34 protein-coding genes and 1 pseudogene (2 of these 35 cut by a window edge) are annotated in these 57,671 nt (G+C 72.0%); 19 read left to right on the top strand and 16 right to left on the bottom strand.

All coding sequences use genetic code 11. The annotated features are described in order from the left end of the window. The 3 genes and pseudogenes from OG385_RS32270 to OG385_RS32280 all read left to right on the top strand — a co-directional run. Nucleotides 1-742, top strand: partial view of a cytochrome P450 gene (locus OG385_RS32270; protein ID WP_266860213.1) — the 3' portion only. The gene continues 533 nt to the left of window position 1, outside the view; 742 of the gene's 1,275 nt are visible here — the last part of the coding sequence; its start codon lies off the left edge, out of view; its stop codon occupies nucleotides 740-742. Between the two features lie 115 nt (nucleotides 743-857). After that, nucleotides 858-1,223 (top strand): annotated as a pseudogene (locus OG385_RS32275) (cytochrome P450); the annotation flags it as partial. 144 nt (nucleotides 1,224-1,367) lie between these two features. Then, complete coding sequence (locus OG385_RS32280) at nucleotides 1,368-3,032, top strand: adenosine deaminase (protein WP_266860215.1); 1,665 nt, start codon at nucleotides 1,368-1,370, stop codon at nucleotides 3,030-3,032. Between the two features lie 206 nt (nucleotides 3,033-3,238). Here the strand turns inward: OG385_RS32280 and OG385_RS32285 are convergent, their stop codons facing one another. Continuing rightward, on the bottom strand, nucleotides 3,239-4,228 hold the full coding sequence (locus OG385_RS32285) for a M20/M25/M40 family metallo-hydrolase (protein WP_266860217.1): 990 nt from the start codon (nucleotides 4,226-4,228) through the stop codon (nucleotides 3,239-3,241). Then, nucleotides 4,225-5,499 (bottom strand): MFS transporter, encoded by a 1,275-nt coding sequence (locus tag OG385_RS32290; protein ID WP_266860219.1) that lies wholly within the window; start codon nucleotides 5,497-5,499, stop codon nucleotides 4,225-4,227. Before OG385_RS32290 ends, OG385_RS32285 begins: the two co-directional genes overlap by 4 nt. Nucleotides 5,500-6,343: 844 nt before the next feature. On the opposite strand from OG385_RS32290, the gene OG385_RS32295 reads away from it, so the two are divergent. From OG385_RS32295 to OG385_RS32320, 6 genes are all read left to right on the top strand, one after another. Beyond that, the gene (locus OG385_RS32295; protein WP_266860221.1) at nucleotides 6,344-6,562 is read left to right on the top strand and encodes an MbtH family NRPS accessory protein; all 219 of its coding nucleotides are present in this window, start codon (nucleotides 6,344-6,346) and stop codon (nucleotides 6,560-6,562) included. Between the two features lie 34 nt (nucleotides 6,563-6,596). Continuing rightward, nucleotides 6,597-7,346 carry a thioesterase II family protein gene (locus tag OG385_RS32300; RefSeq protein WP_266860223.1) on the top strand — a complete coding sequence of 250 codons (750 nt, stop codon included), beginning with the start codon at nucleotides 6,597-6,599 and terminating at the stop codon, nucleotides 7,344-7,346. Between the two features lie 188 nt (nucleotides 7,347-7,534). After that, nucleotides 7,535-15,916 (top strand): non-ribosomal peptide synthetase, encoded by an 8,382-nt coding sequence (locus OG385_RS32305; protein ID WP_266860225.1) that lies wholly within the window; start codon nucleotides 7,535-7,537, stop codon nucleotides 15,914-15,916. Nucleotides 15,917-15,932: 16 nt separating this feature from the next. Next, nucleotides 15,933-23,516 (top strand): non-ribosomal peptide synthetase/type I polyketide synthase, encoded by a 7,584-nt coding sequence (locus OG385_RS32310; RefSeq protein ID WP_266860227.1) that lies wholly within the window; start codon nucleotides 15,933-15,935, stop codon nucleotides 23,514-23,516. Continuing rightward, on the top strand, nucleotides 23,513-24,589 hold the full coding sequence (locus tag OG385_RS32315; RefSeq protein ID WP_266860229.1) for a TauD/TfdA family dioxygenase: 1,077 nt from the start codon (nucleotides 23,513-23,515) through the stop codon (nucleotides 24,587-24,589). The genes OG385_RS32310 and OG385_RS32315 overlap by 4 nt, the downstream gene beginning before the upstream one ends. Further along, nucleotides 24,589-31,614, top strand: a complete 7,026-nt coding sequence (locus tag OG385_RS32320) for a non-ribosomal peptide synthetase (protein WP_266860231.1) — start codon at nucleotides 24,589-24,591, stop codon at nucleotides 31,612-31,614. Before OG385_RS32315 ends, OG385_RS32320 begins: the two co-directional genes overlap by 1 nt. 95 nt (nucleotides 31,615-31,709) lie before the next feature. Here OG385_RS32320 and OG385_RS32325 read toward each other — a convergent pair whose 3' ends face one another. The 5 genes from OG385_RS32325 to OG385_RS32345 all read right to left on the bottom strand — a co-directional run bounded on the left by OG385_RS32325 (nucleotide 31,710) and on the right by OG385_RS32345 (nucleotide 36,534). Then, the gene (locus OG385_RS32325) at nucleotides 31,710-32,480 is read right to left on the bottom strand and encodes a fibronectin type III domain-containing protein (protein WP_266860233.1); all 771 of its coding nucleotides are present in this window, start codon (nucleotides 32,478-32,480) and stop codon (nucleotides 31,710-31,712) included. Nucleotides 32,481-32,592: 112 nt separating this feature from the next. Continuing rightward, a complete protein-coding gene (locus OG385_RS32330) occupies nucleotides 32,593-33,198 on the bottom strand; it encodes a hypothetical protein (protein WP_266860235.1) in 606 nt (201 codons plus the stop codon). A gap of 191 nt (nucleotides 33,199-33,389) precedes the next feature. Then, nucleotides 33,390-33,572 carry a CsbD family protein gene (locus OG385_RS32335; protein WP_266860237.1) on the bottom strand — a complete coding sequence of 61 codons (183 nt, stop codon included), beginning with the start codon at nucleotides 33,570-33,572 and terminating at the stop codon, nucleotides 33,390-33,392. Nucleotides 33,573-33,690: 118 nt separating this feature from the next. After that, nucleotides 33,691-35,313: an alpha/beta fold hydrolase gene (locus OG385_RS32340; RefSeq protein ID WP_266860239.1), complete on the bottom strand. Its 1,623-nt coding sequence runs from the start codon at nucleotides 35,311-35,313 to the stop codon at nucleotides 33,691-33,693. Nucleotides 35,314-35,868: 555 nt separating this feature from the next. Next, nucleotides 35,869-36,534: a transglycosylase SLT domain-containing protein gene (locus tag OG385_RS32345; RefSeq protein ID WP_266860241.1), complete on the bottom strand. Its 666-nt coding sequence runs from the start codon at nucleotides 36,532-36,534 to the stop codon at nucleotides 35,869-35,871. A 768-nt stretch (nucleotides 36,535-37,302) separates the two neighbouring features. Here OG385_RS32345 and OG385_RS32350 point away from each other — a divergent pair. Beyond that, complete coding sequence (locus tag OG385_RS32350) at nucleotides 37,303-37,758, top strand: cyclic nucleotide-binding domain-containing protein (RefSeq protein WP_266860243.1); 456 nt, start codon at nucleotides 37,303-37,305, stop codon at nucleotides 37,756-37,758. 54 nt (nucleotides 37,759-37,812) lie between these two features. On the opposite strand, the gene araB is transcribed toward OG385_RS32350, so the two are convergent. The 4 genes from araB to OG385_RS32370 form a co-directional block, all read right to left on the bottom strand. Beyond that, nucleotides 37,813-39,546 (bottom strand): ribulokinase, encoded by a 1,734-nt coding sequence (gene araB / locus OG385_RS32355; RefSeq protein WP_266860245.1) that lies wholly within the window; start codon nucleotides 39,544-39,546, stop codon nucleotides 37,813-37,815. A 164-nt stretch (nucleotides 39,547-39,710) separates the two neighbouring features. Then, the gene (locus OG385_RS32360; protein WP_266860247.1) at nucleotides 39,711-41,222 is read right to left on the bottom strand and encodes a right-handed parallel beta-helix repeat-containing protein; all 1,512 of its coding nucleotides are present in this window, start codon (nucleotides 41,220-41,222) and stop codon (nucleotides 39,711-39,713) included. A gap of 97 nt (nucleotides 41,223-41,319) precedes the next feature. After that, the gene (locus OG385_RS32365; RefSeq protein ID WP_266860249.1) at nucleotides 41,320-43,497 is read right to left on the bottom strand and encodes an alpha-N-acetylglucosaminidase; all 2,178 of its coding nucleotides are present in this window, start codon (nucleotides 43,495-43,497) and stop codon (nucleotides 41,320-41,322) included. Between the two features lie 212 nt (nucleotides 43,498-43,709). Then, nucleotides 43,710-44,381 carry a TetR family transcriptional regulator gene (locus OG385_RS32370; protein ID WP_266860251.1) on the bottom strand — a complete coding sequence of 224 codons (672 nt, stop codon included), beginning with the start codon at nucleotides 44,379-44,381 and terminating at the stop codon, nucleotides 43,710-43,712. A gap of 121 nt (nucleotides 44,382-44,502) precedes the next feature. Here OG385_RS32370 and OG385_RS32375 point away from each other — a divergent pair, with 121 nt between their 5' ends. From OG385_RS32375 to OG385_RS32390, 4 genes are all read left to right on the top strand, one after another. After that, a complete protein-coding gene (locus tag OG385_RS32375) occupies nucleotides 44,503-45,267 on the top strand; it encodes an SDR family NAD(P)-dependent oxidoreductase (RefSeq protein ID WP_266860253.1) in 765 nt (254 codons plus the stop codon). A 225-nt stretch (nucleotides 45,268-45,492) separates the two neighbouring features. Beyond that, the gene (locus OG385_RS32380; RefSeq protein WP_266860255.1) at nucleotides 45,493-46,320 is read left to right on the top strand and encodes a VOC family protein; all 828 of its coding nucleotides are present in this window, start codon (nucleotides 45,493-45,495) and stop codon (nucleotides 46,318-46,320) included. 578 nt (nucleotides 46,321-46,898) lie between these two features. Beyond that, a complete protein-coding gene (locus tag OG385_RS32385; protein ID WP_266861300.1) occupies nucleotides 46,899-48,086 on the top strand; it encodes a peptidase S8 in 1,188 nt (395 codons plus the stop codon). Nucleotides 48,087-48,390: 304 nt separating this feature from the next. Next, nucleotides 48,391-49,224, top strand: a complete 834-nt coding sequence (locus tag OG385_RS32390) for a PIG-L family deacetylase (RefSeq protein WP_266860257.1) — start codon at nucleotides 48,391-48,393, stop codon at nucleotides 49,222-49,224. Between the two features lie 133 nt (nucleotides 49,225-49,357). Here OG385_RS32390 and OG385_RS32395 read toward each other — a convergent pair whose 3' ends face one another. Then, nucleotides 49,358-49,954: a TetR/AcrR family transcriptional regulator gene (locus OG385_RS32395; RefSeq protein WP_266860259.1), complete on the bottom strand. Its 597-nt coding sequence runs from the start codon at nucleotides 49,952-49,954 to the stop codon at nucleotides 49,358-49,360. A gap of 112 nt (nucleotides 49,955-50,066) precedes the next feature. Between OG385_RS32395 and OG385_RS32400 the strand changes: the two genes are divergently transcribed. Both OG385_RS32400 and OG385_RS32405 read left to right on the top strand, forming a co-directional pair. Further along, nucleotides 50,067-51,257, top strand: a complete 1,191-nt coding sequence (locus OG385_RS32400; RefSeq protein ID WP_266860261.1) for a cytochrome P450 — start codon at nucleotides 50,067-50,069, stop codon at nucleotides 51,255-51,257. Between the two features lie 4 nt (nucleotides 51,258-51,261). After that, nucleotides 51,262-51,477 carry a ferredoxin gene (locus OG385_RS32405; protein ID WP_266860263.1) on the top strand — a complete coding sequence of 72 codons (216 nt, stop codon included), beginning with the start codon at nucleotides 51,262-51,264 and terminating at the stop codon, nucleotides 51,475-51,477. A 125-nt stretch (nucleotides 51,478-51,602) separates the two neighbouring features. Here the strand turns inward: OG385_RS32405 and OG385_RS32410 are convergent, their stop codons facing one another. The 3 genes from OG385_RS32410 to OG385_RS32420 are packed head-to-tail and all read right to left on the bottom strand — an operon-like array spanning nucleotide 51,603 to nucleotide 54,435. Then, nucleotides 51,603-52,538, bottom strand: a complete 936-nt coding sequence (locus OG385_RS32410; RefSeq protein WP_266860265.1) for an alpha/beta hydrolase — start codon at nucleotides 52,536-52,538, stop codon at nucleotides 51,603-51,605. Beyond that, complete coding sequence (locus tag OG385_RS32415; RefSeq protein WP_266860267.1) at nucleotides 52,535-53,311, bottom strand: SDR family NAD(P)-dependent oxidoreductase; 777 nt, start codon at nucleotides 53,309-53,311, stop codon at nucleotides 52,535-52,537. The genes OG385_RS32410 and OG385_RS32415 overlap by 4 nt, the downstream gene beginning before the upstream one ends. Further along, nucleotides 53,308-54,435 carry an LLM class flavin-dependent oxidoreductase gene (locus OG385_RS32420; protein WP_266860269.1) on the bottom strand — a complete coding sequence of 376 codons (1,128 nt, stop codon included), beginning with the start codon at nucleotides 54,433-54,435 and terminating at the stop codon, nucleotides 53,308-53,310. The genes OG385_RS32415 and OG385_RS32420 overlap by 4 nt, the downstream gene beginning before the upstream one ends. A gap of 246 nt (nucleotides 54,436-54,681) precedes the next feature. Between OG385_RS32420 and OG385_RS32425 the strand changes: the two genes are divergently transcribed. Further along, the gene (locus OG385_RS32425) at nucleotides 54,682-55,212 is read left to right on the top strand and encodes a PadR family transcriptional regulator (protein ID WP_266861302.1); all 531 of its coding nucleotides are present in this window, start codon (nucleotides 54,682-54,684) and stop codon (nucleotides 55,210-55,212) included. Here the strand turns inward: OG385_RS32425 and OG385_RS32430 are convergent. Next, nucleotides 55,140-55,694, bottom strand: coding sequence for a flavin reductase family protein (locus OG385_RS32430; RefSeq protein ID WP_266860270.1), 555 nt, complete (start codon nucleotides 55,692-55,694; stop codon nucleotides 55,140-55,142). The genes OG385_RS32425 and OG385_RS32430 overlap by 73 nt on opposite strands. 108 nt (nucleotides 55,695-55,802) lie before the next feature. Here OG385_RS32430 and OG385_RS32435 point away from each other — a divergent pair, with 108 nt between their 5' ends. Together OG385_RS32435 and OG385_RS32440 are read left to right on the top strand one after the other, a co-directional pair. Continuing rightward, nucleotides 55,803-57,419 carry a FadD3 family acyl-CoA ligase gene (locus OG385_RS32435; RefSeq protein WP_266860271.1) on the top strand — a complete coding sequence of 539 codons (1,617 nt, stop codon included), beginning with the start codon at nucleotides 55,803-55,805 and terminating at the stop codon, nucleotides 57,417-57,419. Next, nucleotides 57,416-57,671 carry the 5' portion of an acyl-CoA dehydrogenase family protein gene (locus tag OG385_RS32440; RefSeq protein WP_266860272.1) on the top strand. 839 nt of this gene lie beyond the right edge of the window, so 256 of the gene's 1,095 nt are visible here — the first part of the coding sequence; the start codon lies at nucleotides 57,416-57,418; its stop codon lies off the right edge, out of view. The genes OG385_RS32435 and OG385_RS32440 overlap by 4 nt, the downstream gene beginning before the upstream one ends.

Below are 57,671 nucleotides of genomic sequence, written 5' to 3' on the forward strand. Positions count from 1 at the left end.
CGCCGAAGGGCGTGAGCTGCTGAACGCGCTCATCGCACTGGTCGGCAGCGCGGACGACTCGCAGAGCGGAAACCGCCACTTCGAGGAGATCCTCGCCGACACGCTCAGAGCCCGCCGTGCCGAGCCCGCGGACGACCTGACAACCGCCCTGCTCGACCACCCCAACCTGCGGGACGAGGTGGAGCAGCTCCAGTCGATGGTCCTGATGGTCTCCGCGGGCAACGAGACCGTCACCGCCTGGATCTCACACACCCTGCGGCTGATGCTCACCGACCCGCGGTTCGCGGCCCGGATGCACGGCGGGCGGCTCGGCGTGGACGACGCACTCGACGAGGCGCTCTGGCGCGACCCGCCGATGAACAACGTGCCCGCCCGCTACGCACTGCGCGACACCGAACTGGGCGGACAGCAGATCAGGCGGGGCGACGTCCTCATCCTGGGGATCGGCGCCGCCAACGGCGACCCCGCGGTCCGCGCGCCCGACGGCGGGGTGGAGCCGGGCAACCGCGCGCACCTCGCCTTCTCGGCCGGCGCGCATGTGTGCCCCGCCCAGGTGCCGGCCCGGCTGATCACCCGTACCGCGGTCAACACCGTCCTGCATCTGCTGCCCGACATGAAGCTCAGCATCCCTGCCCGCGACGTGGCCTGGCGCCCCTCGCCCTGGACCCGCGTCCCCGTCTCGCTGCCCGTCGACTTCTCCGCGCGGTACGGAGCGGACACCGGCGACGGCACATCCCGGTGACCGGACACCCACCCCTCGCGTCGACTTGGCGAAGCACATGACCTCGCACCCGGTGCCCCCGTCCCCGTCCCGCTCGTCACCCTCGACCCGCACGGCGCCGACCACCACGCCGAAGCCGCCAGGCTTCCCCTTCCGCTACCCCCTGGAGGACGTGGAGATCGCCGGGGTACGGATCCCCAGGGGCGAGGCCATCATGGCCCCGTACAGCGCGGTCGGCCGTGACGAGGGGCAGCACGGTGCGGACGCCGGGACCTTCGACATCGCCCGTGAGCGGCGCAGGCATCTGGCCTTCGGCCACGGACCGCGCTTCTGCCTGGGCGCTCCGCTGGCCCGGCTGGAGGCGGCACTCGCCCTGCCGGCCGTCTTCGCCAGGTATCCCGGCCTGACCCTGGCCGCGGATCCGGACCGGCTGACCCCGGTGCCGTCCCTGTTCTCCAACAGCACCACCACCCTGCCGGTACGGCTGACCGCGGGGGACTGACCGGTGCACTCACCGGGGCCCGTCCCGCCCTCGCCGGACACCCGGCGGGCGGCGGGGGGTTGGGACGGGCCCGTCGTCACTCGTACCGGCATGATCGGGCGAATCTCACCGTAAAGTGGATCAAGATCCGGTATTCCTGTGCGCATGGATACAGATGGAACTTCCCGCTCCGATTCTTCCTCCTCCCGCACCTCCGGTTCCTCCCGCGTCTCCGGCCGCGCAGGCCGGACCCGTTCCCTCTCCGGCCTGCGCGCCGGTACCGCGCTGCTCGCCGCCGCCACGGCCGTACTGGCTGCCACGGTGCCCGGTGCATCGGCGGCCGCGCCCCGGGACAGACTCGCCGCGGAACGTCCCTGGCAGGACGGGGCTGCCGGGACTCAGCGGTACCTCGACAAGGTGAAGGACAACCCGGACCGGCTCAGGGCCTTTCTGCGCCCGATGCCGAAGGGCGGGGACCTGCACACCCACCTGTCGGGCGCAGTGCCGGTCGAGGCGCTGATCGGCTTCGCCGCCGACGACGGGCTGTGCATCGACGAGACCACGCTGTCGGCGTCCGCACCGCCTTGCGGGCCCGGGACCCGGCCCGCCCGGGACGCCGTGTCCGACCACGACTTCCGGCAGGACGTCATCCACGCCTGGTCCATGGAGGGGTTCAAGGAGACCCCCGCCGAGAGCGGACACGACCACTTCTTCGCCACCTTCGGAAAGTTCAAGGCCGTCACCGGAAGCCACCGCGGCAGGCTCGTCGCAGAGGTGACGAAGGTGGCCGCCGCCAACCACCAGGACTACGTGGAACCGCTCTTCACCCCGCAGGGCGACGCCCTGCGGAATCTGGGAACGAATCTCCGGTGGACCGGTGACTTCGACCGGATGCGGGACTCCCTGCGGGCCGACGGCAAGCTGAACCGCGTCCTGGACGACGCGAAGGCCGAGACCGCCCGGGAGATGGCGGAGCAGCGCGCCACCCTCGGCTGTGACGGCTCCGACCCGCAGCCCGCGTGCAAGGTGCAGGTGCGCTTCGACTTCCAGGTCGGCCGCGCGTCCGAGCCGCAGTACGTCTTCACCCAGCTCCTCGCCGGTTTCGAGATGGCCGACAAGGACCCCCGCTACGTGGGGGTCAACCTGGTGCAGGCCGAGGACGCCCCCATCGCGCTGCGCGACTACCACCTGCAGATGCGCATGATCAAGTACCTGCGGTCCGTCTACCGCACGGCGCATGTCACGCTGCACGCCGGTGAGCTGACCAGCAAGGTCGCCCCCCGCGAGGACCTCAGGTTCCACATCCGCGACGCCGTCGAGACCGCGGGCGCCGAGCGCATCGGCCACGGTGTGGACATCATGAGCGAGGACCGGCCGCAGCAGCTCCTGCGGACCATGGCCCGCCGGCACATCGCGGTGGAGGTACCGCTGACCAGTAACTGCCAGATCCTCGAAGTCTGCGGCGCCGACCACCCGGTCAACCGCTACCTGGCGGCCGGTGTCCCGGTGGCGCTGTCCACCGACGACCAGGGCGTGTCGGGCACCGACATCACCATCGAGTACGCACGCGCCGTCAGCGAGCACCACCTGTCGTACCGTCAGCTGCGCGACAGTGCCCGTACCTCGCTGGAGTACGCCTTCATCCAGGGCCGCAGCCTCTGGCGCGCCGTGGGCGACCACCGGCCCACCGCCGCCTGCGCCACCAGTGACCCCCGTACCGGCAGGATCACCCAGAGCTGCCGGGAGCTGCTGAACGCCAGCCCCAAGGCGACCCTCCAGTGGCGCTACGAGACCGAGCGCACAGCCTTCGAGGCCCGTCACCAGGCCTAAAGGTCCTGTCCGGCCGGTCCTCGTGGGCCCGCGACGCCTGGCACGGCACCTCACCGCGTTGTCGGAGTCACCCAGTACGTCCAGTACGGGGGCGATCCTCCGCCTTGCGAGGCACCGCACCGGACGCCGCGGCCTGATCCACGAAGGTCGGCCGGACAGGCCCTGGCTGATCCGTTCCACGGTGTCACCCGGCCCGTCGCGCCGGCTCAGCCCGTCGGGCGGTCGGCCAGCTGGGCCACGGCGCCCGCGACCGCACGGGTGACGTCGGCCGCGAACTCCAGGTCGAGCGTCCCGAGGGTGTCGGTCGCCTTGTGGTAGTGCGGATTACGCAGGTTGGCCGTATCGGTGACGAGCAGCCCGCGGCGACCACTGCGCCAGTACGGCAGGTGGTCGCTGCGTGCGGCGTCCCTGAGCAGACCCCCGAGTCGCTTGACCGGGTAGAGCCGCAGCCCCGGAACGTACTGCCGGGCGCTGCGCTGCACCGCGTTGGCGAACGGCAGTGAGCGCAGGTCGGCGATGATCGCGATGAAGTCGCCGGTCCTCGGCGGCGAGAACACCCCCGGAATGCGCAGCGGACTGCGCTGTGCGCCGGGGCGCGCGTCCCGGAAGCCGATCATCTCCAGCACGATCAGGCCCTCCACCACCTCGCCGCCGGCCTCGATGTCCGACACATGCTCGCGGCTCCCCAGCATCCACTCCTCCTCCTCGCCGAAGAGGCAGAACCGGACGCCGCGTTGACGCGGGCCGAGAGTGCGCAGGGCGCGGGCCGTTTCGAGCAGACCGGCGACCCCGCTCGCGTTGTCGTCGGCTCCGGGACTGCCCTGCTTGGAGTCCCAGTGGGCGCCGACCTCCACCAGCGGTGCGTCGATGTCGCGGCCCGGCAGCGTGGCGAACAGGTTGACCTGGTGCGGCGCTTCGCCGTACCGCGTCTCCACCACCGGGTAGCCGTACCCGGACAGTTCCTCACGGAGGTGGCGGAGGGTCTCCCGGACGTTCTCCTCGTCCTCACGCCAGCGCGGCCCGCCGGCCGTCAACGCGGTGATGTGCCGCTCCACTCCGGCCGCGGTGATGCCGGGGAGTGCCGCCGCCAGGTCCCGGTCGAACCCGGGCCGCGTCCTGAGTTCGCCGAGGGTGTCGACGATCTGACACCGGATCTCATCCCAACCAGGCAGATATTCGAGCCAGTTACGGTTCATGCGGCGCCGCCCGCGGAAGCAGTGAGGTCCTCGGCGTCTCCCGTCGCGCCGCCTGTGGCAGCCGCGGCCCGCTTCGCCTGCGCCCTGGCCACCAGCGGCACCACGGCGACCCCGGACAACAGGAACACCGCCGCGATGGCCAGCCAGCCGGGCGGGCCCTCGCGGACACCGAGGAATGCCGTCGCAGCCGGCCCGACCGTCTCGGAGAAGGCCGCGCCGAGTGCGTAGACGCCCAGGTACTCGCCGCGGGCGTGCTCCGGGGCCAGGCCGTACGAGATTCCCCAACTCCCGGCCATGGCAAGGAGTTCGCCTGCGGTCAGCACCAGGACCGCCAGAGTCAGGAAAGTGATCTTCAGAGCGGTACCGTGTGCCGCCACCGCGGCCGCGATCCCCACACAGGAGACCGCCAGCAGGAAGCCGGACCGGCGCTGGGCGCGGGCACCCCCCTCCAGCGTGTCGGCGCCACGGCTCAACCGCACCTGGAAGATCACGATGAGTACGGTGTTGACGGTGACGAAGAGACCGGCCAGGGCTTTCGGGATGCCTTGCCCGGAGACGATCAACAGCGGCAGCGCCAGCGTGAGGACGATCCCGTTCATGCCGAGCAGACCGTTCATCAGGGTGAGCAGGACGAAGGGGATGTCCTTGAGCGCAGGCGCCTTGCTCGCCCCCGCGGGCCGCTGCCGGGGCGGCATGGCGGGCAACGGGATGAGAGTGAGGGCCGCGAGCACGTAGGTGACCGCGTTCCCGAGGATCACCAGCTCGCAGGCGAGATGCGAACCGTCGGCCAGCGCCCAGGCGGCCAGCGCGGAACCACCGGCGAAGCCGCCGTTGAACACCGCGCGCAGATAGGCCCGTCCGGCCACCAGACGGTCGGGCTCCAGTACGGCGCCGATCAGTGCGGCCCGGACGGTACTGGTGGCCCGGATCGCCAGCGAGGTCGCGCAGGCCACCACGACGAAGCCGAGGAAGGAGTGCACCAGCGGATAGAGGCAGAAGAGCACGGCCTCCGCCACGTGCAGCACGATCAGCAGCCGGCGGGTGTCCATCCGGTCCGCGAGCCATCCGGTGGGCACCGAGGCCCCGAGCGTGATCAGCCCCGCCAGTGAGAACCCGGCGCCGACCTGTGCCGGCGTCAGCCCGACCACGTGCACGAAGAACGCCACACCGCCGGTGAGGAACAGTCCCGTCCCGAGCGAGTCGACCAGATAGTTGACCGACAGGGGCCGCGTCGCCCCGCGGGCAGGTAAAAGGGAGGCGAATGGCGGCATGCTGAGGGATTCCTTCCGGCAGAGAGCTGGGGCTTCGGGGGTTCTCCCGGTCCCGGCGACCGGCGGGCTGTCCGCGGTGCGGCCGGCGGCACTCTCGGAAGTGATATCGGCGATCGGCAGGCGGTATCACATCGCGAATCGCAAAGAAATATTCAATCGCACTCTCCCCCGATTCGTGGATCCTAGGTGCGTCGACTTCGCGGGTCAAGATCTGCCGGATTTCTGATCCCCGGAGAGCTGTCACAGGAATGCGACCCGGCCGGCCGATTTACGGCGATCAGTACGCAAGCTGTCCCGCCGGGCCTCCCTTGTCGTCGGAGAGGTGCCTGTTCGGGCAGTGATATTGGTACGCCTGGGCCGCGCTCGACGAGGGTGGAGCGTGCGCCGGCTGTCCGCCTCCGGCTGTCCCCGGGGTCTTACGTTGGACTCGTCGTCCGGACCGATAGTTACCTTTTTGGTGGGTTATGGTCACTGGGTAATGTCCAGTGATTCCTGATTTATCGAGCTGATGGCTTTTATCACGCTTGATATCCCATATCCGTAATGCGGTCCATGGTGTTGCTGCCCCCGGCGCGCCGCGTTGCTGCCCCTGGCGCACCGGATGATGCCCCGGCATGCCGCACAGATGCCCCCGATGCACCGCATTGCTGCCCTGGCGGTGAAATCGGGTCTTTCTTGCGATCGACACATCGTGTTAATGTTTGGATTCGGGAGCGGGCTATGACCGGTTCTCTCCCAGGGGGCGGCGGGAGATTCAAGACTCTCGTCAGTGTTTCGGGTTTTCCACTTTCTTTCTCGTGCGTCGAGTGCTGCCACAGGTGCGCTCGCGTCCCCTTTCCTGTGTATGAGCACTCCAAGGTTTGAGGCGATAGTGTTCCACCACGAATCATCGATTGATTTCCGCGTAGTCGTGAACGGCGAGGAGCAGTACTCCATCTGGCCGGCCGACATCGAACTCCCTGCGGGATGGCGGCCTGAGGGCGTCAGAGGCACGCGCGAAGAGTGCCTCGCGCACGTGGAACGGGTCTGGACCGACATGCGTCCACTCAGCCTGCGTGGCTGATCCGGCCACGCCCGTTCCTGGAAGGAGTGCCGCGGTGATCAGCACCACCCACTCCCGGTCCTCCCGGTGGTGGACCGGCCTGCCCGGTCCAGCCACCGGGCGGACACTCGTCTGCCTCCCGTACGCCGGTGGGGGACCTCAGACCTATGAGGGCTGGGAGGCATCGCTGCCGGCGGACACGTCCGTGCTCGCGGTGACGCCTCCGGGCCGTGGCCGCCGGTTCGGCGAGCCCCTCTGCCGCGACATCCCGTCACTGGTGCAGCCCCTGGCGCGGGAGTTGGCAGCTGCCGTGGACGGTCCGTACACACTGTTCGGGCACAGCCTGGGGGCCACGGTGGCCTTCGAGTTGTGCCGGGAGCTCCGCAGAGTCGGATTCCGCCCGCCCGCCGCCCTGGTGGTCTCCGGACGCCAGGCACCGGATCTGCCGTGGACCGAGCGGCCGATCAGCGGTCTGCCGGACGCCGAATTCACCGAGGCGCTGCGCGACCTCGGCGGTACCCCCGAAGCCGTCTTCCAGCAGCCGGAGTTGATGGGTCTTCTGATGCCGTTGCTCCGGGCCGACTTCACGATCGTCGAGTCCTACCGCTGCCGGGACGAGGCGCCCCTCGATGTGCCGATCCTGGCCCTGGCGGGCACCCGTGACCAGCGCGCGACGGCGGACCTGATGTCGGGCTGGGCCCGGCAGACCAGCGCGTCGTTCACCCTGCGCACGGTGCTCGGCGAGCACTTCTTCGTAGACACCGACCCCGAATACGTCACCGGCCTGCTGTCGGCCGTCCTCTGAGCAGCGGGTCCGCCCCCGCCACCTGATCCACCCGTCGGCATCCACCCGCCGGCCGGCCGCGCCCGCGTGCCGCGCGAGGCCGTGCCGCGCGCCGCTGTGCGCCCGCCGAACCGCAAGCCATTCCGTTCTGACGTCATTTCTGGGGGAAGCCCGTGAGCCACGCCATCGACATGTCACCGTCCACGGACATGAGCACGCTGGTCGACGTGCTCAGCCACCGTGCCGAAGCCCAACCGCACCGCCGCGCCTTCGGCTTCCTGCGGGCCACGGGGGGAATGGCCGAGGAGTTGAGCTACGCCGAACTGGACGGGCGGGTGCGCGCACTGGCGGCGCGCCTGGAGTCCGAACACCCTTCCGGCAGCCGGTTGTTGCTGCTCTACCCGCCCGGCCTCGACTTCGTGGTGGGATTCCTGGCCTGTCTGTATGCGGGCATGGTGGCGGTACCGATGCCTCTGCCGACCAGCCGCAAGCGCGCACAACGCCAGCTGGCCGCAGCCACCGACGCCCGGGTGGCCGCCTGGCTGACGGTCGCCGCCTCCCGCAGGATGCTCGACGAGCACGCGGCGGACGCCGGTGGCGGCCCGGTCACGGTCCACACCACCGACGGCGCGCCCACCCACCGGGCCGATGACTGGTCCGGACGCCGTCCGGCCCCTGCCGACCTCGCCTTCCTGCAGTACACCTCGGGCTCGACCGGCGCTCCTCGCGGTGTCATGGTCACCCACCACAACCTGATGGCCAACGCTGAGGCGATCCGGTCGAAGTTCGCTCTCACCGCGCAGGATTCTTCGGTGATCTGGCTCCCGCCGTTCCACGACATGGGCCTGATCGGCGGCATCCTCCAGCCCGTCCACACCGGTTTCCCCGCGCTGCTGATGTCGCCCCAGGCCCTGATGCGGGACCCCGGGAGCTGGCTGGAGGCGATCTCCGAGCACCGGGCGACCGTCAGCGGCGGTCCCAACTTCGGATACGCGCACTGCGTCCGGCACATCGACGCCGAACGTGCGGCCGGACTCGATCTCAGCAGCTGGCGGGTGGCGTTCAACGGCGCCGAGCCGATCCGCGCGGAGAGCCAGGACGGCTTCGCTGAGGCCTTCGCGGCGCAGGGGTTCGACCCCCGCGCCTTCTTCGCCTGCTACGGGATCGCCGAGGCCACCCTGCTGGTCTCCGGTGCCGACCGCGGCGAAGGCGCCCGGGTACTGGCCGTGGACGACGACCAACTCGCCCTGCACGGACGGGCAGTGCCCGCAGCGGAAGGCCGCGGCATTCGGCTCGTCAGCTGTGGTGCACCGGCGGCCGGCCACCAGGTCCTGATCGTCGATCCGGACCTCGGATGCCGGGTGGACGACGGAGCCGTCGGCGAGATATGGGTCAGCGGCCCGAGCGTGGCGGCCGGTTACCTCGATGCTCCGGAGGCCACCGTGGCCACCTTCGGCGCACAGGTGGCCGACGTGGCAGGCACCTTCCTCCGTACCGGCGACCTCGGGTTCCGCCACGACGGCGAGCTCTATGTCACCGGACGGATCAAGGACCTGATCGTGGTCCGCGGACGCAACGTCCATCCGCAGGACGCCGAGCGGATCGCCGCGGCAAGCCACCCCGGGCTCGACCCGGACGCGGCTGCCGCCTTCGGCTACGAGGAGGACGGCGCCGAGGCCCTGGGGATCGTCCTCGAAGTGGACCGGCACATCTCCGCCGACCGGCTCGCCTCCATGGCGGACAGCGTGCGGACGGCGGCCACCGCCGAACTCGGCGTCGCGGTCGGTGCCGTCTTCTTCACCCGGCGCGGCGGCGTCCCGCGGACTACCAGCGGCAAGATCCGCCGGCAGGCATGCCGGGAACAGTGGCTGGGCGGTGAACTGCCGCTGGTCGGTGGTGACACGCCGGGCACCTCGGCCCCGTCCGGCGAGGAGGGCGCCGGTGTCCGCGCCGTGCTGGCTGCCGTGGCGCGGCTCTCACCGGAGGCGCTGGACGACTCCACGGGCATCTTCGATCTGGGTCTTGACTCGCTGGGCGTGGTCGACCTGAGGTTACGCGTCCTCGCCGAGCTGGGGGTCGAGCTGTCCCTGTCCGACCTGCTCGCCGGGCCGACCGTCGCCGAACTGGCGGCCGCCGTCGCGGCGGCACCGCGGGTCTCGACCGGGCCTGAGGCGGCCGAGGCCGCCTACTCCGGGGCTTCGCCGGGCCAGGAGGCGCTGCTCCTCGCGGACGAACTCGCCGGTGATGACGCCCCCTACGTGGTCGGCCGCGCGGTCAAGGTGCTCGGCGCGTTCCGCGTGGACGACTTCCTGGCGGCGGTACGAGCGGTGGTGGCCCGCCATCCGGCCCTGCGGACCTCGTTCGTCCCGGGCGACGAGGTACTGGGACGGGTACTGCACCCCGAGCTCCCGCCCGAGCTGGCTGTGCTCGACGCCCGGGGCCAGGACGCGGCCGCGGTGACGGCGCTGCTGGAGGACGCGGCCTGCCGCCGTATGGACCCGGCCACCGGCCCACTCGTCAGGGTCACCGCCATCCGCACCGCCGAGACCGAGACGGTCGTGGTCTTCGCCGTCCACCACGCGGTCTGCGACCTGCGCTCGCTCGGACTGCTCCTGCTGGAGGTCGCCGACGCATACCGGCCGGCCGACACCACCACGTCCGACACCGCCGCCTCCGGCGCAGCGGTGTCCAGGACGAACCACGACGAGGCCCACGACGCGGCGTACGGTGCGTTCGCGGCCGGCCAGCGCCGCCTGGTCGAGACCGGCGACGAGGACCGGCTCCGGCGGCACTGGGAGACAGAACTCAGCGGTGTCCCGCTGGAGATCCGGTTGCCGATGGCCCGAGCCGCGACGGGATCCGCCCGTGGCGCGGTGGAGCGCTTCGTGGTCCCCGCCGAACTGTCCGCGCAGGTACACGACTTCGCGCGGACCCACCGGCTGACCGTCAACGCCGTGCTGCAGGCCGCCCTGCACGTCCTGCTGCACCGCCTCACCGGCGAGGAGCGGGTCGCCGTCGGCACCCCCTCCGCCAACCGCGGCCGCAGCGACCGGATGGACGTCGTCGGCTACTTCGTCAACGTACTGCCGCTGGCCAGCACCCACCGTCCGGAGACCGGCTTCGCGGAGGCGGCTGCGCAACTGCAGCACACCCTCGCCGTCGGCCTGGAGCACGGCGAGCTGCCGTACGCCGCGATCCTTCAGGCCGCCGACAGGTCCACCGACCGCTGCAACGTCCTGGTCGCCTACCAGAGCATCCAGTCCGAGCACACGGCGGACATCGCCCGGATCGCCCTTGAGGACCCACGGCTGCCGGTCCGGGTCGGCGGGCTCACCATGCTGCCGGTACCGCTGCCCCGCCGGGACAACGCCTTCGACCTCACCATGAATCTGGCGGACTCCGGAGCCGAACTGCTCGGCAACGTGGAGTACCGGGCTGACCTGTTCGCCGCCGGGGACGTGCGTCAGTTCGTCGACTGCTACCTGGGCCTGCTCCGCTCCGCGCTGGCCGACCCCGCGCAGCCGACCGCCGCTCTGAGCCTGTCCGGCACACCGCAGGGGGCGGCTCTCCCGGCACTCGCGACGCCCGCAGCCCCCGGGGCGTACGACGAGACCAGCCTGACCGGCCTGATCGACGAGTGGGTCCGGCGCACGCCGGAGGCCACGGCGCTGACCGACGGACGACGCACCCTCGACTACCGCGAACTCGACCGTGCCGCAGGCCGCCTGGCCGCCGAACTTGCCGCCCGCGGAGTCGGCGCGGAGTCCGTGGTCGGCGTGGTCACCGGCCGCGACGTCAGGACCGTGATCGCGCTGCTGGGCGTGCTCAAGGCCGGCGCCGCCTATCTGCCGCTCGACCCTTCGCTGCCCGACGACCGTCTCCAGTGGATACTCGGCCGGGCAGGGGTGCCGCTGGTGGTCGCCGCCGGCGATGCGCGTGACCTGCCCGGGGACCTGCCCGTGGTGCCGGCGGAGCCGACGTCCGAGCTGCCACCGCCGCCTGACGTTCCGGTGCGTCCCGGCAACCTCGCCTACGTCCTGTTCACCTCCGGCTCGACCGGTCGTCCGAAGGGCGTCGCGCTCACCCACCGCAACGCTGTCTCCTTCCTCGCCTGGGCGCGGGAACGGTTCGGTACCGACCTGAGCGCGGTGCTCGCCGCCACCTCCTTCTCCTTCGACCTGAGCGTCTTCGAGATCTTCGGCCCGCTCACCAGCGGCGGCACCGTCGTCGTGGCCCGGGACGTACTCGTGCTGGCCGAGGACGCCCTGCCGGCGCCCGTCGCCCTGGTCAACACCGTCCCCTCGCCCCTCGCCGAGCTACTGCGTTCGGGATGGCTCCCGCAGGGAGTACGCACCGTGAACCTGGCCGGTGAGCCGCTGCCCCGACAGCTCGCCGACGCCGTACTCGGCCATCCCTCGGTCGACCGGCTGATGAACCTCTACGGTCCGACCGAGGCGACGACGTACGCCTGCGAAGCGCTGATCCGGGCCGGCGACCCGGGCGAGCCGCCGATCGGCCGCCCCATCTCGGGCACCCACGCCTATGTGCTCGACGACCGGCTGCGGCCGGTGGCCCCGGGCGTCCCCGGTGAGCTGTACCTGGGCGGGCCCGGCCTGGCCCGTGGTTATCTCAACGACCCCGCGCTGACCGCCGACCGCTTCCTGCCCGACCTGACCCGGCCCGGAGAGCGGATGTACCGCACCGGCGACGTGGTCCGGGTGGACGCCGACGGGCAGTTGCGCTACCTGGGCCGCTCCGACGACCAGGTGAAGATCCGCGGCTTCCGGATCGAGCCGGGGGAGTGCGCGGCGGCGCTGCGCCGCCACCCGGCGGTCGCCGACGCCGCGGTGCTGCCGCGCGAAGTCCCGGGTGCGGGAACGGTGCTGTGCGCCTGGCTGGTCCCGGCCGCAGGCAGCACCCTGGAGCCCGGACAGGTGCAGGCGTTCGCCCGCACCCGGCTGCCGCACTACATGGTGCCTTCGGCGATCGCCGTGGTGGACCGGCTGCCGCAGACCCCGAACGGCAAGCTCGACAAGCGTGCCCTGACCACACCGGGACTCGCCGCCGCCGCGGGCACGGCTGCCCCCGACGGGCCGGTCGAGCAGCAACTGCTGGAGATCTTCACCGAGCTGCTGGCCCGGCAGGACTTCGGCGTCGAGGACAGCTTCTTCGACCTCGGCGGCCACTCGCTGCTGGTCGCACGCCTGATCACCCGGATCCGGCGGGCGTTCGGTGTCGCCCTGCCCATGCGGGCGGTCTTCGAGCACCCCCGCATCCGCGCTCTCGCGCCGCTGGTCGCGGCGGCAGCCGGTCAGGAAGCCGGCGCCACCGTCCGGCTCCTCCCGGTCTCCCGTGAGCCGGCTCCGGCGCCGTCGTCGGCGCAGGAGCGGATGTGGCTGATGCAGCAGATGATGCCCGGCAACACCGCCTACAGCGTCGCGGGTGCGGTCCGGGTGCGGGGTCCGCTCGACACCGGACTGCTGCGCCGTGCCCTGCGGGAGACCGTCCGCCGCCACGAGGTGCTGCGTACCCGGCTGGTGTCCGGCGACGGTGGCGTCCGCCAAGTGATCGCTGAGGAACCCGACTTCGGCTGGATCGAGGAGGATCTCACCGAGCTGCCGGAGCCGGAGCGGACGGCGGCCGCGGTGCAGCGGATGTCCGCGGAGGCCGCAGTCCCCGTCGACCTGGGCGGCGGCAGGCCGGTCCGGCTCGTCGTACTCCGACTGGCCGCCGACGAGCACCTGGTCGGGCTGGTCAGCCATCTCGCGGTGATGGACGGCTGGTCGTCCGGGGTGTTCTTCCGGGACCTCGCGCTCGCCTACCGTTCGCTCTCCGGCGATGAGGGGGCCGGCGTCATCGAACCGGCCGTGCAGTACGCCGACTTCGCGGCCTGGCAGCGGGCCTCGCTGGCGCCCGTCAAACAGGAACTGCTCTCCTGGTGGACCGAACGGCTCGACGGCCTCCCGGCGCTGGCCGTCCCCGCCGACCGGCCCCGGCCCTCGGTGATGGGCTTCCGCGGCGGCAGTGTCCCGGTCCGGTTCGGCCGCGGACTGCGCGACCGGCTTGCGGGTCTTGGCACCGGCCGGGACGCGACGCTGTTCATGGTGCTGCTCTCGGCCTTCGCCACCGTACTGATGCGCCACAGCGGGCAGCACGACTTCGCGGTGGGCACACCGATCGCCGAGCGGCCGCTTCCCGAACTCGACGACGTCATGGGCCCGTTCACCAACACGGTGCCGATCAGGCTGGACCTCTCCGGCGACCCGTCCTTCGCGGAGCTGCTGGACCGCACCAGGGAGCGGGCGCTGGAGGCCTACGCACACGGCACGTTGCCCTTCGAGACCCTGGTGGGCGAACTCGGTCTGGCCCGCGACCTCAGCCGCACCCCGGTGTTCCAGACCATGGTCTCGCTGCAGGACGACCCGCTGGGCGGGCTCGACCTGCCGGGGATGAGCAGCGAGCGTCTCGACGTGCCGCGTGACACCGCCAGGTTCGATCTGCTGCTCGCTCTCTCCGACGGTCCGGCCGGCCTGTCCGGAGCGATGGAGTTCAACCAGGAGATCTTCGACCGCGCCACGGTGGAGGAGCTGATCGCCCATCTGGAGGCGCTCCTGGAGCGGGTCGTGGGCGACGCCGGGGCGCCGGTCTCCCGGATCCCGCTGCTCGACGCCACGCAGACGAATCGCATCCTGCACGAGTGGAACGACACCGCGGCGCCGCAGCAGCCCGTCGCGATCCACACCCTCTTCGACGAGCAGGAGGCCGCGACCCCGGACGCGGTGGCGGTGTGCGACCTCAGCCGCAGCTGGACCTACCACGAACTGCGCGGCAGGGCCGAGCGGGTGGCGCGGGAACTGCTGCCCGTACCCGGCCGGGACGTGGCCGTACTGATGGGCCGGTCGGCGGCGGCGGTGGCCGCGGTGCTGGGGGTGCTGAAGGCGGGCAAGGCGTACGTGCCGATCGACCCGGCCTTCCCGAGCGGCCGGATCGCCGGGATCCTGGACATCTGCGGCGCCGTCTGCCTGCTCGCCGACCCGGAGCACCTGGCACAGGCCGAGGAACTGGCGGCCGGCCGGCCGGGGACGCGGGTGGTGCTGGTCGACGCCGACTCCGCGCCGACGGTCGTTCCCGATTCGGTCGAACTGCCGTCGGTGGCACCGGAGTCGGTCGCGTACACGATCTTCACCTCCGGGTCCACCGGCGTCCCGCAAGGAGTTGTGCTCCAGCATGCGGCGGTGGTCAACACGCTGCGCTGGGTCATCGACACCCTGGACTTCCGGCCGTCCGACCGACTGCTGTGGGTCACCTCGCTCTGCTTCGACCTCTCGGTCTTCGACATCTTCGGCACCCTCGCGTCGGGCGGCCGGATCAGGGTCGCCGAGGAGGAGGAACTCGCCGAGCCGTCGCGCCTGGCGGAGTTGCTGCTTGGCGGCGAGGTCACCGTCTGGGACTCGGCGCCTGCCGCACTGCAGCGACTGCTGCCGGCCCTGGAGCGGCGCGCGGCGCAGCCGAACAGTCCGGCGGTCCGCCTGGTCATGCTCAGCGGTGACTGGATCCCGGTGACCATGCCGGACCGGTTGCGTGAGCTGCTGCCCGGCTGCCACGTGCGGGCTCTCGGCGGGGCCACCGAGGCGGCCATCTGGTCCAACCACTTCCCCGTGGAACACGTCGACCCGTCCTGGACCAGCATCCCGTACGGCCGTCCGATCCAGAACGCCCGCTACCACGTGCTGGACCGCTGGATGCAGCCCTGCCCCGTCGGTGTGCCCGGCGACCTGTACATCGGCGGCGCCTGCCTGGCCCTCGGTTATGTCGACCCGAAGATGACCGCGCAGCGGTTCGTGCCGGACCCGCACAGCGGCCGGGCCGGTGAGCGCCTGTACCGCACCGGCGACCTGGCGCGCTACTGGCGCGACGGGACCCTGGAGTTCCTCGGCCGCTCGGACCAGCAAGTGAAGATCCGCGGCTTCCGGGTGGAGCCCGGGGAGGTGGAGGCCGCGCTGCGCCACTGCGCGGACGTCCGCGAGGCGACCGTGGCCGTGCGCGACGACCTGCCGGGCGGGCGCTGCCTGGTGGGCTACGCCGTCCCGGCCGAGGGACGCAGCCTCGACGAGGCGCAGTTGGGCAAGGAACTGCGTACCCGATTGCCCGCGTACATGGTGCCGGGCCACCTCGTCCAGTTGGAGCGGCTCCCGGTGACCCCCAACGGCAAGCTCGACCGGCGCGCGCTTCCGGCCCCGGTCCTGGGCTCAGGAGGAGCGGACTTCGCGAGCCCGCGCACCGGGACCGAACAGTTCATCGCCGGGGTGTGGAGCCAGGTGCTCGGGGTGGAGCGGCCGGGCAGCCGCGACAACATCTTCGACCTGGGCGGCAACTCGCTGCGGCTGGCCGAGATCCACGCCCTGCTCCAGCAGCGCTTCGACGGACAGCTCCAGCTGGTCCACCTGTTCGAGAACCCGACGATCGAGGGCCTGGCCCGGATGGTCGACGGCCTGGCGGACACCGGATCGGCGACCGACCGGACCCAGGACCGCGCCGAGCGTCAGAAGCAGGCCATGCAGCGACGGCGTGCACCGCGCCGCGCCGAGTGAGGAAAGGAACGAGGGCATGGACGAATCCAATGTCAACACCAACGCCATCGCCATCGTCGGAATGTCGGGACGGTTTCCCGGCGCCGCCGACGTCCAGGCTTTCTGGGCGAACCTGCTGGCCGGCCTCAGCGGCACCGTCGCCCCGACGGACCAGGATCTCGACGCGGCCGGAGTGCCGCCCCAGGTGCGCACCGACCCGGCCTATGTGCGGGCCACCGGCGCGCTCGAAGGGATCGAGGAGTTCGACGCGCAGTTCTTCGGCCTGACGCCCCGCGAGGCCCAGTTGATGGATCCGCAGCAACGGCTCTTCCTGGAGTGTGCCTGGCACGCCCTGGAGGACTCCGGGAACAGGGCCGGCGCCGGGCTCCCGGCCGCCGTATTCGGCGGCACCGGCGCCAACGGCTACCTGCTGTACAACCTGGCGCCGCAGGAGTGGCTCCGCGACCCGGCGCACGAGTACTCGGTGATCCTCGGCAACGACAAGGACTACCTGGCCTCCCGCACCTCCTACAAGCTCGGCCTCTCCGGTCCGAGCATCACGGTGCAGACGGCCTGCTCCACCTCGCTCGTCGCCACCGCCATGGCCTGCCAGAGCCTGCTGGACTACCAGTGCGACCTGGCCCTGGCGGGCGGCTCCGCGGTCGTCGTACCGCACCGCACCGGCTACCTCTACCAGGAGAGCGGCATCGCCTCACCGGACGGCGTCTGCCGGCCCTTCGACGCCGACGCCAACGGCACCGTGCGGGGGAGCGGAGCCGCGGTCGTGGTCCTCAAGCGGCTTGAGGACGCGCTCGCCGACGGGGACACCGTGCACGCCGTGATCCGCGGCTGGGCGGTCAACAACGACGGTTCGGCCAAGGCGGGCTTCACCGCGCCCTCAGTGGGCGCACAGGCCGAGGTGATCGCCCTGGCGCACCAACTCGCCGAGGTCGAGCCGGCCTCGATCGGATTCATCGAGGCCCACGGCACCGGAACCACCCTCGGAGACATGGTCGAGGCCGAGGCGCTCCGCCAGGCATTCGACGGCGTTCCCGGCCGCTGCGCGCTGGGCTCGGTCAAGGCCTCGATCGGGCACCTCGACGCGGCCTCCGGGGTGGCCGGTCTGATCAAGACGGCCCTCGCGGTCAAGCACGGCACGGTGCCGCCGACCCTGAACTTCCGGCGGCCGGGCCCCGCGCTGAGCTCGGACGGCAACCGGTTCTTCGTCAACTCCGAGGCGATCGACTGGCCGGTGGACACCGGGCCCCGGCGCGCGGGCGTCAGCTCCCTGGGGATCGGCGGCACCAATGCGCACCTCGTCCTGGAGCAGGCACCGGAGCAGCCGGACCGCCCGGGGGCCGGCACGGACGTACTGCCGCTGGTGCTGCCGTTGTCGGCGCGCACCGACGCCGCCGTCGCGCAGGCGGCTGAGCGGCTCGCCGGCCACCTGGAGCGGGCCGGCGCCGACCTGCCGGTGGCGGACGTCGCGCACACCCTGATCACCGGCCGTGCGGAGTTCGACTCACGGACCCACGTGGTCGCCGCCACCGCCGCGGAGGCCGCCGCGGCCCTGCGTACGCCGGCCGCACCACCGGCCGGGGGCACGGCAGCGCGACCGCTGGTGATGATGTTCCCCGGCCAGGGCGCCCAGCACCCCGGGATGGCCGAGTCGCTCTACCGCACCCAGCCCGTGGTGCGCGAGGCGGTCGACGAGTGCGCCGGACTGCTCAGGACCGAGCTCGGCCAGGACCTGCGCGAGCTGCTCTTCCCCGGAACCGACCCCGCCCGGGTGGCGGAGGCGGCGGCGCGGCTGGAGCGCACCGAGTACACCCAGCCGGCCCTGTTCACCGTGGAGTACGCACTGGCGCGGCTGTGGCAGAGCTGGGGCGTGCAGCCGGATCTGATGGTGGGTCACAGCATCGGCGAGTACGCCGCCGCCTGCATCGCCGGTGTGCTCAGCCTCCCGGACGCCGTCCACCTGGTCGCCCTGCGCGGCCGGCTGCTCGCGGACCAGCCGGCCGGCGGCATGCTGTCGGCCGCGCTGGCCGAGGACGAACTGCGCCGACGGCTGCCGCAGGGCTCCGTGATCGCGGCCGTCAACGCACCGAAGCAGTGCACGGTCGCCGGCCCGCACGCGGAGCTGGAAGCGCTCACGGCCGAACTCTCGGCCGACGGCGTGCGGGTCACCGCCCTGCACACCTCGCACGCATTTCACTCGCCGCTCGTCGCAGGCGCGGTGGAACCGTTCCGGCGGGCCGTCGCGCAGGTGCGGCTGAACCCTCCGCTCCTGCCGTACGTCTCCTCCGTCACCGGCGCCCTGATCACCGCGGAACAGGCGACCGACCCCGGCTACTGGGCCGGCCAGCTGGTGGCGCCGGTGCGCTGGCACCAGGCCCTGCTGACCGCCGCCGGGCCCCGGGCCGTCCTGCTGGAGGCCGGGCCTGGACAGTCGCTCGGAGCACTGGCCCGGCTCGGCCTGGACCTCAACGCCGGGCATGTCGTCGCCAGTACCCTCCCCAGGCCCGGCGGCGACGAGCGCCGCGCGGTCCTTGAGGCAGCAGGCCTGCTCCGGGACGCGGGTGTCCCGGTGGACCTCACCGCCGTGAACGGTGCGCCCGGCCGTCGGGTGCCACTGCCCGGATACCCGTTCCAGCGCCGCCGCCACTGGATCGACGCGCCGCAGCCCCGGGCCGGCGGCGCGGACGCGGCACCGCAGCCCGAGCCCGTCGCGGTGGCCGTGAACGACATGGACGATGCCGGCACCGTGAACACCGACGCCGTGCGGGCCGCGGTCGACCGGGCCTGGGCCGAGGTGCTGCTCGGCGCCGACCCGGGTCCGGAGGACAACTTCTTCGACCAGGGGGGCCAGTCCCTGGTCGCCGTCCAACTGCTGTCCCGGATATCCCAGTTGGTCAAGGTCAGGCTCCCGCTGCAGCTGATCTTCGACCATCCGACCCCGCGCGGGCTGGCGATCGCGGTCGCCGCCGAGGCTCTGCGTGGCGCGTCCCGGCCCGACCTGCCGGTCCGGCAGGCGGACCGCTCCGGCGCGCTGGCCCTCTCGCCCGCACAGGAACGGCTCTGGTTCATCGAGCAGCTGGAACCCGGAGGCAGCGCCTACAACGTGCCGCAGACCCTGATGCTGGAGGGCGTGCTCGACCAGGCGGCGCTGGAGCGGACCTTCACCGCGCTGGTCGCCCGCCACGAGGCCCTGCGCACCCGGATGGGGATGCACGACGACGCACCGGTGCAGATCGTCGACGAACCGTACGAGGTCACGGTGCCCCTGCTGCTGCCGAGCGGCGCCACCGGAGACGCCGGGGCCGAGGCGCGGGAGATGGCACTGACCGAACTCCGGCGCCCGTTCGACCTGCTGGCCGGTCCGCTGCTGCGAGCGGCGCTGATCCGGCTCGCACCCGAGCGGCACCTGCTGGTGGTGACCATGCACCACCTGGTCACCGACGGCTGGTCCTTCCTCGTGCTGACCCGCGAACTCGTGGAGCTGTACGACGCGTTCACCAGCGGACGGGCTCCGCAGCTGCCGCCCGCCCCCTTCCAGGCGGCCGACCACGCCGCGTGGCAGCGCGCACTGGTGACGGGCGACCACCTCGCCGAGCAGACCGCGTTCTGGACGGAGTACCTCACCGACGCCCCGGCCGCGCTGCCCCTGCCGCTCGACCGGCCGCGCCCGGCCGTCCAGCGCCGCCGCGGCCGCCGCCACCGGATCGAGGTGTCCGCGGACCTCACCCGGCGCCTGACCGCGCTGGGCGCTTCGCGGGGCACGACCCCGTTCACCACGCTGCTGGCCCTGTTCTCCGCCGTCCTGCACGCCCACACCGGCAGCCAGGACCTGCTGGTGGCGACCCCGGTGGCCGGCCGCGACCGGGCCGAACTCGAAGGCATCGTCGGCTATCTGGTGAACACCGTCGTGGTGCGTGCCCGGTTCGAGGGCGCCCGCACCGCTGTCGACCTGGTCGACCGGGTACGCGACAGCGCCCTCAAGGCCCTCAGCAACCCGGACGTTCCCTTCGACCAGGTCGTCCAACTGTCCGGAGCAGGACAGCAGTTGGACCGCAACCCGCTCGCCCAGGTGCTGTTCACCCTGGAGAACCGGATGAACGAGGACGTGCGGCTGGCCGGCCTGGAGCTTTCGCCGGTCGACCTCGACCCGGGGATCGCCCAGTTCGACCTCGCCCTGCACCTCCAGGAGCACGAGGACGGCCTGGCGGGCTGGTTCGAGTACGACAAGGAGCTGTTCCTGCCGGACACCGTGGCGCGGCTCGGGGACCACTTCCTGGAAGTGCTGCGCCGCGCCGTGGACGCACCGGACCAGCGGCTGTCCGAACTGGTGCGGGTGCCGGACGAGGTGCACCGGCTGCTGACCGAGGAATGGAACACCGGCACCGGACAGCTGCCGGCGGACGCGTCACTGGTCGACCTGTTCACCACAGCGGTGGCCGAAGGACCGGACCGTCCGGCGGTGATCGACGGCGGGACGACCTGGTCCTACCGGGAGCTCGACCGGGCATCGGACCGGATCGCGGCCGCCCTCGTCACGCAGGGGGCGGTGCCCGGCGACCGGATCGGCATCCTGCTCGAACGCGGTGCGGACCTGATCGCCGCGATCTTCGGCGTACTGAAAACGGGCGCCGCCTACGTCCCGCTCGACCCGACGCACCCGGCCGAACGGCTCGGCCTCGCCGTCGACGACAGCGGTGTCCGGCTGGTGCTGACCCAGCGGTCCCTGGCGGACCGGCAGCCTCCCGGCGACGCCCCGACGGTACTCGTCGACGGACCCGAAGTGCGGTCCGCGACCGTGGACTTCACCCCGCACCCGGTGGACCCGGAGAGTCCCGCGTACGTCATCTACACCTCCGGCTCGACCGGGCGCCCCAAGGGCGTCGAGGTGACGCACCACAACGTGGTACGTCTGCTGAGGGTCTCCGGCCGGTCGTTCGAGTTCGGCCCCGATGACGTGTTCGCGCAGTTCTTCTCGCACGCCTTCGACGTCTCGGTGTGGGAGATCTTCGGTGCTCTCAGCCACGGCGCAGCCCTGGTCACGGTGGACTACTGGACCAGCCGCGACCCCGATGCCCTGGTGCGGCTGCTGGCCGAACGCCGCGTCACGGTCCTCAACCAGACCCCGTCGTCCTTCCACTCGCTGATCGAGGCCGAAGCGCGGTCGGCAGCAGGCCCGCTCTCGCTGCGCTCGGTCGTGCTGGCCGGCGAGAACCTGGACGTCGGCACCCTCGTCCCGTGGTTCGACCGCCACGGTGACCAGCGGCCCTCGATCGTCAACATGTACGGGATCACCGAGACCACCGTGCATGTGACGTACCGCCGGATGACGGCCGCCGACGTCCGCCCCGCGGTCGGCACGCCCGTCGGGACGGCCCTGCCCGACCTGCGGATCCGGCTGCTGGACCCGGACGGTGCGCTGGTGCCGATCGGTGTGCCCGGGGAGATCTGCGTCGGCGGCCCGGGACTGGCCGTGCAGTACGTCAACCTGCCCGAGCGGACCGCTGAGCGTTTCGTCTCCGACCCGTTCGACCCGAGTCCCGATGCCCGGCTGTACCGCTCGGGCGACCTGGCCCGGTACGACGGCGACGGCGAGCTGTACTACCTCGGCCGCGCCGACCACCAGGTGCAGATCCGCGGCTTCCGGGTCGAGCCGGGCGAGGTGCAGACGGTGCTCGCCCGGCACCCGGCCCTGGCCGGTGCGGTGGTGGTCTCCGCCGCCGCGCCCGACGGCGGAACGGAGCTGATCGGCTATCCGGTGCCGCTGCCCGGCACCGAGGGGCCGAGCGACACCGAGCTGCGGGAGTTCCTGCGCACCCGGCTGCCGGAGTACATGGTTCCCGCGCACCTGGTGACGATCGCGGAGATCCCGCTCACGGCGAACGGCAAGACCGACCGGGCGGCGCTGCCCGGACCGAGCCGGCAGTCGCCCATCTCGCGGCTCGCCGAGACCTTGCTGGAGAAGGAGGTCTGCCAGGTCTGGTGCGAGGTGCTCGGGCTGCCATCGGCCGGCGTCGACGACGTCTTCTTCGAGATCGGCGGCAACTCGCTCTCGGCCGTGCGCGTCAACAACCGCCTGGCCCGGCGCTTCGGCGTCGAACTGCCGCTGCGGGCGCTGTTCGAGGAGCCGACTCCGGCCGCGGTGGCCCGGCGGATCGAGGCCGCCCTGTCCGCGGCCGACGGTCCGGAGGCACCGGCCGGCCGGCCGCTGACCGACCCGGCCACACCGTCCCCGCTCTCCACCGAGCAGGAAGGCATCTACCTGGCCGAGCAACTGACGCCCGGTACCGCCGCCTTCCACATCGGAGCCGTGCTGCGGCTGCGCGGCGCACTCGACCCGGACCGGCTGCGGCAGGCGTTCACCCGGGTCATCGCCCGGCAGGAGGCGCTGCGGGTCGGCTTCGCCGACACCACCGACGGCATCCGGATGCGGCCGGCCGACCCCGGACCGGCACCGCTGATCGTGCTGTACCCGCCGGCGGGCGCGGACCGCGAGGCGTTCGTCGCCGATCTGTACGAGCGGGAACTGGCCCGCCCCTTCGACCTGGAGCAGCCACCGCTGCTGCGCGCCGCTCTGGTGCCGGGAGAGCAGGAACACATCCTGGTGATGGTGGTCCACCACCTGATCTGCGACGGCTGGTCGCTGGGAGTGCTGCTGGACGAGCTCTCGGCGGCGTACGCATCCGACGACGCCCGTCCGCTCCCGGCCGTCGGCTACCGCGAGGCGGCCGCCCGCTCGCGGGCCCGGCTGGAGTCCGGGGAGGCGGCGGCCGATCTGGACTGGTGGCGGCAGCATCTGGACCGTTACCGGGCCACCGCGCCGCTGCCCGCCCTGCCCGGCGCTCCCGAGCGCGGCCCGTTCCGGGCGAGCCGGCGCACCATGACCCTGCCCACCGAGGTGCGCGCCGGGGTGCTGGCGTCCTGCCGCGAGCTCGGCGTGACGCCCTTCGCCCATCTGGCCACCGCCTTCCAGCTGGCCCTGTCCGCGGTCGGGGTCGACGCCCCGGTGCTCGGCTTCCCGACCGCCGGGCGCACCGAGGCCGACGAGGGTGTGGTCGGCTGCTTCATCCGCACCGCCGTGCTGCCCTCGGCCGACCGGGCGGTGACCTTCGCCGACGCGGTCAGGGAAGTCCGGGACCACCTGGTGGCCGCACTGGAGCACGGCTCGGTGTCGGCGGACGCCGCCGACCGCCGCCGGGACCCCTTCCACGCCTGGTTCGTGCTGCAGAACACCCCGATGGCAGGCTCGGGTCCCGGCGGCACGGCCGTGGAGCCGGTGCCCCAGCCCCCCGCGACCAGCAAGTTCCGGCTGGCGCTGGATGTGACCGACACCGGTGACGAGTTCGTCTGCTGGTGGGACTCCGCCCCGGATGTTCTGGGCGAGGAACTGCCGCAGCGGGTGGCCGACGGTTTCCTCGCGGTCCTGACTGCCGCGCCGGCCCCCGGGACCCCCCTGAGCGAACTGCTCGCCGCAGCTTCCACCCCCGTACCCCGGCGGCCCAGGCGCGGGCTCCGATCGGTCTCCCGTCGCGCCCCTTCCCGGCCGGCCACCCAGGCCGACGCCCCCGGCCAGCACGGCCACGTCAAGCAAGGAGATGAGTCATGAGCGCGCAGTTCTCACGCGTCGGGACGGTCCGCAGGGCATTGCGGTCCGCCGCCGGGCCCGACGCCGTCACGATCGAGCCGCTGACCGCCGACGGGAACCCGCCGATGGTGGTACGCCCGAAGGAGCCGGGCACCGACCTGGCGACCTGGGCCGCCGCGAGCAAGGAGTGGGTGGCCGACGCTCTGCTGGAACATCGCGCGCTGCTGTTCCGCGGCTGGCCGGTGGCGGACGCCCCGGGCTTCCAGCGGTTCGTGGCGGCGGTCTCCGACGGTGAGCCGCTGCAGTACCGGGACCGCTCGACGCCCCGGGACGAAGTGAGCCAGAACGTCTACCTGTCCACCACCTACCCCGCGGCCGAGCGGATCGAGCCGCACAACGAGGGCACCTACTGGTCGACCTGGCCGCAGAAGCTGTTCTTCGGCTGCCTGATCGCTCCGCCCGTCGGGGGCGAGACCCCGATCATCGACAACCGCAAGGTCATCGAGCGGATACCGGTCGCCGTCCGGGAGCGGCTGGAGCGGCTCGGCGTGCGTTATGTGCGCAACTACAACAGCGGTTTCGGCCTCACCTGGCAGGAGGGCTACCAGACCGACTCCCGTGCGGACGTCGACCGGTACGCCGCGGCCAACGGCACGGTCACCGAGTGGCTGGAGGGCGACCGCCTGCGCACCGTGCAGATCCGCCCGGCCGTACGCACCCACCCGGTGACCGGCGAGAAGCTCTGGTTCAACCACGCCGGGTTCTTCCACATATCGAGCCGCGACCCGCAGATGCGGGAGGCCCTCGTCGAAGCACTGGGCGAGGACGGACTGCCGACCACCACCACCCACGGCGACGGCTCGCCGATCGCCGACGAGGACGTCCGGGCCATCAACGAGGCGTACCGCGCCGGGGAGATCGCCTTCCGCTGGGAGGTGGGCGACGTGATGATGCTGGACAACATGTCGATGGCGCACGCCCGCCGGCCCTACGAGGGCGACCGCAAGATCGTGGTCGCGATGACCGATCCCGTCAGCGGCGAGGACGCCACCCAGTCCGGTCCTGCCGTCGCGGCCGACGGCGAGGAGGCGTGATGAGTGACGACATCGCGGGCTTCCGGGTCTCCCCGGCCCAGCACCACCTGCACCGGCTCAGGTCGGCGCTCACCGGCGCCGCCCCCTTCGTCGTGCGGCTCGAAGCGGAGCTTCCGGGCACCGCCGACCCGGAGCGGCTGCGTCAGGCCCTGCTCTCCGCGACGGCCCGGCACGAGGTCCTGCGCACCCAGGTGGCGGCGGCCTCAGGCGTCGGCGTCCCGGTGCAGGTCATCGCGGACGAGCCCGGGATCGGCGACGCCGACGACGCGGGCAGCGGTCTCCCGGTCCGGTTCGGCATCGGCGAATCCGCCGACGGGACCCGCCGGCTCACTCTTGCCGCCGATCCGGCGGCGGCCGACCTGGCCACCCTGGTGGGGCTGCTCTCCGCTGCTCTCGGCCGTGCGGCCGGGGACGACGAGGAGGAGCCCGTCCAGTACGCGGACGTCGCCGAGTGGTTCCACCAGTTGCTCGACGAACCGGAGACCACAGCCGCGCAGGACCGCTGGCGCCGGGTGCTGGCGGCCGAGGCGGCCGAGCCCGACCTGCCGCTCCGCCCGGCCGCCCCGACGGACTACCGTCCGGAGACCGCCGCCCTCGTCCTGGCCCCGGGCCTCTCCCGGCAGATCGCCGCACGGGCCGCCGAACTCGGTGTCACCGAAGGCGCGTTGACCACTGCTGCGTGGGGCGTGGCGCTCGGCGGCGGCGGGAACGGGGAGCCGCCGGCGCTCGGGGTGACCGTGAACGGCCGTGCCGCCCCCGAGCTCCAGGGCGCCCCCGGCCCGTACGACCGCACCGTGCCGATCGCGTTCCCGGACGGCGCGGACACCTCCTCGCTGGCCCGGGCGGTGGACGCCGCGATCCGGCAGGCCACCGAGGACGCCGACGTCTTCCGCTGGGACGCCGCCGCAACCGGCGACAACGAGCCGTACTGCCGCTTCTCGGCCGGTCATCTGGACATCTCCGCGCTGGTCGCGGACGGCACGGTCCGGGGTCTGGCCGTGACCGACCGGGCGGACCGCCACGATCTGCGGCTGCTGGTGGTCCGGCACTCGCCGGACCGGCTCGAACTGCGCCTCGACTACGACGCCGCCCGGTGCGAGCCGCAGTCCGCCGAACTGCTCGTGGCCCGGACGGCCGCCGCGCTGGCGCAGTTCTGCGCCGAACAGGCGATCCCGCTCGGCGACTTGGCACTGAGCACCGAGCGGGACGCCGAGCTGTGCCGGCGGCACGGCACCGGCGAGACACTGCCGGACTCCGACAGGACCGTGCTCCACCTGATCCGCGAACACGTCCTCGCCCGCCCCGAGGCCCCCGCGGTGGTGTCCCACGACGGCCGGCTCGACTACGCCGGACTCGACGCGGCGGCCGACTCGCTGGCCACCGCACTGCGCGCGGCCGGCTGCGCGCCGGGTGACCGGGTCGCGCTCTGCCTCGACCGCGGTGTGCTGACCCCCGTGGCCGTACTCGCGATCCTGCGCTGCGGCGCCGCCTATGTGCCGCTGGACAGCCGCAATCCGGCCGAACGCCTGGCCGGCATGGTCGCGGACGCCGGGGTCACCGTACTGCTGGCCGACGAGACCGGACAGAAGGCCCTGGCAGGCGCCGGCCCCGGAATTCCGGTGGTGGCCCCTGCCGCGGCGTGGACCACCCCCGCGGACGGGAACACGGTGCCGGTCACGCCGGACCGTCCCGCCTACGTGATCTTCACTTCGGGTTCCACCGGACGCCCCAAGGGCGTCGAGATCACCCACCGCAATCTGGCCCACTCGACCCGTGCGCGGCTCAGCGTCTACCGGCCCGAGCCGGAAAGCGCCGCACTGCTGATCCCCACGATCGCCTTCGACAGTTCCGTCGCCGTGCTGTTCGGCGCGCTGGCTGCGGGCGGCTGTCTCGTGGTGCCCGGCGACAAGGAGTCGGGCGACCCGGCCGCGCTGGCCGGGCTGGCCGTCGACCACGGGGTGACCGATCTGCTCTGTGTGCCCACGCTGTACCGCCCGCTGATCGAGGAGCTGTCCGGTCGCGAGGGGGTACGGCTGCGGCGTGCCCTGGTCGCGGGCGAGGAGTGCCCGGCGGCGCTGGCGGACCGTCACCACGAAGTGTTGCCCAGTGTGCTGCTGTTCAACGAGTACGGGCCGACCGAGGCCACCGTCTGGTGCACGGTCCAGCAGGTGACCCCGGAGCGCTCCGAGCGGGTGCCCATCGGCCGCCCCCGGCCCGGCGTCCGGCTCCATGTGGTCGGACCGGACGGCGCGCAGGTGCCCTACGGCGCCCGCGGTGAACTCTGGATCGGTGGCCCGAGCGTGGCGGCCGGCTATGTCGGCAGCCCCGAGCTCACCGCCGAGCGCTTCCTCGACGACCCGTTCACCGCCGAGCCGGGGTCCCGCGTCTACCGCTCGGGCGACCTGGTGCGCTACCGGTCCGACGGGGTGCTGGAGTTCCTCGGCCGTACCGACCGCCAGGTCAAGATCCGCGGCTTCCGGGTCGAACTGGAGGAGATCGAGAGCCGGTTGGCAGCCCAGCCCGGAGTCACAGCGGCGGCCGTGGTCGACCGTACCGACGAGGCGGGCTCGACCCGGCTCGCGGCCTATGTGGTGCTGCGCGCCCCGGCCACCGCCGACTCGGTGCGGGCGGCGGCCCAGTCCGCGCTCCCGGCCTACATGCTGCCCGCGATAGACGCACTGCCCGAGCTGCCGACCCTGCCCAACGGCAAGGTCGACCACGCCGCTCTCCGAAAGCTCGCGCCGATCCGCGCCGCGGCCGTGTACGTCGCGCCGCGCACGCCGGTCGAGCAGGTACTCGCCGAGGCCTGGCAGCAGGTGCTGGGGTGCGAACAGGTTGGTGTCGAGGACAACTTCTTCGACCTCGGCGGCGATTCCATCCGGGTGGTCCAGGTGCGCCTCCAGGCCCGCAGGCGCGGAGTGCTCATCCAGGTCACCGACCTGATGCGGCATCCCACCATCGCGGCGCTCGCCCCGCTGGCGACCGCAGTCGAGGACGGCGAGCCGACCCCGGCAGCGACGGAACCGCTGCTGCCCGATGGCGTGCGCGCCGGGCTGCCGGACGAGGTGGAGAACGCCTGGCCGCTGTCCAGCCTCCAGGCGGGCATGCTCTTCCACACCGCCTTCGAGCGCGGTGAACGGCTGCTCTACCACGACGTCACCACGCTGCGGCTGCGCTCGGCGCTCGATGTGCCGGCCTTCGAGTCGGCCGTCGCCGAACTCTGCCGCCGCCATGCCATGCTGCGGGTTTCCATCGACCTGGCGCACCCCGCGGGGCCGCTCCAGCTGGTGCACCGGAGCGTCCCGGCCCCGCTGCGCATGGTCGACCTGCGCGATGTCCCCGCCGGCCGGCAGCGTTCGCAGGTGGACGCCGACGTCGAGCACGAGCGGGCGACCCCGTTCGTCCTGGAGCAGGCCCCGTTGGTGCGCTTCGTCGTCCATCTGCTCGGCGAGGACGAGTTCCAGCTGACCCTCGCCGTGCACCACGCGGTGCTCGACGGCTGGAGCGTCACCGTCCTGCTGACCGAGCTGATGGACTGCTACCAGCACGCGGCGGATCCGGCCGCGCCCGCACCGCGGCCGGCCCCCGCAGCCACCTACGGCCGCTTCCTCGCCCTGGAACAGGCGGCACTCGAAGGACCGGACGGCGACTGGTGGGCTCGTCGGACGGAGGATCTGCCGACCGGCCGGCTCGGCGGCAGCGGCCTGGCCGACGGCGTCGGCGAGCAGCGGCTGGGCACCCAGCTCGCGCCGGAGACCTGCGAGGCAGTGCAGCGCGTCGCCGGGCAGGCAGGCGTGCCGGTCAAGAACGTACTGCTGGCCGTCCACCTCAAGGTGCTTGCGGTGATGACCGGACGCGACGACGTGGTCACCGGTCTCGTCACCAACGGCCGCCCCGAGGACGAGGAGGACTCCGATGCGATGCTCGGGCTCTTCCTCAACACCTTGCCGCTGCGGACCGCGCTGCCCGGGGGCAGCTGGCTCGATCTCATCGGGCACGTCTTCGCGGAGGAGCGGGCGATGCTCCCGCACAGGTGGTACCCGATGAGCCGGATCCGCCAGGCCCGGGCGGCGGACTCGCTGTTCGAGGCCGCCTTCAATTACGTGCACTTCCACCGCTACGGCGAACTGTCCACCCGCAGCGGGGTGGAGGTGCTGGACGCCGTGTTCCACGGGGACACCAACCTGCCGCTGATGACGGACTTCATCCAGGACCCGGTCGGCGGCGGGATCGAGCTGTCCATCGCCTTCGACCCGTCGCTCCACCGCCCGGAGTTCATCGAGGCGATGGTCGACAGGTACCGCTCGGCGCTCGACGCGCTCATCGCGGCGCCGGAGCTGCCGCACACGGCGGACCCGCTGCTGTCGTACGCCGAACGGCTCCGCCTCACCGCCACCGCGCACGGCGCGAAAACGGCGCCGGCCGCAGGCAGTCCGGTGGCCGGGCTGGCTGCCGCGCTCGCGGCGTCCGGCGACCGTACGGCAGTCGAGGTGTCCGACGGGTCCATCAGCCACCGGCAACTGCTCGATGCCGCACGGGCCTTCGGCGCCGCGGCCCGCCCGGAGCCGGCCGCCCCCGGGACCGGCGGGGAGCCGGCTGTCGCCCTGTTGCTGCCGCGCGGTGTCGCACTGGTCACCGCTGCCGTCGGCTGTCTGCTGGCCGGTGTGCCGTTCGTGGTCTGCGACCCGGACCAGCCGGCCGAGCGGCTGCGGGACATGCTGGTGGACGCCGGCGCCGGGCTGATCGTCGCCGCCGACCCCGGCCGGATCGCGGGAGCCGTGCCGGAGGGCGTGCCCTGCCGGACGCCGGACGAGCTGCGCGGTTCCGGCGCACCGGGCCCGGATGCCGATCCGCACCCCGAGCACCTGGCCTATCTGGTGTTCACCTCGGGCAGCACCGGCCGCCCGAAGCCGGTCGCGGTCTCGCACCGCGCACTGGCCAACCGTGTCGAGTGGGCGCAGCGGACCTACCCGCTGGGGCCCGATGACCGGCTTCTCGCCCTGGCCTCACCCGTGTTCGACTTCGCCGTCTGGGAAGTGTTCGGACCGCTGCTGGCCGGCGCCTGCCTGGTCGAGGCCCCCGACCTCACGGACACCGGCGTCAGCCTCGCCGAGCTCCTGCGCAGCACCCGGACGACGGTCGCACACCTCGTACCCTCTCTGCTGGGCGGGCTGCTGACCGACCCCGCGCTTGCCGACGGCAACGACCTGCGGCTGCTGCTCGTGGGCGGCGAGGCGTTCCCCGCACCGCTGCTGGCGGAGCTCCGCCAGCAGCTCCGGTGCGAGGTGATCAACCAGTACGGACCGGCGGAGGCGACGATCGACGCCACCTTCCACCGGGTCGGCCCGGAGGTATCCGGGCAGCCCGGCCGGCCGGCCACCGTGCCGATCGGACGGCCGATCAGCAACGTCTCGGTCCACCTGCTCGGTGAGAACCTCGCCCCCGTCCCGCCCGGCTGTGTCGGCGAGATGTTCATCGGCGGTGAGGCGCCCGCCCGCGGCTACCACGGCCGGCCGGCCCGCACCGCTGAAGCGTTCCTGCCCGACCCGTACTCCGGGGTCCCGGGCGCCCGGATGTACCGGACCGGGGACCTGGCCCGGCTGCTGCCCGACGGAGCGCTGGAATTCCTCGGCCGCACCGACGACCAGGTCCAGGTGAACGGCGTACGGGTGGAGCCCGGCGAGATCGAGGCCGCGCTGTACGCGGACGGGCGGCTGGTCGAGGCCGCGGTGGTCGCACACTCCACACACCGCGGCGGCGTGCAGCTGGTGGCCCATGTGACGCCCCGCGAGGGCGTCGGTCTGACGCCCGACGAGGTACTCGACGGCCTGACCGGGCTGCCCGACGCGCTGCGCCCGGGGCTCGCGGTGGTCCACGGCGCCCTGCCGCGCACTGCGGGCGGCAAGATCGACCGGGTGGCACTGAGGACGGCCGGGCTGCCCGGCCGTCCCGGGAGCGACCGGGTGGCGGCAGCCACGGAGCTCGAAGAACGGCTCGCGGTCCGGTGGTCGGAGGTCTTCGATACGACCGAGCTCGGGGTGACCGACGACTTCTTCGAGCTCGGCGGCGACTCCATCCTCGCCCTGCAACTGGTGGCCCGGGCCCGGCGCGACGGAATCGCGCTGACGCCCCGGTCGATCTACACCCACCGCACCATCCGGGCCCTGGCCCGGGAACTGGGCGGTGCGGAGCCCTCCGGGGCCACGGCGGTGCCGGGCCGAGGGGCCGCCGCGCTGGTGGCGCTGCGCGCGGACGGCGATCTGCCGCCCTTCTTCTGCGTACACGCCAGCAACGGTTCCGCCGCTCCCTACGCGGCCCTCGCCGCCACCCTCACCCGGCCCGGGCCGTTCTTCGCCCTGGACGCGGAAGGGCTGGCACCCGACGGTCCGGAGCTTGCCTCGGTACCCGCTCTTGCCGCGCACTATCTGGCGCAGATACGCGCCGAGCAGCCGAACGGCCCCTACCGGCTGGGTGGTTGGTCGACCGGCGCGGCGGTCGCCCACGAGATGGCCGCCCAGCTCAGGGCGGCGGGTGACGAGGTCGCCGCGCTGGTCCTGCTCGACCCGTCGACGCCACCGAGGCTTCCCTCTCCGCCGGACCAGGCCGACCTGCTGTGGCTGTTCCTGAGGGACCTGGCGGGCCTGACCGGTCGTGCGGCACCACCGCTCGATGCCGAGCAGGTGAGGAAGCTCGACCCGGCCGACCGGCGCCGGGCCGTGCTGTCCGCGATCCGCTCGGCCGGGCTGGTGGCGGAGGAGACGATGCCCGAGGTGGCCGCCCGGCTGGGAGTCTTCGGCGCGATGGTCTCGGCCGCCGCCGTATGGCAACCAGCCCGCTATGACGGCCCGTTGGCCCTCATGGTGGCCGGGGACGCCGGGGCGGCAGCGGAACGGCTCTCCGGCTGGCGTCGGTTCACCACCGGGGAGGCCACCGCCCGGGCGGTGGCGGGCAATCACCACACCATGCTGCGCCCGCCCGCGGTCGCCGGGCTGGCCGAGGTGCTGGACAGCCTGCTGAACGGGTAGCGACCACTCACAGGTGGCACAGTGCGATCGGACGGGGTCCCGGTGGTCCACCGGGGCTCCGTCCGGCTGTTCCACGGACCGACGGATACCGCGGCTCACGAGCCGTCGGGAGCCATTCCGGTGGTCACGTGAGCCGTGTTGGAGCGGGTGCCGTAGTAGAACGCCCTGACCCGGTACGAGGCGTGCTTCTCGTCCGGCAGGGTGCTCAGGCCGAAGGAGTTGATGTCCGGCGCCAGCACCGCGACCACCCGGTAGGCGCCGCTGCCGCGCGTCCTGAGCTCCAGCAGCCAGCCCTGTTCGTCGCTGGCGTGATCGGTCCAGGTGAACCTGATGCCGTTCGCCCGCACGGCCGTGGCGCGGAGGCCCGTCGGGGTCCCTGCGCCCGGCACCCGCAGCGAGCCGGTGGCGGGCGCGCGCCCGGATCGGACGGTCCGCGGTCTCGCCCAGACGTTGTCGTCCTGCTTGTCCTTCGCACTGAGGCCGCCCGGGGGCAGATCGACCTCGACAGCGGAGGAGGCCGGCCCGTAGTAGGGGCGGAGCCGGTAGTAGAACGGCGTCTGCGGCATCAACCTGGGGTGGTGGTACGAGTGCTGCGCGGCCGGTACGTACTGCAGCAGCGTGTACGGGCCGCCCGGCGAGGTGGCGAACTCGACGGCGTGACCGGCCGCGCCCCGGTCGCTTCCGTCCGCCCAGGTGAGTGTGGCGTCGACCGGCGAAGTGAGCGCGGCGTGCAGGGTCCCGCGGGTCGGCGGGGAAGGCGCGGCGGATGTCGCCGTACTCCGGGCAGGGGCCGAACACCCCACCGGGGCGGCGCAGATGACGAGCGCGGCCAGACAGCGGAGCAGGGGGCGGACGCGAAGATTCAAGGCGAGCCTCGTGGGGGTCGGCGGCCGGCGGGCACGGCCGCCGCGGGGTGCGGTCGGCCGGGGCGGGGCTGCCCCGGAACACAGGCACGAGCCGTCCGGGGCGGCCCGGCGCTCACTTGCTCCAGAACTTCACATTGCTCCAGGTGACGGTGATCGGGCCGTTCCCGCTGCTGGTGCGGTACGCGCCGAACTTGTCGTAGTAGCTGCCGGACGGGCTGTCCACCGTGTTGGCCAGCGAGCCGTTGATGTAGGTGCGATGTGTCTTGCCGACCTGGTTGACGGTGTTGACGCGGACCGTCGCGCCGACGGTGCCCGCGTCGGACACCGTCGTGCCTCCCGCCACGGTGTACAGCCGGCCGCCGTTCTCCACGGCGAGCATGTAGTACGGCCCCTGGGAACCGCTGGTGTCCCGGAAGGTCTGCTTGAGCGAGATGCGGCTGCCGCCCATGCTGGAGATACGGAAGTACCCCTCGAACTGGTGCGTCCCGCCGGTGTACGTGTCGTAGCGCCGCTCCGCACGCTGCTCACCGCTGGTGTCGGCGCAGGTGAGACTGAACGTCATTCCGTCGGCATGGCCGCACCCCTTCTCCTGGACCTTGTAGCCCGGTGACTGAGGGGTCCAGCCGCCTGGCTCGACCTCGGCGTTCGCTTGGGGGGCGGCCATGAGCAGTCCGCAGACGGCCGCGAGACCGGCGGCCCATCGGTACCTCTTCACCATCACTCACTCCCATTTCTCGCTGAATGGCAGATCGAGCAGACCTTGAGCCGGTCAAGGCTGCGCACAGCGTAGGAGTGGTGCCCCGGAGCGACAAGACTGAGGCTGCCGCCGTCCGAACCGACGGCGCCCGAAAGGGCCGTGTACATGTGGCGGGCCCCCGCCTTCCGGCAGGGGCCCGCCGTGCGTGAGGCTCAGTCCCCAAGCGAGTCCTTCATGCCCTGGGCGCGGTCCTTCGCGTCACCGAGAGCACCCTTGGCCTTGCCCTTCGTCTGGTCGGTCCTGCCCTCGGCCTCCTGGCGCTTGTTGCCGGTGGCCTTCCCGGCCGCCTCCTTGGCCTTGCCCTTGATCTTGTCCATGGCGCTGTCGTCGCCCATCGCTGCTCCTTGTGCGGTGCGGATAGCTGGCCCGCTCACGGTAGGACTGTTCCGCGCGTACCGCCCGATATCGCGCCCAATGGCGCAGTGGGGCCACCGGCGGCCGCTGTCCGGTGCCTCAGCGCGCCGCCGGGCAGTGCCGTGACCGTGCGGGCGACTCGCTCAGCAGGAAGTCCGCCACGGCATCGGCCGGGCACCCCTTTGCCATGGCCACACCGTGGCCGGTCGCCTCGACGGTGACCATGGCGGCCCGGCCGCCGAACGCGCGCAGTGTCCGGCGGGCCTCGCTCAGCGGAGTCGACGGGTCCTGGGTGTTCTGCGCCATGAGGATGTTGTGCGGACCGCGCGCGACCGGCTTCGGCGGGTGGTCGGAACCGGCCATGGGCCAGAAGGCGCAGGGCCAGATGTTCGCGGGTGACCCTGCCGTCAGGGGGAACTGCGCGTTGCTGTGGGTGACCGCCCGCCGGTAGCCCGCGACATCCTTCGGCCAGACGCTGTCGTTGCAGACGATGGCGTCCTGCGCGCTGAAGAAGTTGTCCGGGAACACGCTGTCGAACTGGAGCTTCGACATCAGACCGGCGGGGATCGAACCGGCGTGGGCCGCACCGAGCAGCTCGGCGAGCCCCGGAAAGTAGCCCTGCTGTTCGAGCAGCGACTCCTCGGCCTCCAGCAGCAGGTTCCCGGTGAGGCTCTTACCGGTCATCAGCGGGAGCGGTGTCCCGTTGAGCTGCCGCACCGTGGACAGGACCGTTCGCCGCACGTCCGGTGCCGAACCGCCCAGATGGTAGGCGCTGTCCCGGGCCGCCACCCACCGCGCGAAGCCGCCGAAGGCGTCCTCGACCCCACGTCCCTTGTTCTGGATGGTCGCCTTCACACCGCCCGGCGGGACGACGCTGTCCAGGAGCACCCGGCCCGAGGTCGCGGGGTACAGCGAGGCGTAGACCTGCCCGACGAACGTCCCGTACGAGGTGCCCGTGTAGGACAGCGTCCGCAGCCCCAGGGCGATCCGGATCCGGTTGATGTCACGGGCGATGTTCACCGTGTTGAAGAACGGCAGTGCGGAGCCCGCGTGCTGAGTGCAGGCTCTCGCGACGCGCCGGGCCCACGCGACATTGGCGTCGATGCTGCCGTCGGCCGCCGGATAGGAGATGCCGGTGGCCGTGGTGCGGTCGGAGCGTGCGATGCCGCAGTGCAGCGGGTCGCTGTGGCCGATACCCCGGTAGTCGAGCCCGTACAGGTCGGTGGTCCGGGTGACTCGTGCGGGCAGCGCCGACACATCCTGCGACGGCAGGTCGAGCCCGCTGCTGCCGGGGCCGCCCTGCCCTGTCATCAGGGAGTTCGGGCGGGGCGCCCCGGAGCGGATCCGGGACACCTCGATGGTGAGCCGGCGGCCGCCGGGGGCGCGGTAGTCGAGCGGTACGCGGACGGTCGTGCACTGCTGGCGCGGATCACGTCTCACCGGGGGGCCGCCGCCCGTACCGGCGTCCGCCGCGGGGCAGCCGCCCCACCTCTGCCCCGCCGTGCCGGACATGCCCGCGGTCGGCGAACCCGCCGTGCGTCGCTCGGCCCCGCCGCTGCACGCGACCGCCCCGGCCATGAGGGAGGCGACGACAGCCAGGGTGACCGGGGCGGGGTGCGGCCTCTCGCGCGGCGGTCGCGCGGCGGGCCGGCGGGTGAGCAGCCGGACCAGTACGACGACAGCGGCAGCGGCAGCGACGGTGTGGACACCGGGGCTATTCACGGAGACGGGGCCTTTCAGCACGACGGATGGAGCCGTTACCTGCTGAGTGTGTGGCCTGCGACCCGTGAGAACGGTCAACCGGCTGGGTGGAGTGTTGGGCGGAGCCCGGCCCCCCCCCCGGGGTATCCGGCTCGGACGCCGGACGTACGGGACGGCGTGGCCGACGGCAGCGCCCCGGCTGCGGGCGCAGTCGGGGCGGTGGGGCCGGGGCGGGGGCACGGAGGACGGCGGTGAGACCGTGCAACCGGGCCTGCCGGCCGGGGCCTGCCGTGGGCCGAGTGGCGGGGTCCCATCAGAGGGGGCGCGACTGCCCAATGAGGTGGGATGTCAAAGGGTGTTGGGGCCGATGTGATTCAACGGCCCGGTGATCCGGCCGATTTCGCTTCGGCCGGGGACGAACTGCGCGGGGGGTGAACTGGGCGGGGGACGAACGGCACGAGCCCGCCGGTGATCGCGGTCCGCTGGGGGATCCGCTGTCACCGGGGCTCGTGTCCGCCGTTCGTCCGGGGCTTTAGCTCACCCGCGTCAGACCGGTCCACGTCGTGGATCTGCGGCTCAGTACGCCGAGTTGACGTTGTCGATGGAGCCGTAGCGGTGGGCCGCGTAGTTGGCGGCGGCCGTCAGGTTCGCGACCGGGTCGGTCAGCTTGTCCGCGGTTCCGGGGACGTGGAACGTGTCGAAGGTGGGCTGGATCACCTGGAGCAGGCCCTTCGAGGGGACGCCGTTCTGGGCGTTGATGTCCCAGTTGTTCACGGCGTTCGGGTTGCCGCTGGACTCACGCATGATGTTGCGGTGCAGGCCCTCGTAGGTGCCGGGAATGTGGTGGGCCTTCATGATGGCCAGCGATTCCTTGATCCAGCCGTCGAGGTTGTTCTTGTAGATCGTGGGCGCCGCGGCCTTGTGCTTCGCGGCGCTTTTCTTGGCGGCGGCCTTGGCCTTCGCGGCCTTCGCAGCCTTCGCGGCCTTGGCCTTGGCCGCCTTCGCCGCCTTGTCGTCCTTCTCGCTCTTCTTGGCGGGCTTGGCAGCGGCCTTCTTCGGAGCGTCCTTCGCGGGAAGGCCGTTGGCGGAGACAGGCTTCACCGATGCGGTGGCCTGCGCGGGTATCTGGGCGCTGCTCGTCTCGGCGGTGGCGGCGAGGGCCGTGCTGGCTCCCACGGTCACGAGGACGGCGGCGGCGATCTTGTGCGTACGGGTGGTGCGGGGCAGAGAGATGCGGGGCATGCTGGCCTCTTCCAGATGGGGGACGTGACGTGCGGCCTTCGGCGGCGCAGTGGATGTGAACCGAGGGTCTTGGCCGCGTTCGCCGACTGGCGTTGGTCGCTGGCTCGTTCTCGGTGCTTGCCGGGATCCATGGTTAGCGCCCGTCTTCGGCGGTGGCAATGACCCTCTGTACTACCTCTCATCGTGAGATGGGGTGAAATGCCCGAAATCATGGCCGTTCTGCCGTGCGAGGCTGGGGGCGGGGGCCGACTATCGAGGGTCGTAAGTGACATAGGTCCTGTGGCTGGTGTCACCCCGCCAAACGCCCGGAAATGCCCTAAAAGTTGTGTGGGTCACAGGGGTTGGGGTGGTTTCCGGTGATTCAGTGCCGCTTCAGCGGGTAAATGTCCACGCCACTTCCGGTGGGCGCGGACTTCCGGGCCGTCGCCGGTGCGGACGCGGGATCACCGTGTGCGAGGGGGGAGGGGCACCACTGGAGGGGGCCTGGAGCGGCAGGGGGAGGGCACCAATACCCGGCAGGGAAGGCCACCAATAAGGGAGCCGGAGCCCGAGGCGGCGCAAGGGCCAATAAGGGGGGCCTGGGGCTGGAGGGGGAGCGGGCGCCAATAAGGGGGCCCGGAGCCGAAGGGGATCCGGCGCCGGCAGAAGGGCCGGAGCCGGAAGTGACGGCGGCAGCGGAGATACCCTCGAAGCAAGGGGATCCCCGCCCGTCATCCGGCGATACGGCGGCTGTGGCGCGCGGGGCACTCAGCGAGGAGGTTCCCCACGATGACTTCCACCACACGGCTGATGAACGTTCTTCCCGCATTCCACCGTGAACGCCTTATGGATCTGGCCCGCGACGTCTTCTTCCCCCAGGACGCGCGGATCTTCGAGGAGGAATCACCCGCGGACAAGTTCTGGATCATCCATACCGGCACCGTGTCACTCGACCTGCACGTACCGCAGCGGGGCAGGGTGATGGTCGACACCCTGGAGGTCGGGGACCTGCTCGGCTGGTCCTGGCTCTTCCCTCCGCACCGGTGGCACTTCGGCGCCGAGGCGTTCAGTCCGGTCCGGGCGCACGAGTTCGACGCGGTCACCGCCAGGAAAGTGTGCGAGACCGATCCCGAGCTGGGCCTGGCGCTGGCCCGGTCCGTCGCCGAGGTCCTCGCCACCCGCCTGGAGGTCGCCCGGACGAAGCTGCTCGACCAGTACATGCTCCACGGGGCCACCGGCGTATAAGGACCCGGCCGGGCCATACAAGGGGAGTAGCGCGGGGGAGCGGTCAGGGGCCGGTCAGGGCTGCGGCGGCGCAGGCGCCGCGCTGTCGGTCACCGGCTGTGCCGATGCCGTCACCGCCGAGCGGCGGAGCCGCCTGAGCCGGTGCATCACGTCGTTCGCGCCCCGGCCGAAATAGTCGTGCAGCAGGCAGTACTCGCTATAGAGACGGTCGTACGCCGCCGACCTGGCCGGATCCGGCTCGTACACGGTGGGCCGGATCCCGCCCATCGCCGAAGCGGCCGCATGAATGTCCCGGTACGCGCCCGCGGCGACCGCCGCGTGCATCGCCGAGCCGAGCGCCGGACCCCGGGACGAGCGGATCAGGCTCAGTGGCCGCCGGGTGACATCGGCGTACAGCTGGGTCAGGAAGGTGTTCTCCAGCAGACCGCCGGCGAGGGTGATGCCGGTGACCGGCACCCCGGCCTCCTCGAAGGCCTCGATGATCCTTCGGGTGCCGAAGGCCGTCGCCTCCAGCAGCGCGCGGTAGACGTCCTCCGGCCTGGTGGCCAGCGTCAGCCCCACGACGGTGCCGCTGAGCTCATGATCGACGAGCACCGACCGGTTGCCGCTGTGCCAGTCCAGGGCCACCAGACCGTGCTCCCCGACGGCCTGCGCGGCGCCCAGCAGGGTCAGATGTTCGTGGAGCGTGCGGCCCAGCCGCCGTGCCTCCTGCGCGCAGGACTCCGGGACCGCGGTCCGTACGAACCAGCCGAAGATGTCGCCGACGCCGCTCTGCCCGGCCTCGTAACCCCACAGACCGGGCACGATGCCGCCGTCGACCACCCCTGACATGCCCGGTACCGGGCTCGGGTCCGGCGAGCTCACCATGTGGCAGGCGGATGTCCCCATGATCAGGACCATCCGGCCGGCCCCGGCCGCTCCCGTCGCGGGCACGGTCGCATGCGCGTCGATGTTCCCGACACACACCGCGATGCCCTCGGGCAGCCCGGTCCAGCCGGCCGCCTGCGCGGTCAGACCGCCCGCCCTGGTCCCGAGCGCGCCGGTCGGGTGCTCGACCTTGCCGCTCACGAAGTCCCGGAATCCGGGGTCGAGCGCGGCGAGGAACTCGTCGGACGGGTGGGCGCCGTCCTGCAGCAGGCCCTTGTAACCGGCGGCGCAGGCGCTGCGGACATAGGAGCCGCACAGCTGCCAGACGATCCAGTCCGTCGCCTCGACCCAGTGGTCCGTCAGGGCGTACAGCTCCGGGTCCTCCTCCAGGAGCTGGAGCCCCTTGGCGAACTGCCCCTCCGACGAGACCCGGCCCCCGTAGCGGTTCAGCCACGGTTCGGCCCGCTCGGCCGCCAGGGCGTTGATCCGGTCGGCCTGGGGCTGCGCCGAGTGGTGCTTCCAGAGCTTGACGTACGCGTGCGGCCGCTCCCTGTACTGCGGCAGCTCGCAGAGCGGTGTGCCGTCGGCCGTCACCGGGATCATGGTGCACGACGTGAAGTCCGTCCCCACCCCGATCACCCGCTCCGCCGGGACTCCGCTCGCCTCCAGCGCCCGCGGTACGGCGTGGCGCAGTACCCCGAGGTAGTCGGAGGGAACCTGGAGCGCCCACTCGGGCGGCAGTCGAGGGCCGCCGTGCGGGAGTGTCTCGTCGAGCACACCGTGCGGGTAGAGGTGCTCGGCAGCGCCCAGCTCGGCGCCGTCCCGTACCCGGACGACCACCGCACGGCCGGACAGGGTGCCGAAGTCCACTCCGACGACATACGAATCCTGGTCCCGGCCGCTCCCCGGCGCTGCGCTCACGACTCACTTCTCCTGCCCGTAAGGAGGGGCCGGCCTGCGCTGCCGGTTCCGTCGGCGGCGACTGCGCGGGAGCGCCGCTCGCCGCCGGTCATCGTACGCGTCCGGGGTCCGGGCGAGGGTCTGCCGGGCCGGGACGTGGAACCGCAGCAGGGTGGTGCCGGAATTCAGCGCCCCTGGTCCGCACCGAGGTTGGGACGGGCGGGGATCCGGTGCCCGAAGTAGTCGAGGACCGTACCGTCGTCCACCGGGGTGCCCGCACCGCGCGCGGGGGAGCCGGGGCGCAGCCGGACATCGTCCGGCGCCGTGGGGTGTGCGGAGCGCAGCAGCGGGTCCGCCTCGACGGCGGCGGGGTCGCGGGGCTGCGCGGTGTTCCAGTACAGGTTGCCGGAGTACGTGCTGAGGGTGTCCGTGACCGGCGAGCCGCCCGCGGCGCCGACGAAGACATTGTCCGAGAACGTCACCCCGGTCTGGCCGTTGTCGGAGACCATCGCGGTGCCCGGCCGGTCGGTGACCACGGTGTTGCGGTAGACGCGGGTGTCCGTGGTGCTGCCGCAGACCACCGAGATCACCCCGTAGGGGGCCGAGGTGTTCCGGTCGTTGATGCTGATGTTGTCGTGCACCCGGTTGCCGTCCGTGGTCGTGGTGGCACCGTTGCAGACCAGCAGGAAGCCGCCCTCGTTGTCATGGCTGTAGTTGTAGCGGTAGACGTTGCGGGTGTTGGCGCCGTCGATGTCGTACGCCATGGAGTCCCGGGTCCCGTGGCCCCCGCTCACCTCGTTGTACTGGTAGAGCACGTCATCCGAATTCCAGGCCCACACACCGGCGTTGTAGGCGGCGGAGCGCATGTTGAAGCCGTCGACGCGGTTGTGCTCGACCAGGGCCCCGCGCGCGTTCTGCACGACGATCCCGTCGCCGCCCGCGTCCGATACCTTGTTCCGGTCGATCACCAGACCGGTGATGGCCTGCCAGCTGCTGCCGGTCCCGTCCGGGTTCTCGGCCCGGTGACTCCACGTCGACGACGTCCCGATGCCGGTGCGGTCCGTGTGCCGGACGGTCGAGTCCGTGATCCGTACGCCGTCGAAGCGGGTCGGCACATCGGAGCCCTGCACCACGAAGAGGATGCCGCCGCTGGGGTCCGGGTCCTTGCTGTCCGAGCCGTTGACGTCATGGACGTCCACACCGTCGACGACGTAGTGGTGGCCGACGCCGAAGTCCCGCAGCAGCACGAGCAGTCCGGCCCGGCGGTCCGTGGTCGTGGCCGGGCCCGTGTCGGAGAGGTCGAGATCGCGCACCTCCCAGCCCTCGGAGTCGCGCAGCAGGACCGCGGCGCGTGCGCCGGCGCCCTCGATGTGCGGTTTGGCGCCGGTGCCGTACGCGCCGATCCGGATGGGCTCGACGGCCGTGCCCGAGCCGGTGGGGGCGAGTGTCCCCGTGCAGCTGCGCCCGCGCCGCAGCAGCAGCCGGTCGCCGGGGGCGTAGGCCCGCGAGGCCTTGGCGAGGCTGTGCCAGGCGCGGGCCGCACTGGTGCCAGGGGCGCTGTCGCTGCCGTCGCGGCAGTCCACGTAATAGGTGGTGCCCGTGTGGTGCTGGGCGGCGGCAGCGGTGGGCGCCAGTCCGGCGACGGCGGCCGCCAGCGTGGTCAGTACGGCCTTCGTTCGCAGCAGTTCTCTGAGCATGGCCGGACGGTAGCCGGGGCCCCGCCACCCCGGCCATGGACATATGTGCAGGGCACTTGGATCCCTGTGTGCGCGGTGGCGGCCGCCGCGTGGCGCGTCAGCTCCGGCCGGTGCCGGCGACCCTGCGGGCGATGCTCACGATGTCGCCGGACGGCTCCGCGCGGTACGGGGGATGGTCGCGGATCCAGCCGTCCTCGATCGCGTACCAGTCGATGTCCCGGGGCGCGCGGTGCTCGGCCAGCGCCGACTCCAGCTCCTTGAAGTACGTCTTCCAGCGCAGTGTGTAGAGCCCGCCGACCAGCCCGGCCCACTCGCGGTTCGCGTAGTCGCGCAGCCCGCCGTCGTCCGCCGCGCTTCGGTTGCCCCAGACGGTCAGGAGCGACACCGCGTCGTGGGCGAGCCGGTCCTTCTCGGCGCTGTCCGCGCCCCAGGACCTGGCGTCGGAGATCCAGCGCCCCAGCAGGAACCGGCGGTCGGTGGCGACGGTCTCCTCCAGCAGTCCCATCCACGCGAACCACTCCGCGGTGAGCCGCCGGAACGCCGTCAGGTCGGCGCCGTCGTACGCCGCCTTGATCTGCGGGAGCAGGGCGCGGCTGTGGTGGGAGAGTGTCTGGCGGGTGACATCGAGCAGGTCGTACCGGTAGGCGCTGCTGCGCCGCAACGCGGCCGGTACCGCCAGGAGTTCGGGCAGGGCGCGGGCGAACTCGGCGGTGTCGTAGCGCAGTCCGTCGGGCGACCAGGCCGCGCCGCTCCGCGCGGTCAGCGAGGGGCGGGCGCCGAAGAGGCCGTCCGGCGCCTCGCTCCAGCTGTCCTGGCGGGTGGTCCCGTACGCGGTGCGGCGCAGGATGTCCCAGGCCGCGGCCGCGTGCCGGTCGGGCGCCCCGTACCGCTCGGCCGACCACTGGTCGAACCAGGCGGTGAGAGAGACGGGCCCCTCGCTCCAGGGCAGATCGCTGAAGAGCGCGAAGGCGGCGGGATTGTTGTCCGAGCCTTCGGGCATCAGCGCGATGCCGCTGAGGGCGCTGCCCTGCCGGGTGCGCCACTGCTCGTACAGGGCCGTCCAGTCGGGGGTGTTGGCCCCCATGGTGGTGTGTCCGCCGAAGTTCCAGATCGAACCGAAGGCATACGGGGTTCCGGCCCAGTCCTTCTCGCGGTCGGTGACGGTCGGGAAGCGGTCCGAGAGACCGTCCACGATGAACATCTTCGACCGGTCGACCGCGTCGATGATCTCGCGGCGGGGGTTGGTCTGCCAGCCGAGTACGTTCCAGACGGCCCCGGGATGCGCGGTGCGCAGGGCCTTCTCGACGGCCTTCGCGGCCTCGCCCACGGGTACGTCCCCGGGGTTCCCGCCCTCGTGCAGCAGGTCGACCTTGTACATGTCCGAGTCGCCGAGGAGCGCGCTCTGGATCCGGTAGAAGGTCTCGGCGACCTGCCCGAAGACAGCGGTGCGCGGGTCCAGCCAGTCGGGGCGGGAGAACCCTGACCAGTCGCCCTGCGGTACGACACGGGCGCCCGGACTGCGGTCGGCGAAGCCGGGCGGGACCGTACCGAAGTAGCCGGGGAACACCGGCGTCATGCCCAGCTCGCGCACCCGCCCGACGATGCGCTGCGCGAGGCGCAGCCGCCGGTCCAGGAGCTGCTGGGACACCGGTCCGCCGAAGCCCGACATGTTCTGCAGGAGCCACCACGGCTGGTGGGCCGGGCCCGGTATCCAGGCGCGCAGCTCGGCGTCGCCGTACCCGAACTCCTGGAAGGTGCGGTGGTAGACGGTGTCCGCGCCCGCGTAGACCAGCACCTCGTTGTAGCCGTGCAGGGCCAGCACATCGAGTTCGTGCTCCCAGTAGTCCCAGCCGCTGTACGGGCCCGTGTAGCCGTCGTTGGTGTCGTTGAAGACAAACCGGTGAGCGACGTTCGCGGACTTGACCAGCGGCTTCCGCAGGCCGGGCAGCCGGCGGGGGAGACCGGTCTGCTCACCGTTCCACGAGAAGTGGGCGTACGCCGTCGATCTCAGATAGTGGTGCACCCCGGTGAGCTGCACGGCGGGGGTGGTGCCCTCGACCACGATCCGCCCGGTGGTCCCGGACACCCGGAAGGCGTCCGCGCCGTCCCTGGCCGGCACGGTGCGGAAGGTGACCTGGTCGCAGTGGCGGGGGAGGAGCCGCGCCAGCGCCCGGGAGGCCGCGGGCCGCTGCGCCGCCGCCGGGCTGCCGGGCGCGGCGCCGAGTGCGGCGGTGGCGCCGAGAGCGGTGATGATCGTGCGTCGGCCGATGTCCATGGGGCGACTCCCTAGCGGCAGTGGGGCGGACCGGATCACTGGGCGGGGATCTTAGGCGCAGATGCTGACGGCCGGTCAAGGTGCGCGTACGGGGGGAGTTGAGCAGGTTGTGCGTGCGGACCCGCCGGAGTTGGGCATGTATACGTACGGACTTGCCCGGGACGGCGGCCGGCCGGGCCCCGGCGAGGGATGCCTCGGGCGCTCGCCCCCGGTCAGTCCGCGGTGGCCGCTCCGCCCGGTCCGTCCCACAGCCGCAGGCCCGCGGTCAGCCCGTGGACACAGCGTGCCGCGAGTTCGGCGGGGCCGCCGGGGCCGTGGTCCGCCGCGTCCGTCGTGGCCCAGACCTCGACGGCGACACGCATCGCGGTGTTGGCGGCGGCGGAGGCCAGCCTGATCTCCAGCGGGTCCGCTTCACCGCCCGCCAACGCGGCGAGTACCGGGGTGAGTTCCTCCTCGGCGTCGTGGGTCACCCGCAGCCAGACGGAGAGCAGGGCCGGATGGGAGTCCATCGCGCGGATCAGCCCCCGCGTCCAGTGCAGCGCCTGGGTCTCGGCCTCGTCGGTCGGGGTGAGCGACCGCAGTGCGGCCCGTTCGAGCGCCCGGGGTACGGGCAGATCGTCCGGGCTGTCGCGCAGATCGGCGATCCACTGCTTCACCCCGCTGGACAGCAGCGGAGCGACCGAGTCCTCCTTCGTCCGGAAGTACCGGTAGAAGGTGCGCAGCGCGATCCCCGACGCGTGGGCGATGTCCTCGGCCGTGGTGCTGTCGGCGCCCCGTTCGGCGAAGAGGGCGGCGGCGGTGCGGGCGATCTCCAGCTGAGTCGCCGCCTTGCGGCGCTCGGTCAGTGAAGGCCGGGTGGTGGCTGTCCGGGACGTGTCAGGCATGTCCAAAGGGTATGTCCCGATGCCCCCGGTCCGCCCCGTCTGCCTATGTGGCACATCGTGCCATTGAGGCGTACCGTGCAAGGGAAGGGCTCGAAGGCGAGTCCGGAACGGAGACAGGACAATGAACCGCTTTGACGGACGCCGCGTACTGATCACCGGTGGTGGCTCGGGCATCGGGCAGGCCACCGTGGCCCGCATCCTCGCCGAGGGCGGCACCGTCGTCGCCGCCGACATCGTCGAGGCGGGCCTCGACACCACCCGTGAGCAGGCGCGCGCGGCAGGAACCGAGAGCCGGCTCACCACGGTCGTGGCCGACATCTCGGACGAGTCGTCGGTGCACACCGCCATCGGGGGCGCCATCAGCGACCTGGGCGGCCTGGACGCGCTGGTCAACGCGGCGGGCATCCTGCGGTCCTCGCACACCGCCGACACGACCCTGGAATTCTGGAACAGGATGCTCGCGGTGAACCTCACCGGTACCTTCCTGGTCACTCGCGAGGCGCTGCCCGCGCTGCTGGAGAACGGCAAGGGCGTGGTGGTCAACTTCAGCTCGACCTCCGCGACCTTCGCGCACCCGTACATGGCGGCCTACGCGGCGACGAAGGGCGGCATCCAGTCGTTCACCCACGCCATCGCCATCGAGTACGCCAAGCAGGGGCTGCGCGCCGTGTGTGTCGCGCCGGGCTCGATCGCCTCGGGCATGACCAGTGACCCGGGCCTGCCGGCGGACGCCGACTTCAGCCTGCTCGCGAAGCTCTCCCCGGCCATAGGCCAGGGCTTCGCCGGGCCGGAGACGGTGGCGGGCGTGATCGCCATGCTCGCGTCCGACGACGGTGCGTTCGTCACCGGCACCGAGCTCCGTATCGACGGCGGTACGCACGCCTGACCCGCTCCTCCCCGCGACTGCGCCGGCCACCGCCCGCCGACCGCCCCTCCGGAACCTCTCCGCCGGGCGTTCGACGAGCGGTGGCTGCCCGGTGTGGGCAGACTGGAGTGACCGGACGGGGCGCCGTCGCGGCGCCCTGCCCTTCCGCGCCGCCGCCGCTACGACACGCGGCCCGCGTGGTGCGGTGGAAGCGGATGGTTCCCGGCGTACGAGGAGGAGATCCCGGTGGATGCCGCAGGCGTGGAATGGAGCGACGCGGTGTCCGGGGCCCCCTGTTGGGTCAACCTGACCGCACGGGATCTGGTGGCCTCCCAGGACTTCTACGGCTCCGTGATGTCCTGGGATTTCCGGCCCGCGAAACTCGGCGAGGAATTCAGCGTCGCCCTCCTGGACGGGTCGCCGGTCGCCGGGATCGGCGCGCTCGCACCCGCACTCCAGGTCGCCGTCGCCTGGACGCCGTTCTTCGCCGTGGCCGACGCGGATGTGGCCACCGCCCGGATCAGGGAGCGCAGCGGCACGGTGGCCATCGGGCCGGTGTCCCTGGTCTCGGGGCGCGGCGCACTGGCCGCGGACCGGGACGGGGCGGTGTTCGGGATCTGGGAGGGCCAGCTCCTGTCCGGCTGGGAGGCGTGGCGCGACAGCACGCCCGCCTGGCTCCGGCTGCGGACCCGCAACGCCTTCGACGCGGCGATCTTCTACGGGGGAGTGCTGGACTGGGCCAGCGGACTTCCGGGCAGCTGCGAGGTCGAGTACGAGCAGGACGAGGTCGTCCTGCGCAGTGACGGCCATGTGGTCGCCCGCCTCAGTTCCGGGGCGCTGGAGGCGGCGAGCGACCCGGCGATCCGGCCGCACTGGCAGGTGCACTTCCCGGTGCCCGATGTACCGGCCTGTGTGGAGGCGGCGCTCGCCGGGGGCGGGACTCTGGTCGCCCGCCAGGCGACACCGTCCGGCGCGGAGGCGACACTGCGTGACCCGGACGGCGGTCTGTTCACCGTGACCCCGCTGCATCCCGGGGACGTGGGCGCCCGGCTGTCACCGGGGCCGGCCGAGTAACCGGACAGGGGCCGGCGGGTACGCCCCCGGGCCGGTGCGCACTTCCCCCCTGGCGCCGGACCCGCCCTGATCGCTGGCTGCTCTGTGGCTGCCTGCTGCTCCGGCCGTCGGGTGCTGTGACCTCTGACCGCCGGCCGCCCCTGCCTCTGACTGTCAGCCGTCCTGCCTTCCGGCCGGGCGGCTGCTCCGTGCGCGGTCCCGTCGGTTGACGCAATGTCAGGCGAAACCGGCCGGTGCGGGTCCTTCCGGGGATATTCCGGGGTCCTTCCGGGGGCTTTCCCAACACCCCAGTGCTCAGGTGTTGTTGGGCGTCACCCCCACACCGGCTCTGCTCACTCCTCCCAGCAGGCAAGCCTTTGGCCATGGGATGCCCATCGGTAGCCCTCAAGAGTAAAACGCGGGTACAGACGCCCCTGCCCGTCTTGTTGACGTGTTCCTGGCGAACGTAGGTTGTGGCCGCCCTGCCGCGTAACCCGTCGGCCCGGGCTGCAAGCGCACTCACACAGCTCCTCGTTCCCCCACAAGACGGAGGCAGAACGTTGTTGCGCAGACCCTTCTCCATCACAGCTGTGGCCGGTATGGCCGCCGCCGCGCTCGCGCTGGCTGCACCCATCGGCCAGGCGGCGCCCGCCCATTCGGGCTCATCGGCCCAGGGCGTCAAGGTGGCCCGCTCGTGTGCGGAGCCGACGAAGAAGAACGAGATGGCGTGCAACGCACTCCATGTCACGTCGGGCACACCCGCGTCGGCCAACACCGAACGCAGCATCACGGCCGCCGCCGCGCCCTCCGGCCTCGGCCCGTCCTCGCTCCAGGCGGCGTACAAACTCCCTTCCGCGACCGCGGGTTCGGGTGCGACCGTGGCGATCGTCGACGCGTATGACGACCCGAAGGCCGAGGCCGACCTCGGGACGTACCGCGCGCAGTACGGGCTCCCGGCGTGCACCACGGCCAACGGCTGCTTCAAGAAGGTCGGCCAGGCCGGCACCTCCACCCTGCCGTCGGCGGACGGCGGCTGGGCCGAGGAGATATCCCTCGACCTCGACATGGTCAGCGCGGCCTGCCCCAACTGCCACATCCTCCTGGTGGAGGCCAAGACGCCGACCATGGCCAACCTGGGCACCGCGGTGAACTCGGCCGTCAAGCTCGGCGCCAAGTACGTCTCCAACAGCTACGGCGGCGGCGAGTCCTCCTCCGACAGCTCGTACGACACCTCTTACTTCAACCACCCCGGGGTGGCCATCACCGCCAGCTCGGGTGACGGCGGCTACGGCGCCGAGTACCCGGCCGCTTCCCGCTACGTCACCGCCGTCGGCGGTACGTCGCTCAAGACCGCCTCCACCAGCCGTGGCTGGGCGGAGTCCGTGTGGAGCGGAGCCGGTTCGGGCTGCTCCGGCTATGACGCCAAGCCGTCGTGGCAGAAGGACACCGGCTGCGCCAAGCGCACGGTCGCCGATGTGTCGGCGGTCGCCGACCCCAACACCGGCGTCGCCGTGTACGACTCGTACAGCCCGGGCACCGGCTGGATGGTCTTCGGTGGCACCAGCGCGTCGTCGCCGCTGATCGCAGCGGTCTACGCACTCGCGGGCACCCCGTCGTCCGGCTCCACGCCGGCGTCGTTCCCGTACGCGCACACCGGTTCGCTCAACGACGTCACCAGCGGCTCGAACGGCAGCTGCGGCTCGTCCTACCTGTGCACCGGCAAGGCGGGCTATGACGGCCCGAGCGGTCTGGGCACCCCCAACGGAACCGCGGCCTTCACCGGCTGACATCCGTTGCGTCCACTCCTCGCGGGGCGGTTCCCTCGGGACCGCCCCGCGAGGCTGTCCGCACGCGGCATCCGACCTGCGCCCCTCGTTCGCGTTGAAACGCCGGCGCCCCGGAATACGGATCGGCCGCGCCGGGAACAACAGGACCGGCCGGCACGGTTGCACCGACCGGGGGACCGGAGCCGCACGGGCGGGGAACACGGAGGCCGCAGGGCGTCCGCCCCACCAGGATCCGGTCCCCAGGATCGCGGTACGCCCGCCGCGCACTCGGACCAAGACGTATTTCTGCAGGAGACTGTTCTTCATGACTGACCGGCCCTTGACGCTCATGGCAGTACACGCCCACCCCGACGACGAGGCCACCGGAACCGGAGGGGTCCTCGCGCGGTACGCGGCGGAGGGCATCCGCACGGTTCTCGTGACATGTACCGACGGCGGTTGCGGTGACGGAGCGGGGGGTGTCAAGCCGGGCGAACCCGGGCACGACCCGGCGGCCGTCGCCTCGATGCGCCGTCGGGAACTTGAGGCGAGCTGTGACGTCCTGAAGGTCAGCGATCTGGAGATGCTGGACTATGCCGACTCCGGGATGACGGGCTGGCCGAGCAACGACGCCCCCGGATCCTTCTGGCAGACCCCCGTGGAGGAAGGCGCCGCCCGGCTTGCGGAACTCATGCGGCACTACCGGCCCGATGTGGTCGTCACCTACGACGAGAACGGCTTCTACGGCCACCCCGACCACATCCAGGCCCACCGCATCACGATGGCGGCGCTGGAGATGACCGAGCTGACGCCGAAGGTGTACTGGACGACGATGCCCCGCTCGATGATGCAGCGGTTCGGGGAGACCGTGCGCGAGTTCCAGGAGGACATGCCGGAGCCGGATCCTGCCGAGGCCGCCGCGATGGCCGAGATCGGCCTCCCCGACGACGAGATCACCACGTGGGTGGACACCACCGCGTTCAGCGGTCAGAAGTTCGATGCGCTGGCCGCGCACGCCAGTCAGGGCGAGAACATCTTCTTCCTCAAGATGGGCAAGGAGAGGTTCGGCGAGTTCATGGGCATGGAGACGTACCTACGTGTCAAGGACGCCACCGGTGCGGCCGTACCCGAGAACGATCTCTTCGCCGGACTGCGCTGACCCGGAAGGCGGCGGCCACCCAGGTCACCGGCCCGGCGGTCCGCAGTTCAACGGCCCGCCGGGGCCGGCGGCCCGGCCGAGGTCGTAGGAAATGTCACTGTTCGCGGGGCTGAGCGGCTGATTTCGCCGGCCGTCAGTCCTCGGCGGGTGCCAGGTCCTCCAGCAGGCTCTCCAGCGCGCCGAGCACCAGCCGGGAGATCTCTTCCGGGGCGGCGCCGGCCAGGGGTTCCTTGGCCACGACGACCCGCATCAGGCCGATCCCCAGCAGCCACGCCATGGCCAGATCCGCGCGCAGGAGGCTGTCCTCCGCGCCGGACAGGGTGGACAGCACTGCGGAGTACTCGTCCCCCAGCGCCTTGACCATGTCGCCGACTTCCCCGCCGGTCCCGATCGACCGCAGATAGACGGCCAGCGGCAGGTCCGCCGCCTCTTTCCCGCCACCGGTGAGCATTCCGCGCAGCGCTGTGGCGAACAGCCGCTCCGGCGCCGTCGTGCGCACCTGCTCCTGGCCCCCGGACGCCATCACCTCGGTGAGCAGCGCCTGCTTCGAGCCGAAGTACCTGAAAAGCAGGGCCTGGTTGACCCCCGCCAGCGCGGCGATGTCGCGCACCGTCGCGGCCTCGTACCCCCGCTCGGCGAACAGTTTCGCCGCCGCGTCGAGGAGCAGCCGCCGGGTCCCCTGGGCGTCACGGCGCCGCTCGCCGGACCCGCTGCTGGGGCGTTCCTCCATGATCCGGCTCCTCCTCGGTGAGGCGTCAGCATAACGGCCGTATACCGCCGTTGACGGTGCCCTGATGCAGACCTACCGTTTGTAAGCAAGTGCTTACAAGGAGGAGAGCAGTGTGACCACAGCCAGCACGGAACCTCTCGCCTATCCCTTCAACACGGCCGAGGGCCTCGCCCTGGCCGAGGAGTACGAACAGGTACGGAACCGGCCGGGACTGCTTCAGGTCCGGATGGCCTACGGCGAACCGGCCTGGCTCGTCACCCGCTACGAGGAGGCCCGCCTGGTCCTCGGCGACCTGCGCTTCAGCCGGGCCGAGGGGTACAAGCACGACGAACCCCGCCAGGGCGAGGGACGCAGGGACAGCGGCATCCTGGGCATGGACCCGCCCGACCACACCCGGCTGCGCTCGCTGGTGGCCAAGGCGTTCACCGTGCGCCAGGTCGAGAAGCTCCGCCCCCAGGTACGAGAGCTGACGGCAGGGCTGCTGGACAGGATGGAGGCCGCCGGACCGCCGGTCGACCTGGTGGAGGAGTACGCGCTGCCGATCCCGGTCGCCGTGATCTGCCGGATGCTGGGCGTACCGGAGGAGGACCGGCCGAAGTTCCGGATCTGGAGCGACGCCGCGCTCTCCACGAGTTCGCTCACGGCCGAGGAGTTCGATGCCAACCGGGAGGAACTCCGCGCCTATATGGCCGGGTTGATCGCCCAGCACCGCGCCGAGCCGTGTGACGACCTGATGACGGCCCTGATCGAGGCGAGGGACGGCGGCGACCGGCTGTCCGAGCTCGAACTGGTCGACCTCTGCGTCGGCATCCTGGTCGCCGGACACGAGACCACCGCCAGCCAGATTCCCAACTTCGTCCACACCCTGCTGGACCACCCCGGGGAGTGGCAGCGGCTCGGCTCCGACCCGGGCCTCATCGACAGCGCGGTCGAGGAACTGCTCCGCTTCGTACCGCTGGGCAGCGGCGCGGGCCAGCCCCGGTACGCGAAGGAGGACATCGAGGTGGGCGGCACGCTGGTCCGTGCCGGCTCTCCCGTCCTGGTCGCGGTGGGCGCGGCGAACCGGGACGCGCTGCGTTTCTCGGCGCCGGGCAAGCTGGACCTCTCCCGCGCCACCAACCAGCACCTCGGTTTCGGCCATGGAGTCCACCACTGCCTGGGCGCCCCGCTCGCCCGGCTCGAACTCCAGGAGGCGCTCGGCGCGCTCACCGCCCGCTTCCCGGATCTCCGGCTCGCGGGCGACATCGTCTGGAAGGGCGAGATGCTGGTCCGCGGCCCCCGTGTCATGCCGGTCGGGTGGTGAGCCGATGACCTGGCATGTGGAGGTGGACCGGAGCCAGTGCATGGCATCGGGGATGTGCGCGGGCGCCGCCCCCGACCTCTTCGCCCTCGACCACGACCGTGCCCGCGCGCTCAACAGCGACATCGCCGAGGACGAACGGGCCCTGGACGCGGCGGACATCTGTCCGGCGATGGCCATCACGGTCCACGACGGGGAGAAACCCATCGGCCCACGGCCGTAGGGCCGCTGAATGGTGCAGGGGCGGGCGGCGCAGTCCGTTCCTCCCGCGGCCCCGGCCGCACCTGGACGCCGCCGCGCGCCCTCCCTCCGTGCTCCGGAGGGAGGCCGCGCGGCGGTTCCGTCCCGTCAGACCTCCAGCAGCCACCGGGCCGCCGCGCCGAGCGCCGCGTCCGCCTCCGGCAGGACACCGGCCCCGCCGAGGAAGCCGTGGAACATCCCACGCTCCACCCGCACTTCGGCCGGGACACCCGCCTCACGCAGCCGCTCCGCGTAGACCCGGCCCTCGTCACGCAGCGGGTCGCACTCGGGCAGGATCAGCAGCGCGGGGGGCAGCCCGCCCAGGTCCGCGGCGCGCACCGGCGAGGCGTAGGGGTCGGCGCCGTCGCCTTCCGGCCCGAGGTACTGCTCCCAGTACCAGCGCATATGGGCAGTGGTGTGGAAGTACCCGGTGGCGTAATCGGCGGCGGAAGCGGTCTCCAGGCGGTCGTCGAGCACCGGGTAGACCAGGAGCTGGGCGGCGATGGCCGGCCCGTCCGCGTTCCGGGCCATCAGCGCGACGGCCGCTGCCAGATTGCCGCCGCTGGAGTCTCCGGCGACGACCACCCGGGACGGGGCGCAGCGGAGTTCACGGGCGCGCCCGGCTGCCCATTCCGTGACGGCGTACGCGTCGAGCAGCGCACAGGGGAACCGGTGCTCCGGTGCGCGCCGGTAGTCCACCGACACCACCAACGCGCCCGTGCGCGAGGCGAGTTCACGGCAGAGGCCGTCGTGCGTGTCCAGTCCGCACATCACCCAGCCGCCGCCGTGACAGAAGACGATGAGCGGCCGGTCGCCGTCCGCGCCGTCCGGGGCGGGTTCGTAGATCCGTACGGGCACCGGCGGGGCGCCCGGCGGTCCCGGTGCGGACGCGTCGCTCACCCGCGCGACCTCCGGGAGTCCGCGCGCCGGTCCTGCCGACGAGGCTCTGCGCAGGGCTGCGACGTCCAGCGGGCCGTCCGCCGGGTCGGGGAAACCGTGGGACAGCACGTCGGCGAAGCGGCGTGCGGCGGGGGTGAGGCTCATCCGGTGGTCAGCCCCCCGTCCACGGTGAACTCCGCGCCGGTGATGTAGGAGGCGGCGTCGGAGGCCAGGAAGCGGACGAGCTCGGCGACCTCGTCCGGCCGGCCCATGCGCCGCAGTGGCACCCGCGGGTGCTCCCGCTGCCCCGCGTCCTCGCCCAGCGCCCCCGCGACCATCGGGGTGTCGACCATCCCCGGGTGCACCGAGTTGACCCGGATGCCGTCGGCCGCGAGGTCGAGGGCGACGTGCTTGCTGAGTCCGCGCAGCCCGAACTTGCTCGATCCGTAGGCCGCGTGCTGGGCGATGCCGACCAGACCCGCGGTCGACGAGATGTTGACGATGGACCCGCCGCCCGCGTTCCGCAGGGCGGGGAGTACGGCCTTGATGCCCAGGAAGGGGCCCAGCAGATTGACGCGGAACAGCAGCTCGAAATTCTCCTGCGTCTCGGTGTCGACCGGCGCCGTCCGCCACAGGGCGGCGTTGTTGACGAGGATGTCCAGCCGCCCGAAGCTCCGTACGGCCGTCGCGACCGCCGTCTCCCAGCTCGCCGCTTCCGTCACGTCGTGCGGGACGAACACCGCTGCGTCGCCCAGCCCTGCGGCGACCTCGCGGCCCTCCTCCTCGCGGACGTCGGTGATCACGACCCGTGCGCCGGATTCCGCGAACAGCCGTGCCTCGACTGCTCCCTGGCCCCGGCCGGCTCCGGTGATCAGCGCCACCTTGCCGTCCAGCCGTACGCCGCCCGCTGCCGCGTCCGCGGCCGTGGGGGCGGTCACTTCTCGCCGTCCAGCGCCCGGAAGTGCGGGATGACCGTCTCGCCCCACTGGCGGATGGTCTCCATGCATGCCTCCTGCGGCACCGTGCCCATCTGGATGAGGCACATCACCTCGTCCACCCCGATCTGGCGGAGCTTCTCGACATAGGCGATGGCTGTGTCGGCGGTGCCGTAGGCGTGGTCCGCGTTGAAGGTGCCGGTGTCGACGGGGCGGGCCGGGATGTTGGCGTCGTGCAGCCTGGCGACCAGCTCGTCGCGGTCGCGCGCCATCAGGGCCACGTGGTCCTCGTCCTCGTCGTCGCCGGTGGGCGCGGGCGAGTTCCCGTACCAGTGCGCGATGGACTCGGCGAAGAAGCGCTGGCCCCGGGTGCCGATGCGCAGCGCGCGCTCCGCGTCGTCGAGGACGATCGTCGGGCAGAGCGCCGAGAAGTGGTCGTTGATCTCGGTCGACACACAGCGCTCGCCGCTCCTGGCGGCGATGGCCTCGTCGTACACGGCGCGCATCGCGCGGACGTCGTCGGCCCCGGCGAAGCCCATCACCAGGGCGCCGATGCCCAGTTCGGCCGCGAGCTTGAGGGTGTCGTGCTTGCTGCACGCCATGAAGAGGGGCGGATGCGGGTCCTGGACCGGGCGGGGCAGGATGGCGCCGGGGCCGATGTCGATCGACCCGTGCCACTCGAACTGCTCTTTGCGCCACGCGCTGGAGAAGATCCGCAGGGCCTCCTCCATCTGCGGATAGGTGTCCTCGGGGCGCACCCCGTACATGGACATCTCCTGCTTCGTCGCGCCGCGCCCGGAGCCGATGTCGACGCGCCCGCCGGAGAGCACGTCGAGCATGGCCGCGCGCTCGGCGACCCGGACCGGGTGCTGATAGCCGAAGGGCATCGTGACGACGCCGTGGCCGATACGGATGCGGGAGGTCCGCGCGGCGACCCAGGTCAGGAAGATCTCGGACGCGCTCATGTGCGCGTACTGCGAGAGCGAGTGGTGCTCGACGGCCCAGATCCGGTCGAAGCCCATCTCCTCCGCGTACACGGCCTGGTCGACGCAGTCGTTGATGACCTGGCGTTCGCGCTCTGGGGTCGGGTTCGAGAGCTGTGCCTCGAAGATCATGGAGAACTTCACGGGGTGCCTCCGGAGTATTTCGATTAGGAATACTTCTATCAGGCATAGATGTCTGACGGAAGGGGCGGGGGTGGGGTGGGGGTGCGACGGGTGCGGAGCGGGTCGCGGCGGTCCGGCCGGACGTGGCCGGACCGTAGACTGCCGGGCGTGACGGAGAAGCGGACGAGCAGTGAACAGGGCAGCGAACAGGGTGGTCAGCAGGGCACTGAGCCCGGCAGGCCGGCGCTCCCGGCGACCAGCTGGGCCGTGCTCGGGCTGCTCTCGTTCGGTGAGGAGCTGTCCGGGTACGACCTCAAGAAGTGGTCGGACTGGTCGCTGAGGTTCTTCTACTGGAGCCCGTCGTTCTCGCAGATCTACGGGGAGCTCAAGCGGCTGGAGAAGGTCGGTTATGTGACCTCCCGGATGGTCGCCCAGGAGACCGGCAGCCGGGACAAGCGCGTCTATGCGATCACCGGTGACGGGATGGACGCCGTGCGGACCTGGGCGCGCGAGGCGCCCGTCGAGCCGCCCGTGCTCAAGCACGGCGTCATGCTGCGGATCTGGCTCGGTCATCTGCTGGAGACCCAGCAGATGCGCGACGTCCTCGGCACCCACCGCGAGTACGCGGAGAAGATGCGGCAGCGCGCCGAGGTCGACATCGCCGGAGCGCGGTCGGAGGAGGCGTGGCTGTATCCCACGCTCACCCTCAAGTGGGCCGAGCGGTACTACGCCTCGGAGCGCGACCTGGCCGACTCGATGCTCGCCGACCTGGAGGAGCTGGAGCGCAGGCGCCCGTAGCCTCGCCTGAAGTACAGCAGCGGCTCGGCGTCACCGTGCCGCTCCAGTGCGGTGACCCGGCCGAGCGCGATCAGATGGTCGCCGCCGGGGAAGGTGCCCGCGAGATCGCACTCGACGGTGGCCAGTGCCCCGTCGAGCAGCGGTGCGCCGTTGGCGCCCGGACGCCAGTCGGCGTCCTGGAACTTCTCCTGGCCGGTCACCGCGAACTGCCTGCACAGCGACTGCTGTTCGGCGGCCAGGATGTTCACGGCGAACCGGCCCGCCTCGCGGATGTGCGGCCAGGTCGTCGAGGTGAGGGCCGGGCAGAAGCAGATCAGTGGCGGCTCCAGTGAGACCGACGAGAAGGACTGGACCGCCATACCGGTGGGGCGGCCGTCGGCCTGGATCGCGGTGATGACCGCTACGCCGGTGCAGAAACGGCTGAGAACCTCCCGCATGGAGTCGTCGAATCCCGGGGTGGGGTGAGGGGTGAGGGTCGGCATGTTGCCTCCAATGTTCCTACTAGGTATATGCCTAACCGAAACACTTGTGATTGGATACCGGCCACGCTCGCACGTCAAGTAGGGAGGGTCATCATCAGCGCACACCAGGTGCCACCACCCACCACCCTCGCGCAGCTGGCGGACTTCGCGGCCCGCGCGTACGGGAGTTCCGACGCCCTCGCTGACGGAGAGGTCCGCTGGAGTTTCGGACAGCTGGGCGATGCGGTCCACGCCGCGGCACGCGCCGTCATCGCCCACGGCCTGGAGCCGGGCGACCGGGTGGCGGTATGGGCCTCCAACAGCCGCGAATGGATCACGGCCGCCCTCGGCGCGCTCTCCGCCGGGGCCGTGCTCGTTCCCCTCAACACCCGCTACAAAGCAGCCGAGGCCGCCGACATCATCCGCCGCAGCGGCGCCCGCACCCTGCTCACCGAACGCGGGTTCCTCGGCATCGACTACGTGGCCATGCTGCGCGACTCCGGAGAGGACCTCGGCGCTCTCGAATCCGTCGTCGTACTCCGGGGCGGGGCGACCGGATCCGCGGTGAGCTGGGAGGACTGCCTCGCGCGCGGACAGGGCGTCTCCGAGGACCGGCGCGCGGCCCGCGCCGCGGCCGTCGGACCCGACGACCTCGCCGACATCCTCTACACCTCGGGCACCACCGGCAGCCCCAAGGGCGTCATGAGCACCCACCGGCAGGTACTCGCCGGAATCGAGGCCTGGTCCCGGGCCGTCACCCTGCGCCCCGGCGACCGCTATCTGCTGGTCAACCCCTTCTTCCACACCTTCGGCTACAAGGCCGGCTTCGTCGCCTGCCTGCTGCGCGGCGTCGCCATGGTCCCCGAGGCGGTCTATGACGTGGACCGGGTGCTGCGCCTGATCGCCGGCGAGCGGATCAGCGTGCTCCTCGCCCCGCCGACCGTCTTCCACGGGCTGGTCCGCCATCCGCACCTCGGCGATCACGACCTCGCCGCGCTGCGCCTGGCGGGCACCGGGGCCTCCGTCGTGCCGGTCGCCCTCGTCGACGAGATCCGCGAACGGCTGGGCGCGCCGGGCGTGTTCACGGCCTACGGGCTCACCGAGTGCATGGGCGTCGTCGCCGTCTGCCCGGTCGACGCCGACGCGTGGAGCGTCTCGCACTCCGTCGGCCTGCCGCTGCCGGGAACCGAGATCCGGATCGTCGGCCCCGGCGGCCCGGACGGCGGCGCGCTGCCCCCGGGCAGTGCGGGGGAGATCGCCGTACGCGGCCCCCAGGTCATGCTCGGATATCTCGACGACCCGGAGGCCACCGCCCAGATCCTGGACGGCGACGGCTGGCTGTACACCGGCGACATCGGTGTACTCGACGAACGCGGCTACCTCTCGATCACCGACCGGCTCAAGGACATGTACGTCGTAGGCGGCTTCAACGCCTACCCCGCCGAGGTCGAGAATGTCCTGCGTGGCCATGAACTCATCAGTGAGGCCGCGGTGGTCGGCGCCCCCGACGAACGGCTCGGCGAGGTCGGCGTCGCCTATCTCGTCACCGAGGGCGGACAGCGCCCCGACCCTGCCGAACTGACCGCATGGACACGGGAGCGGCTGGCCAACTTCAAGGTCCCGCGCCGCTTCCACGTCCTGCCGGAGCTGCCGCGGAACGCCAGCGGCAAGATCCTCAAGGCCGAACTGCGGCGCGCCGCCAAGGAGGCCGGGGCGAAGGACCGGCCGGAAGGAGAGAGCCGATGAGATTCGGCGAAGAGCACCACGAACTGCGCACGGCCGTACGGTCGTTGCTGGCCAAGTACGAGGGGGCCGCCGCCTGGGGGCCGCTGACCCGGCAGATCGGAGTGGCCGGGCTCGCGGTTCCGGAGGAGTACGGCGGAGCGGGGTGCGGTCCTGTCGAGGTCCATGTGGTCATGGAGGAGCTGGGCCGGACGCTCGCCCCGGTCCCGTACCTGGGCTCCGCGGTCCTCGCCACCCAGGCGCTGCTGGCCGCGG

The organism is Streptomyces sp. NBC_01306 (assembly GCF_026340465.1).
Classification (GTDB): domain Bacteria; phylum Actinomycetota; class Actinomycetes; order Streptomycetales; family Streptomycetaceae; genus Streptomyces.

Bases quoted from the DNA above. Each gene is read 5' to 3' on its own strand.
- OG385_RS32430 (WP_266860270.1), bottom strand. From the start codon at position 55,694: ATGCCGACCCTCACCCCTCACCCCACCCCGGGATTCGACGACTCCATG.
- OG385_RS32315 (WP_266860229.1), top strand. From the start codon at position 23,513: ATGAGCGCGCAGTTCTCACGCGTCGGGACGGTCCGCAGGGCATTGCGG.
- OG385_RS32390 (WP_266860257.1), top strand. From the start codon at position 48,391: ATGACTGACCGGCCCTTGACGCTCATGGCAGTACACGCCCACCCCGAC.
- OG385_RS32330 (WP_266860235.1), bottom strand. From the start codon at position 33,198: ATGGTGAAGAGGTACCGATGGGCCGCCGGTCTCGCGGCCGTCTGCGGA.
- OG385_RS32385 (WP_266861300.1), top strand. From the start codon at position 46,899: ATGGCCGCCGCCGCGCTCGCGCTGGCTGCACCCATCGGCCAGGCGGCG.
- OG385_RS32405 (WP_266860263.1), top strand. From the start codon at position 51,262: ATGACCTGGCATGTGGAGGTGGACCGGAGCCAGTGCATGGCATCGGGG.
- OG385_RS32410 (WP_266860265.1), bottom strand. From the start codon at position 52,538: ATGAGCCTCACCCCCGCCGCACGCCGCTTCGCCGACGTGCTGTCCCAC.
- OG385_RS32345 (WP_266860241.1), bottom strand. From the start codon at position 36,534: ATGCCCCGCATCTCTCTGCCCCGCACCACCCGTACGCACAAGATCGCC.
- OG385_RS32305 (WP_266860225.1), top strand. From the start codon at position 7,535: ATGAGCACGCTGGTCGACGTGCTCAGCCACCGTGCCGAAGCCCAACCG.
- OG385_RS32350 (WP_266860243.1), top strand. From the start codon at position 37,303: ATGACTTCCACCACACGGCTGATGAACGTTCTTCCCGCATTCCACCGT.
- OG385_RS32295 (WP_266860221.1), top strand. From the start codon at position 6,344: ATGAGCACTCCAAGGTTTGAGGCGATAGTGTTCCACCACGAATCATCG.
- OG385_RS32280 (WP_266860215.1), top strand. From the start codon at position 1,368: ATGGATACAGATGGAACTTCCCGCTCCGATTCTTCCTCCTCCCGCACC.
- OG385_RS32310 (WP_266860227.1), top strand. From the start codon at position 15,933: ATGGACGAATCCAATGTCAACACCAACGCCATCGCCATCGTCGGAATG.
- OG385_RS32395 (WP_266860259.1), bottom strand. From the start codon at position 49,954: ATGGAGGAACGCCCCAGCAGCGGGTCCGGCGAGCGGCGCCGTGACGCC.
- OG385_RS32370 (WP_266860251.1), bottom strand. From the start codon at position 44,381: ATGCCTGACACGTCCCGGACAGCCACCACCCGGCCTTCACTGACCGAG.
- OG385_RS32365 (WP_266860249.1), bottom strand. From the start codon at position 43,497: ATGGACATCGGCCGACGCACGATCATCACCGCTCTCGGCGCCACCGCC.
- OG385_RS32375 (WP_266860253.1), top strand. From the start codon at position 44,503: ATGAACCGCTTTGACGGACGCCGCGTACTGATCACCGGTGGTGGCTCG.
- OG385_RS32335 (WP_266860237.1), bottom strand. From the start codon at position 33,572: ATGGGCGACGACAGCGCCATGGACAAGATCAAGGGCAAGGCCAAGGAG.
- OG385_RS32360 (WP_266860247.1), bottom strand. From the start codon at position 41,222: ATGCTCAGAGAACTGCTGCGAACGAAGGCCGTACTGACCACGCTGGCG.
- OG385_RS32290 (WP_266860219.1), bottom strand. From the start codon at position 5,499: ATGCCGCCATTCGCCTCCCTTTTACCTGCCCGCGGGGCGACGCGGCCC.
- OG385_RS32320 (WP_266860231.1), top strand. From the start codon at position 24,589: ATGAGTGACGACATCGCGGGCTTCCGGGTCTCCCCGGCCCAGCACCAC.
- OG385_RS32285 (WP_266860217.1), bottom strand. From the start codon at position 4,228: ATGAACCGTAACTGGCTCGAATATCTGCCTGGTTGGGATGAGATCCGG.